59 protein-coding genes and 1 riboswitch (2 of these 60 cut by a window edge) are annotated in these 57,671 nt (G+C 36.0%); of the genes, 1 reads left to right on the forward strand and 58 read right to left on the reverse strand.

Annotation, left to right across the window (positions count from 1 at the left end; all coding sequences use genetic code 11):
• From ACLIBH_RS02460 to ACLIBH_RS02675, 44 genes are all read right to left on the reverse strand, one after another.
• A protein-coding gene (locus tag ACLIBH_RS02460; protein WP_439315097.1) for a flagellar brake protein crosses the window boundary here: on the reverse strand, nucleotides 1–122 show its 5' portion. It extends 535 nt beyond the left edge of the window; the window shows 122 of its 657 coding nt (coding positions 1–122); its start codon is at nucleotides 120–122; its stop codon lies off the left edge, out of view.
• 103 nt (nucleotides 123–225) lie between these two features.
• The gene (gene ypeB, locus ACLIBH_RS02465; protein WP_439315098.1) at nucleotides 226–1,557 is read right to left on the reverse strand and encodes a germination protein YpeB; all 1,332 of its coding nucleotides are present in this window, start codon (nucleotides 1,555–1,557) and stop codon (nucleotides 226–228) included.
• A gap of 18 nt (nucleotides 1,558–1,575) precedes the next feature.
• Nucleotides 1,576–2,409, reverse strand: a complete 834-nt coding sequence (gene sleB / locus ACLIBH_RS02470; RefSeq protein ID WP_439315099.1) for a spore cortex-lytic enzyme — start codon at nucleotides 2,407–2,409, stop codon at nucleotides 1,576–1,578.
• 404 nt (nucleotides 2,410–2,813) lie between these two features.
• Nucleotides 2,814–3,788 (reverse strand): YpdA family putative bacillithiol disulfide reductase, encoded by a 975-nt coding sequence (locus ACLIBH_RS02475; protein WP_439315100.1) that lies wholly within the window; start codon nucleotides 3,786–3,788, stop codon nucleotides 2,814–2,816.
• A gap of 408 nt (nucleotides 3,789–4,196) precedes the next feature.
• Nucleotides 4,197–5,429 carry a Glu/Leu/Phe/Val family dehydrogenase gene (locus ACLIBH_RS02480; protein WP_439315226.1) on the reverse strand — a complete coding sequence of 411 codons (1,233 nt, stop codon included), beginning with the start codon at nucleotides 5,427–5,429 and terminating at the stop codon, nucleotides 4,197–4,199.
• A gap of 179 nt (nucleotides 5,430–5,608) precedes the next feature.
• Nucleotides 5,609–6,532, reverse strand: coding sequence for a D-alanine--D-alanine ligase family protein (locus ACLIBH_RS02485; RefSeq protein ID WP_439315101.1), 924 nt, complete (start codon nucleotides 6,530–6,532; stop codon nucleotides 5,609–5,611).
• Between the two features lie 99 nt (nucleotides 6,533–6,631).
• Nucleotides 6,632–7,207, reverse strand: a complete 576-nt coding sequence (locus ACLIBH_RS02490) for a genetic competence negative regulator (protein WP_439315102.1) — start codon at nucleotides 7,205–7,207, stop codon at nucleotides 6,632–6,634.
• 152 nt (nucleotides 7,208–7,359) lie between these two features.
• Nucleotides 7,360–8,157 (reverse strand): metallophosphoesterase, encoded by a 798-nt coding sequence (locus tag ACLIBH_RS02495; RefSeq protein WP_439315103.1) that lies wholly within the window; start codon nucleotides 8,155–8,157, stop codon nucleotides 7,360–7,362.
• Between the two features lie 267 nt (nucleotides 8,158–8,424).
• Nucleotides 8,425–8,742 (reverse strand): hypothetical protein, encoded by a 318-nt coding sequence (locus ACLIBH_RS02500; RefSeq protein ID WP_439315104.1) that lies wholly within the window; start codon nucleotides 8,740–8,742, stop codon nucleotides 8,425–8,427.
• An 11-nt stretch (nucleotides 8,743–8,753) separates the two neighbouring features.
• A complete protein-coding gene (locus ACLIBH_RS02505) occupies nucleotides 8,754–9,320 on the reverse strand; it encodes a lysostaphin resistance A-like protein (RefSeq protein ID WP_439315105.1) in 567 nt (188 codons plus the stop codon).
• 3 nt (nucleotides 9,321–9,323) lie between these two features.
• Nucleotides 9,324–10,847, reverse strand: coding sequence for a RecQ family ATP-dependent DNA helicase (locus ACLIBH_RS02510; protein WP_439315106.1), 1,524 nt, complete (start codon nucleotides 10,845–10,847; stop codon nucleotides 9,324–9,326).
• A gap of 255 nt (nucleotides 10,848–11,102) precedes the next feature.
• Nucleotides 11,103–12,188 (reverse strand): helix-turn-helix domain-containing protein, encoded by a 1,086-nt coding sequence (locus ACLIBH_RS02515; protein WP_439315107.1) that lies wholly within the window; start codon nucleotides 12,186–12,188, stop codon nucleotides 11,103–11,105.
• A gap of 33 nt (nucleotides 12,189–12,221) precedes the next feature.
• Complete coding sequence (locus ACLIBH_RS02520; protein WP_439315108.1) at nucleotides 12,222–12,755, reverse strand: ECF transporter S component; 534 nt, start codon at nucleotides 12,753–12,755, stop codon at nucleotides 12,222–12,224.
• On the reverse strand, nucleotides 12,733–13,158 hold the full coding sequence (locus tag ACLIBH_RS02525; RefSeq protein WP_439315109.1) for a DUF4430 domain-containing protein: 426 nt from the start codon (nucleotides 13,156–13,158) through the stop codon (nucleotides 12,733–12,735). Before ACLIBH_RS02525 ends, ACLIBH_RS02520 begins: the two co-directional genes overlap by 23 nt.
• Nucleotides 13,159–13,307: 149 nt before the next feature.
• Nucleotides 13,308–13,494, reverse strand: a riboswitch (cobalamin riboswitch).
• Nucleotides 13,495–13,534: 40 nt separating this feature from the next.
• On the reverse strand, nucleotides 13,535–15,304 hold the full coding sequence (locus ACLIBH_RS02530; RefSeq protein WP_439315110.1) for an ATP-binding protein: 1,770 nt from the start codon (nucleotides 15,302–15,304) through the stop codon (nucleotides 13,535–13,537).
• A complete protein-coding gene (locus ACLIBH_RS02535; RefSeq protein WP_439315111.1) occupies nucleotides 15,304–16,020 on the reverse strand; it encodes a response regulator transcription factor in 717 nt (238 codons plus the stop codon). The genes ACLIBH_RS02530 and ACLIBH_RS02535 overlap by 1 nt, the downstream gene beginning before the upstream one ends.
• A 118-nt stretch (nucleotides 16,021–16,138) precedes the next feature.
• Nucleotides 16,139–17,338 (reverse strand): c-type cytochrome biogenesis protein CcsB, encoded by a 1,200-nt coding sequence (gene ccsB, locus ACLIBH_RS02540; RefSeq protein WP_439315112.1) that lies wholly within the window; start codon nucleotides 17,336–17,338, stop codon nucleotides 16,139–16,141.
• Nucleotides 17,339–17,465: 127 nt separating this feature from the next.
• Nucleotides 17,466–19,112: a cytochrome c biogenesis protein ResB gene (gene resB, locus ACLIBH_RS02545; protein WP_439315113.1), complete on the reverse strand. Its 1,647-nt coding sequence runs from the start codon at nucleotides 19,110–19,112 to the stop codon at nucleotides 17,466–17,468.
• Nucleotides 19,113–19,135: 23 nt separating this feature from the next.
• Nucleotides 19,136–19,708, reverse strand: coding sequence for a thiol-disulfide oxidoreductase ResA (gene resA / locus ACLIBH_RS02550; RefSeq protein WP_439315114.1), 573 nt, complete (start codon nucleotides 19,706–19,708; stop codon nucleotides 19,136–19,138).
• 51 nt (nucleotides 19,709–19,759) lie between these two features.
• Nucleotides 19,760–20,503, reverse strand: coding sequence for a pseudouridine synthase (locus ACLIBH_RS02555; RefSeq protein ID WP_439315115.1), 744 nt, complete (start codon nucleotides 20,501–20,503; stop codon nucleotides 19,760–19,762).
• Nucleotides 20,504–20,562: 59 nt separating this feature from the next.
• Nucleotides 20,563–21,093 (reverse strand): spore maturation protein, encoded by a 531-nt coding sequence (locus ACLIBH_RS02560; protein ID WP_439315116.1) that lies wholly within the window; start codon nucleotides 21,091–21,093, stop codon nucleotides 20,563–20,565.
• A gap of 1 nt (nucleotide 21,094) precedes the next feature.
• Nucleotides 21,095–21,688, reverse strand: coding sequence for a nucleoside recognition domain-containing protein (locus ACLIBH_RS02565; protein ID WP_439315117.1), 594 nt, complete (start codon nucleotides 21,686–21,688; stop codon nucleotides 21,095–21,097).
• On the reverse strand, nucleotides 21,681–22,742 hold the full coding sequence (locus tag ACLIBH_RS02570; RefSeq protein WP_439315227.1) for a D-alanyl-D-alanine carboxypeptidase family protein: 1,062 nt from the start codon (nucleotides 22,740–22,742) through the stop codon (nucleotides 21,681–21,683). Before ACLIBH_RS02570 ends, ACLIBH_RS02565 begins: the two co-directional genes overlap by 8 nt.
• Before the next feature lie 1,010 nt (nucleotides 22,743–23,752).
• On the reverse strand, nucleotides 23,753–24,343 hold the full coding sequence (gene scpB, locus ACLIBH_RS02575) for an SMC-Scp complex subunit ScpB (protein ID WP_439315118.1): 591 nt from the start codon (nucleotides 24,341–24,343) through the stop codon (nucleotides 23,753–23,755).
• 2 nt (nucleotides 24,344–24,345) lie between these two features.
• The gene (locus tag ACLIBH_RS02580) at nucleotides 24,346–25,083 is read right to left on the reverse strand and encodes a segregation/condensation protein A (protein WP_439315119.1); all 738 of its coding nucleotides are present in this window, start codon (nucleotides 25,081–25,083) and stop codon (nucleotides 24,346–24,348) included.
• Nucleotides 25,084–25,398: 315 nt separating this feature from the next.
• A complete protein-coding gene (locus ACLIBH_RS02585) occupies nucleotides 25,399–25,770 on the reverse strand; it encodes a GNAT family N-acetyltransferase (protein ID WP_439315120.1) in 372 nt (123 codons plus the stop codon).
• Nucleotides 25,771–25,936: 166 nt separating this feature from the next.
• Nucleotides 25,937–26,386 (reverse strand): hypothetical protein, encoded by a 450-nt coding sequence (locus tag ACLIBH_RS02590; protein ID WP_439315121.1) that lies wholly within the window; start codon nucleotides 26,384–26,386, stop codon nucleotides 25,937–25,939.
• A gap of 97 nt (nucleotides 26,387–26,483) precedes the next feature.
• Nucleotides 26,484–26,915, reverse strand: a complete 432-nt coding sequence (locus tag ACLIBH_RS02595; protein ID WP_439315122.1) for a peptidylprolyl isomerase — start codon at nucleotides 26,913–26,915, stop codon at nucleotides 26,484–26,486.
• A gap of 39 nt (nucleotides 26,916–26,954) precedes the next feature.
• Nucleotides 26,955–28,274 (reverse strand): diaminopimelate decarboxylase, encoded by a 1,320-nt coding sequence (lysA, locus tag ACLIBH_RS02600; protein WP_439315123.1) that lies wholly within the window; start codon nucleotides 28,272–28,274, stop codon nucleotides 26,955–26,957.
• 498 nt (nucleotides 28,275–28,772) lie between these two features.
• Entirely contained in the window at nucleotides 28,773–30,251 is a 1,479-nt protein-coding gene (locus tag ACLIBH_RS02605; protein ID WP_439315124.1) for a spore germination protein, read from the reverse strand.
• A gap of 22 nt (nucleotides 30,252–30,273) precedes the next feature.
• Nucleotides 30,274–30,702: a stage V sporulation protein AB gene (locus ACLIBH_RS02610; RefSeq protein ID WP_439315126.1), complete on the reverse strand. Its 429-nt coding sequence runs from the start codon at nucleotides 30,700–30,702 to the stop codon at nucleotides 30,274–30,276.
• Nucleotides 30,680–31,300, reverse strand: coding sequence for a stage V sporulation protein AA (locus ACLIBH_RS02615; protein WP_439315127.1), 621 nt, complete (start codon nucleotides 31,298–31,300; stop codon nucleotides 30,680–30,682). Before ACLIBH_RS02615 ends, ACLIBH_RS02610 begins: the two co-directional genes overlap by 23 nt.
• 241 nt (nucleotides 31,301–31,541) lie before the next feature.
• A complete protein-coding gene (sigF, locus tag ACLIBH_RS02620) occupies nucleotides 31,542–32,297 on the reverse strand; it encodes an RNA polymerase sporulation sigma factor SigF (RefSeq protein ID WP_439315128.1) in 756 nt (251 codons plus the stop codon).
• A 15-nt stretch (nucleotides 32,298–32,312) separates the two neighbouring features.
• Nucleotides 32,313–32,753, reverse strand: coding sequence for an anti-sigma F factor (gene spoIIAB / locus ACLIBH_RS02625; protein WP_439315129.1), 441 nt, complete (start codon nucleotides 32,751–32,753; stop codon nucleotides 32,313–32,315).
• The gene (gene spoIIAA, locus ACLIBH_RS02630) at nucleotides 32,750–33,103 is read right to left on the reverse strand and encodes an anti-sigma F factor antagonist (RefSeq protein ID WP_439315130.1); all 354 of its coding nucleotides are present in this window, start codon (nucleotides 33,101–33,103) and stop codon (nucleotides 32,750–32,752) included. The genes spoIIAB and spoIIAA overlap by 4 nt, the downstream gene beginning before the upstream one ends.
• A gap of 102 nt (nucleotides 33,104–33,205) precedes the next feature.
• Nucleotides 33,206–34,381, reverse strand: coding sequence for a D-alanyl-D-alanine carboxypeptidase family protein (locus tag ACLIBH_RS02635; protein ID WP_439315131.1), 1,176 nt, complete (start codon nucleotides 34,379–34,381; stop codon nucleotides 33,206–33,208).
• Between the two features lie 592 nt (nucleotides 34,382–34,973).
• Complete coding sequence (locus ACLIBH_RS02640; protein ID WP_439315132.1) at nucleotides 34,974–36,278, reverse strand: pyrimidine-nucleoside phosphorylase; 1,305 nt, start codon at nucleotides 36,276–36,278, stop codon at nucleotides 34,974–34,976.
• Between the two features lie 37 nt (nucleotides 36,279–36,315).
• Nucleotides 36,316–37,488, reverse strand: a complete 1,173-nt coding sequence (gene deoB / locus ACLIBH_RS02645) for a phosphopentomutase (RefSeq protein WP_439315133.1) — start codon at nucleotides 37,486–37,488, stop codon at nucleotides 36,316–36,318.
• A gap of 52 nt (nucleotides 37,489–37,540) precedes the next feature.
• Complete coding sequence (xerD, locus tag ACLIBH_RS02650; protein WP_439315134.1) at nucleotides 37,541–38,434, reverse strand: site-specific tyrosine recombinase XerD; 894 nt, start codon at nucleotides 38,432–38,434, stop codon at nucleotides 37,541–37,543.
• A gap of 3 nt (nucleotides 38,435–38,437) precedes the next feature.
• Nucleotides 38,438–38,644 (reverse strand): YqzK family protein, encoded by a 207-nt coding sequence (locus ACLIBH_RS02655; RefSeq protein WP_439315135.1) that lies wholly within the window; start codon nucleotides 38,642–38,644, stop codon nucleotides 38,438–38,440.
• A 284-nt stretch (nucleotides 38,645–38,928) separates the two neighbouring features.
• Nucleotides 38,929–39,387 (reverse strand): ferric iron uptake transcriptional regulator, encoded by a 459-nt coding sequence (fur, locus tag ACLIBH_RS02660; protein ID WP_439315136.1) that lies wholly within the window; start codon nucleotides 39,385–39,387, stop codon nucleotides 38,929–38,931.
• Nucleotides 39,388–39,498: 111 nt separating this feature from the next.
• The gene (spoIIM, locus tag ACLIBH_RS02665; protein WP_439315137.1) at nucleotides 39,499–40,134 is read right to left on the reverse strand and encodes a stage II sporulation protein M; all 636 of its coding nucleotides are present in this window, start codon (nucleotides 40,132–40,134) and stop codon (nucleotides 39,499–39,501) included.
• A gap of 97 nt (nucleotides 40,135–40,231) precedes the next feature.
• Nucleotides 40,232–41,401, reverse strand: coding sequence for an endonuclease Q family protein (locus tag ACLIBH_RS02670; RefSeq protein WP_439315138.1), 1,170 nt, complete (start codon nucleotides 41,399–41,401; stop codon nucleotides 40,232–40,234).
• Nucleotides 41,395–41,943: an NUDIX hydrolase gene (locus ACLIBH_RS02675; protein WP_439315139.1), complete on the reverse strand. Its 549-nt coding sequence runs from the start codon at nucleotides 41,941–41,943 to the stop codon at nucleotides 41,395–41,397. Before ACLIBH_RS02675 ends, ACLIBH_RS02670 begins: the two co-directional genes overlap by 7 nt.
• Nucleotides 41,944–42,135: 192 nt before the next feature.
• Between ACLIBH_RS02675 and ACLIBH_RS02680 the strand changes: the two genes are divergently transcribed.
• On the forward strand, nucleotides 42,136–43,050 hold the full coding sequence (locus tag ACLIBH_RS02680; protein ID WP_439315140.1) for an aldo/keto reductase: 915 nt from the start codon (nucleotides 42,136–42,138) through the stop codon (nucleotides 43,048–43,050).
• A 102-nt stretch (nucleotides 43,051–43,152) separates the two neighbouring features.
• On the opposite strand, the gene ACLIBH_RS02685 is transcribed toward ACLIBH_RS02680, so the two are convergent.
• From ACLIBH_RS02685 to yfmH, 14 genes are all read right to left on the reverse strand, one after another.
• On the reverse strand, nucleotides 43,153–43,722 hold the full coding sequence (locus tag ACLIBH_RS02685; RefSeq protein ID WP_439315141.1) for an outer spore coat protein CotE: 570 nt from the start codon (nucleotides 43,720–43,722) through the stop codon (nucleotides 43,153–43,155).
• Between the two features lie 504 nt (nucleotides 43,723–44,226).
• Nucleotides 44,227–44,655 (reverse strand): RicAFT regulatory complex protein RicA family protein, encoded by a 429-nt coding sequence (locus ACLIBH_RS02690; RefSeq protein WP_439315228.1) that lies wholly within the window; start codon nucleotides 44,653–44,655, stop codon nucleotides 44,227–44,229.
• A gap of 2 nt (nucleotides 44,656–44,657) precedes the next feature.
• On the reverse strand, nucleotides 44,658–46,226 hold the full coding sequence (miaB, locus tag ACLIBH_RS02695) for a tRNA (N6-isopentenyl adenosine(37)-C2)-methylthiotransferase MiaB (RefSeq protein ID WP_439315142.1): 1,569 nt from the start codon (nucleotides 46,224–46,226) through the stop codon (nucleotides 44,658–44,660).
• Between the two features lie 904 nt (nucleotides 46,227–47,130).
• Nucleotides 47,131–47,391 (reverse strand): stage V sporulation protein S, encoded by a 261-nt coding sequence (locus ACLIBH_RS02700; protein WP_439315143.1) that lies wholly within the window; start codon nucleotides 47,389–47,391, stop codon nucleotides 47,131–47,133.
• A 105-nt stretch (nucleotides 47,392–47,496) separates the two neighbouring features.
• Nucleotides 47,497–48,294: a TIGR00282 family metallophosphoesterase gene (locus ACLIBH_RS02705; RefSeq protein ID WP_439315144.1), complete on the reverse strand. Its 798-nt coding sequence runs from the start codon at nucleotides 48,292–48,294 to the stop codon at nucleotides 47,497–47,499.
• Between the two features lie 477 nt (nucleotides 48,295–48,771).
• The gene (gene rny / locus ACLIBH_RS02710) at nucleotides 48,772–50,337 is read right to left on the reverse strand and encodes a ribonuclease Y (protein WP_439315146.1); all 1,566 of its coding nucleotides are present in this window, start codon (nucleotides 50,335–50,337) and stop codon (nucleotides 48,772–48,774) included.
• A gap of 533 nt (nucleotides 50,338–50,870) precedes the next feature.
• Nucleotides 50,871–51,905, reverse strand: coding sequence for a recombinase RecA (gene recA, locus ACLIBH_RS02715; protein WP_439315148.1), 1,035 nt, complete (start codon nucleotides 51,903–51,905; stop codon nucleotides 50,871–50,873).
• A 172-nt stretch (nucleotides 51,906–52,077) separates the two neighbouring features.
• Nucleotides 52,078–53,325, reverse strand: coding sequence for a competence/damage-inducible protein A (locus tag ACLIBH_RS02720; RefSeq protein WP_439315149.1), 1,248 nt, complete (start codon nucleotides 53,323–53,325; stop codon nucleotides 52,078–52,080).
• On the reverse strand, nucleotides 53,325–53,903 hold the full coding sequence (pgsA, locus tag ACLIBH_RS02725) for a CDP-diacylglycerol--glycerol-3-phosphate 3-phosphatidyltransferase (protein ID WP_439315150.1): 579 nt from the start codon (nucleotides 53,901–53,903) through the stop codon (nucleotides 53,325–53,327). The genes ACLIBH_RS02720 and pgsA overlap by 1 nt, the downstream gene beginning before the upstream one ends.
• A 65-nt stretch (nucleotides 53,904–53,968) precedes the next feature.
• Nucleotides 53,969–54,874 (reverse strand): helix-turn-helix domain-containing protein, encoded by a 906-nt coding sequence (locus ACLIBH_RS02730; RefSeq protein ID WP_439315151.1) that lies wholly within the window; start codon nucleotides 54,872–54,874, stop codon nucleotides 53,969–53,971.
• Nucleotides 54,875–54,892: 18 nt separating this feature from the next.
• The gene (locus ACLIBH_RS02735; protein ID WP_439315152.1) at nucleotides 54,893–55,684 is read right to left on the reverse strand and encodes a DUF3388 domain-containing protein; all 792 of its coding nucleotides are present in this window, start codon (nucleotides 55,682–55,684) and stop codon (nucleotides 54,893–54,895) included.
• 230 nt (nucleotides 55,685–55,914) lie between these two features.
• Nucleotides 55,915–56,175 carry a DUF3243 domain-containing protein gene (locus ACLIBH_RS02740; protein ID WP_439315153.1) on the reverse strand — a complete coding sequence of 87 codons (261 nt, stop codon included), beginning with the start codon at nucleotides 56,173–56,175 and terminating at the stop codon, nucleotides 55,915–55,917.
• Between the two features lie 87 nt (nucleotides 56,176–56,262).
• Nucleotides 56,263–56,979 (reverse strand): elongation factor P 5-aminopentanone reductase, encoded by a 717-nt coding sequence (gene ymfI, locus ACLIBH_RS02745; RefSeq protein ID WP_439315154.1) that lies wholly within the window; start codon nucleotides 56,977–56,979, stop codon nucleotides 56,263–56,265.
• A gap of 12 nt (nucleotides 56,980–56,991) precedes the next feature.
• Nucleotides 56,992–57,671, reverse strand: partial view of an EF-P 5-aminopentanol modification-associated protein YfmH gene (gene yfmH / locus ACLIBH_RS02750; RefSeq protein WP_439315155.1) — the 3' portion only. Its footprint extends 604 nt past the window's final position; the window shows 680 of its 1,284 coding nt (coding positions 605–1,284); the start codon falls outside the window, past its right edge; its stop codon occupies nucleotides 56,992–56,994.

The following is a 57,671-nucleotide window of genomic DNA, read 5'->3' on the forward strand; positions in this document are numbered from 1 at the left end:
TGTACTGGTAGATCGATAAATAAATACCGCTCATTACAATCGATAACTCTAGACCGACATCTTACTGGTGACCTTAATTTAGAATGATTTATTTCTACTGTAAGAACAGTGCCGACTTTCATCGTATCCCCCCACCAACAACCAAGTAATAGGACCTATTTCTGTATATGCAACTAATCCTATATACCCATTATTACAGATGCCTTATTAAAAGAAAAGACTTTTTTAAAAGATTCCTTCTGCACCTGATAACTTTTCTACTTTTTCCTCCGTTCCATCTAATGCATTAATAAATATACGGTACGTTTCATCATTCATAACACCTAAAAATTCATACGTTAATACTTCTTCTCCAAGTTCATTATCAATGATCGACATATGTTCTTCTTTTATATTAACTTGATTATTAACCTTTTCTCTCGCATCACTTGCACTAAGCTTTGGTTCAGGTATATTTCGATCCGTATGATTCATGTAATAGTTTCTAGCAGTTAACCCTAAAATATCACCACTATCTAAAGCCACTTTCACTTCAATGGCATCTGAATAGATTCGTACATCCTTATCTTTATAAAGAAATGAATAGACACCAACACCATCAAACTCTGTGCTTTGATAAATGTGCATATTTTCAAACTCAAATTTGTTTAAAAATTTCTTTGCTGTTTGCAAGCCTTCATTTAATCCGAGCTTTTTCGTTTGCAATGGACGCTCTACTAAAATTGTTAGTGGATGCCCCCCTTGCTGCGTCATATCCATGTAAGCATTTTTCTTCTCATCTTGATAAGAAATGCTGTAAGTTGCTACATCAGCGCCTTTTCCACTTTTAGCAATATGCAAGTTTTCGACATTATTTATTTGAAATAATTGTTTACTCTTAGTCAATGCTTCTTTTTCACTAATATTTTCTCCTGTTACATTTCTATATTTATGTTCTTTCGTCGTTGCCCCAAGCAATCCAAAATCTGTACTCCCTTCAGCAAACCCTTCCACCTTTTTTTCAACCGTTTTAAATCCGTCTATAATAGTGTTGTCTGCTTGTTCATCTTCTGTTGCTAACGCAAGCTGTACATCCATCCATCTTAAATTATCTTTCAAAACGACGTGTTGAACTTGTCGTAATTCATCTTTTATATCACCTGCTTGTTTATAAAGCTCTTTTAAAGTGGCTAATTCTTGATCTGTTAACGGATCATCATTTAAATTTCGAACCGCGGTTCGGTACGTAAAATCTCCAATATCCGACAGAAACTCTTCCGTTTTATTAAAAGGGAGTAATGTTAATGGCAATTGACCTACGTTTGAAAGAGCTTCCGAAGTTATCCGCCAAATGTCTACAAATTGTGGGGATAGTCGATCGTCTGAATTCATCGCAAGCGACGCCCCAATTTTATCGTGAAGTAAATCCATATGATACGTTAATTCATGAAATGAACGTTGATAAGCGTTTTCTGCTTGTATTAGTATTGCGTTTTTTTCTTGATGCTCTTGATAACCCCAATATCCTAAACCTACTACACCTATTGAAAGAACACCGATGATGATTCCTCGAATCATTTTTCCACACCTTTCTATTTACTTACAAAATATATGTTTCCCAATTTGTTTAATTTGTGGACGTGTCCATATCCATCCTGATGTCGCTGTATCTGGATTAAAATAATACAATGCGTTCCCTGTAGGGTCCCATCCGTTAATCGCATCCAATACTGCACGCTTTGCACTTTCATTCGGTGTAAGCCAAATTTGGCCATCAGCTACTGCAGTAAATGCCCGTGGTTCAAAAATTACTCCAGATGCTGTATTAGGAAAAGTAGGACTCTCCACACGGTTTAAGATTACTGCAGCGACAGCAACTTGACCTACATACGGTTCGCCTCTTGATTCACCATAAACAGCGTTAGCCATTAATTGAATATCGTTTTGAGAATAGCCTTTCGGTACGTTTACAGCTGTTGGTTTTGGTTTTTCTGATTCGTTCTTTGTACTTGTATCTGTTTTTTCTTTATTATTTTGTTGTTCTGTTGATTGTTTCGTCCCACCGTAATGCGTAAATTTTTTGCCAGCATTTATTTGTTGCTTTACGTAACTTTCATTATATTTTGTTGCATCTACTAACTTTTGTTTTGTTGTTGCTCCAGCCATCCCATCAATTTCGAGGCCGAATTCATACTGAAAATTACGTAGTGCCCAATATGTACCCCAACCGAAAACGCCATCTATTTTACCGTTATAGTAACCGATGTATTGCAGCCTCGCTTGTAATTCAATTACGTCATCACCAACTGCCCCTTGCTGTATTACTTGTGGACTAAATGCCTCTGCTTGCTGAATCGAAAGGCTTGGGACGTATCCAAATAAGACTAGAAAAAATCCAATTATGAAAAGGAACAGCTTTTTCCGCTTCATTTCATTTCCTCCTACAGTAATTATTGATTGTCCGTCTATTTTTTGTGAAAATGGCCATTTTATTCATAAAACAAAAAACCCTTTCCGTGTACATACAGAAAGGGTGAAGATTTTTGGCATCCGGAAAATATTGTAGATGGAGAAATTTTCTAACATTTCCGCTCATGGAATACGCGCTTTCTGCGGACGAATGGTAAGCCTCCTCGTGCCACGTACTGCAGCGTCTCACCGATTACGTTCTTCTTGCTGGAGTCTCGCATCTTCCATTCGCTCATGTAGTAGATCCTTCCTAATTTTCCACACATACATCCGAAAACCCAAAAATTTATTCCATAATAATTGCCAGCTTATAGTGATACTAAATATTGGTTAATATTGGTAAATGGGTGCAAAGGTGGAGCAGCCTACTTATACGCTATCGCTTCTGCTATTTTTCCTCCATGAAAGCGACCATTCTCAATAAATGTTTCATTACCGTCAAAACCAGATATGATGACACCTGCTACATATATCCCTTGCACATTTGTTTCATGTGTCGATGGGTTGAATACTGGTTTGCCTGAATTTCTTTCTACTTCAATTCCTATTTTTTTCATAAACTCTATGTTTGGCTTATAACCTGTCATTGCAAATACAAAATCATTCTTGATCGACTTTATCTTGCCATTTACTTTATAATTTACATAATCTGCTGTTATTTCAGTAACTTGTGCATTAAACTCCATTTTTATAGATTCTTTTCTTACTAAAGAATCGAAATCTGGTAAAATCCAAGGTTTAATACTTTTTGAATAGGTATCCCCTCGATATAAAACGGTTATGTTTGCTCCTGCTTTATAAAGAGCGATAGACGTATCGACAGCAGAGTTTTTCCCGCCGATTACGACTACGTCTTTGTTAAAGTAAGGGTGGGATTCTTTAAAGTAATGCATTACCTTTCGTAACTTTTCACCAGGAACATTTAATAAATTTGGCTGATCGTAATACCCCGTGGCAACAACAACATTTTTCGCGACGTATGTTTTAGTTTGTCCCATGTTATTCTTTGTAATTATAAGAAAATTTTCCTTTTCCTTTGTCACATTTACAACCTTCTCAAAGGTTTTTAAACGTAGCTTTTCTCTTTGAGCCACTTCACGATAGTAGGCTAAAGCCTGGCTCCTTACTGGTTTTAAATTATCTGTAATAAACGGAATCGAGCCTATTTCTAATTTTCTACTCGTACTAAAAAAGGTTTGATGTGTCGGGAAATTGTAAATCGTATTTACAATCCCCTCTTTTTCAATAATAAGTGGAAAAACGTTACGCTTCTGCAATTCAATAGCGCAGGATAAACCACAAGGGCCTCCACCGATTATAATTGTATGCTCTATTTTCAATCGTACACCCTTCTCTCTTTATTTACTCCACTTTCAATATTGCTCATCGGATAATCAAAGCTGCAAAAATTGTATAATTGTTCATTATCTATATACGACTCGAACACACTAGTTATGGAACAACCCATACTTTAAAATAAGTTAAAAAAACTCCTATTCTAATGATAGGAGTTTTTTTAACTGGGTATTCGGAAAATAGTGGATAGGGAGAAATATTATACCATTACCGATCACGTAATATACGCGCTTTCTGTAGGCAAGTGGTGAGCCTCCTCGTTCTATGCACTGTAGGGTCTCACCGATCTTTTTTCTCCCACTGGCATCTCGCACCTGTCATTCGCTCGCGAATGACACCATTGCAAGCTGTCCACAAGCTAATTCGAAAACCCTTTAAAAATTAAATATATATTAAACCCAGCCACGGTAACGTGAAGCTTCTGCCATTTTTCTTACTCCAACCATATATGCTGCAAGACGCATATCAATTCCGCGCGTTTCTGCTGTATTATAAATGGCGTTAAAAGCTTTTATCATTACTTTATATAGCTTTTCTTCAATTTCTTCCTCAGGCCAATAATATCCTTGATTGTTTTGTACCCACTCAAAATAAGATACCGTAACGCCACCAGCAGAGGCCAGCACATCTGGAACTAACAATATGCCTCTTTCCGTCAGTATTTTCGTAGCCTCCATTGTCGTAGGCCCGTTAGCAGCTTCTACAACGATGTTCGCTTTAATATTATGTGCATTTTCTTCGGTAATTTGGTTTTGAACTGCTGCAGGTACTAAAATGTCACAATCCAGCTCAAGCAGCTCTTGATTCGTAATTGTATTGTTAAATAGCTTTGTTACTGTGCCAAAGCTGTCTCTGCGATCAAGCAAGTAATCAATATCAAGACCATTTGGGTCATGAAGAGCACCATAAGCATCGGATATTCCAATAACCTTAGCACCAGCTTCATGTAAAAACTTTGCTAAAAAGCTCCCGGCATTTCCGAATCCTTGGACAACAACTTTTGCTCCTTCTATTGTAAAACCACGTTTTTTCGCAGCCTCTTCAATACAAATAGTGACTCCTTTTGCCGTTGCAGATTCTCTTCCATGTGAACCGCCTAGCACGATTGGTTTACCAGTAATAAAGCCAGGGTTGTTGAATTCGTCAATACGGCTATACTCATCCATCATCCAAGCCATTATTTGCGAATTTGTAAATACATCGGGGGCAGGTATATCTTTCGTTGGCCCAACAATTTGACTAATCGCCCGAACATACCCACGACTCAATCCTTCCAATTCACGAAAAGACATTTCTCGCGGATCACAAACGATGCCGCCTTTTCCACCACCATATGGTAAGTCAACAATACCTGCTTTTAAACTCATCCAGATCGCTAGTGCATTAACTTCTTTCTCCGTTACATCCGGATGAAAACGGACGCCGCCTTTAGTAGGGCCTACTGCATCATTATGTTGAGCACGATAACCTGTAAAGACTTTAATTGAACCATCATCCATTCTTACGGGTATACGTACAGTTAACATACGGAGGGAATCTTTAAGAAGCTCATATACCTCGTTTGGATACCCTAATCTTTCTAAAGCGTCTTTAACTACTGCACGTGTCGATGTAAGTACGTCCATTTTTTTTGTTTTTTCATGGGAAGAATCTGCTGCTTTATCGGCTACCATAAATTTACCTCCTAGATTGTCAAAAAAATATTTTATAATAGCTCTACTCAGTGATTAGTATACACCTTCAATATAAATAATCAATCATCTGAATTGAAATTTTGTACAATAATAAGTATAGTACCCTTTCATTATATCGAAAGTTGTACGAAAGCTTCAATCATTTCTTCATATGTTAGCCCATCAACTTTTGCTGCATCAGGAAATAAACTTGTTGGCGTCATACCCGGAAGCGTATTCACTTCTAAAATATATGGAATATTTTCTTTTGTTAAAATAAAATCTGCTCGTGAATATGTTTCACACCCTAACAATTGGTGCGCTTGAACAGCGTATCGCTTAATTTGTTGAGTAAGTTGCTCATTAATTCGAGCTGGTATAATATGTTCACTACCGCCTTCTGTATATTTTGCTTCATAATCATATAGATCGTTTTTCGGAACGATTTCAATAATCGGCAATGCTCTTTCATTTCCGATCGAACCGATTACGGGTACAGTTATCTCTTTCCCGTCTAAAAAGTCTTCAACGAGAATTTTATCATCACTTGCCGTAGCATTTAAGATCGCATCTGAAATTTGTTCTACATTTTTAACAATCGTTAAACCGAGCGTAGAGCCTTCTCGATTTGGCTTAATAACAAACGGCGGTGTAAAGGAGTGTTTTATATTTTCTGCTACGTCTGCAATTTTTGTTGATTCGTTTACTGTATAAACACAACTATTTGCAACAGGTATTTTGTTTAAAGAAAACACTTCTTTTGCTTTTGCTTTATCCATCGCAAGAGCCGAGGCTAGAACACCAGAACCTACATATGGAATATTCATCAAATCCAATAGCCCTTGAATTGTGCCATCCTCACCAAACTTTCCATGTAAACCAATAAACACTAGATCGACATCTAAATGAATAATCTCTTCTAATTTATTTGGATGAAAATCGATCGGAACAACTTCGTGGCCATTTTTCTTTAAGGCCTGAATAATCCCTTTACCAGACGACAAAGATACTTCTCTTTCTTTAGAAATTCCCCCATACAAAACTGCAATTTTCAACCTATACACTCCCTATGGATTCAAAGTTACCTAATCACAAATGATTACTTAAATAGTATCATTTTTAGAGATGACATACTATCTTTTTTTAGAGAAGCTTTAATGAAAATAATTCATAATTTGATCAATCGCTTTACTTGACATAACTTCTTTTCCATATTCTTTCAATCGATAGGAAGTAATAATGCTCGGTGTGGAGTATTCAGACATTATCGCTATAATGTTCTCTTTATTGTGGTCAATACATCTGTGGTCTAATAGCATGTAATAATGATCATTGTACGAATATATTTGCCCATCATGTATATCTAAAGTATATAACAGTGCACATACTTGAATTATATTTTCAAAGTCATTGAAACAAAAAATCAATTCCTTACTTTCATCCAATAACACTTCCATTTCAATAAAGTCGTCATCATAGTCAAGTGGATCGGCTTTTTGTGTAACGATAATATGCATTCCTTGTGCTTGCATCAAATATACATGTACAAGCAACAAACCTTCTAATTCAAAGCCAAGCTCAGTGCTTGCTTCATACATCATATCACTAAATAATTCCTTTACATGTGTTGCATCATGCCATAAATCTTCGCGTGTAAAGCCGCGCTCGACCAAATCTTCAAACGTTAAAAATATCGTAAATTGATCGTCTGATACCCGCTCAATTCGCATGCCGCATCCTCCTAAATAATGTACTTACGTGCGTAATTTTTTACGTACGTAACGGATCTCTAGCCAATTTTTTTAATCAATTGGTTTCTGTACAATAAAAATTACACACAAATAATTAATTTGCTTTTTTCTCTTACTGCATTATATGATCGTTAAGTTGTTTTTGAACTTGTATTGTTCAATTCTCTTTTTATCTTAAGCACATGACATTCTGCTCTCGTTTGCAAGCGAAGTGGTAAAAGTGAATATCCATATCCTTCACTAATCAATACATTCGTATTCCGCTGCTTTTCTATGCCTCCTCTTGAATAGAAACCAAGCCTTCCAAGTCGTATTTGTCCACCATGTGTATGACCAGCAAGTACGATATTAAACATTTCTTGATACGCATAAGGAAGTTCATAAAAAGAGCGCGGGGTATGAGTAAGTAATACGCGAAAAGCTGTTATTTGATCATCCCAATGAACAGAAGAAACGTGCTCATTAGAAGGGTTGTAATCAAACCCATATAAATACAGAGAAGATGAAGCTTTATCCAATCGAATAAATGTGTTTTTTAACACGATTACGCCTTCATTTTGTAATAAGCTTTCAAATTCACCCGGAAGTACTTCGTAGTCATTATTACCCATAACGAAAAAAATAGGTGTTTTCCATTTTTTTAATTTATTAATATTGCTTTTTGTTCGCCGAAAAGGAACGCCTCGCTCTGTTAAGTCGCCTCCGATTAAGACGAAGTCAATTTGATTACTTATTTTATCTAATGTTCCCTGTTTAATCGTCCTTCGATGTATATCTGCTATAAACAGAATCGTTATTCCATCGAAATCTATTGGTACATCTTTATCGTAAATTGTTAAAAAATCAACTTCATCATCATGCGCTTTACAATACATATAAACGAGCAATAGAACCAAAAACAGAACAAAAACAATCACAAATTCAATCAACAAGCAAACCCTCCTAACTGAAACTATATTTCATTCTATGAACGTGCAGAGCAAACGGCTCAATATAATATTTTTAATGATTGAGCAATATACAGACGTTCAAATGCTAACACGTTCAAAAGGCTTGAATAATTACTTTGGAGAAACTTGCTGTTGTGGAATGATGTAGTATACAAGTGAGCGAAAGTGCAAGAACAATCCTTTAATAAAAAATACGGTAATATACGCTTTATTGCAAAACAAAGGAATCAAACCTTTTAAATTTAATTATGAAGGAAACACAATGAATATTAGCCATTCATTAATGTACATATAATATGCAACAGTTAAAATCGTTACTAATAGGAAAACGACACTAGTAATTCGTATTAATGGCATTTTAACTTTAATACGTGCTCGTTTGCTCTGATTACTATGCACTTCTTTTCTTGGAGGTAAGTTCAATACATCTATGTAAGTTGCTGTACGATCTTCATTATTTTCAGCAAACGGCTCAGAATTATCGATTTCATTGATCTCCGAACTGTTAATTTCCTCAAATAATTGCTGCAACTTAGCTGCTTGATGGTCTTCTTTATTACTCATAATTATATCCCTCACTTTTGGGTTCGTATAACCATCCCTAATAAAAAGTCTACAATAAAATGGATGGTAATCGTAACGACTAAGTTTTCAGTAAGTACAAACAAATACCCGATGTAGAAGCTTGCAAGTAATACAGATACAAACAGGACCGGTTTCTTCAAATAACGAACATGTATAAGGGCAAATGTTATACTTGCAACAAAATAACCAAATGTAGTCTGAATAAGCCCTCGAAAAACGACTTCTTCTGCAATAGCAACAATAAGTGCAATGACAATCACTTCGATTACCGTTCGGTTTTTGAATATTCTTTCGTTGATTCCTCCATCATCATACAGTCTTTTAGGAACGTAAAAAACAATGATTAAATTTAAAGTAACAATTAATACACTAGGAAAAATGCCATAATAGGTAATTTCATAAAAGTCAAAACGAAAGTACGTTAACCAATCGCTAAAATTTGAAAACAGAAAAAGACTTGATACGATACCTATACAAAAAAGTATGATTTGTGACACCACTAGCTGTGTCAATAATTGCCTATCCGATAAATGTTTAATTATTTCAGCTTGCTTCATTAGCTACTCCAACAAAAATATTTTTTGTAATTCGTCTTGCCATGTGCTTGATTTTTCTTGACAAGTCATTCGTTCCGTCGGTTTCCATTCAGCTAGCGAAAAACCACAATTCATACAACAGGATACAGTAGGTTGCTTATACCCATCTTGAAAGCTATTGTATAAATTTTTTCGCAGACAATCTTGCTTATGAATCCATGCAACCATATCTTTTAATTTTTGCTGTTTCAATACTAATCTATTATCTTTCAATTCAATGACGCGCTTTTGAGCTACTTCCCATTTGTTTCTATCATATACTATTTTATTATTAACAATCATACCACGCATCTCTAATTGATAGTGTAAAAACCGCCATTGAATGTCATTTAATTTAAAATCAGATTCTGGATTCATCGACAGTGCTTGATCTTTTAAGTAAAATTCATATAATTTTCCCCATACATATTTAATTTCTCCATTTGAAGGTAACTCTTTATTAATTAAGTTTTTATGTATATACACATCGTTTTCTGCATAAAACAATATGCTAGCACTATTTTTCCCATCACGTCCGGCCCGACCCGTCTCTTGAATAAAGGATTCCAGTTGCGGTGGTAAATGATAGTGTATAACGAAACGAATATTGCTCTTGTTTATGCCCATACCAAAAGCACTCGTGCAACAAACAATATCTAATTGATCGTTCATAAATTGTTGCTGAACCATTAGTCGATCTGTATTTTCCATCCCACCATGATAAAAAGTAATACGTAATGAAGTTAATCGGGTACAAAGAAGTTTCGCCACTTGCTCCGCTTCCGATCTACTAGAGAAATAAATAAGTGTAGGAGTGGTATATTGTTGTAAAAGTCTTATAAGTATATTTATTTTCTCTTCGTTATTTGCTACTTTTTCAATGATAAATGCAATATTTTCTTTATCCATCGGGTATATATGGTTCTTCATATTCGGTCTTTTTAAAACCAGTTTAATGTCCTGTTGTATTTGCTCTGTTGCAGTAGCACTTAATGCGAGGATTGGCGGCTTATTCAACTCGACAATAATAGATTCCAGCTTTAAATAGTCAGGCCTAAATTCAAAACCCCATTGTGATATACAATGCGCTTCATCGATGACAAATAAATTCACTTTAATTTTCTTTAATGCATCTATAACTTCATTTTGCTGTAACAATTCCGGAGATACATAAATTAATTGATACATATGCAACTGTTTGTATAAGCGTTTCCTTTTGCTATAAGGAATAAAGCTATTTAATGCAAGTACTTCTTTAAATTGTGTAGCTTTTAATTGCTTGACCTGATCGATCATTAAGGATATAAGTGGTGAAACAACTAGCGTTGAACCATCTAACAGTCTTGCAGGGAGTTGATAGCATAACGATTTACCAGACCCGGTAGGTAAGATACCTAAAACATCCTCACCTTTTAATACGTCTTTAATTATCTCCTTTTGACCTTTTTGAAAGGAAGTATAATTAAAATATTTGTTCAAGCTTTCCTCTAAAGATTCGGCATGCTTCATATATCTACCCTCCCTCTTATACAATGTTTATCCAATATTCTCATCTATTGTTGCTGTTTTCTATTTAAACGAGTGTATCCATGAAAACAACAGGATGTTAAGCCTAATGCTTTGCATTTCAAGAGGCGTTTTTCGCGGGCAAAGCATAGCGGATCCTTACTCGAAAAAAAACACTCGCTGTGGGTCACAAGATGGAAGCCGCAAGAGTCTAGTGGCTTGCGCTTTAAGAAGGCTTGTACCTTGATAGCTGCTTAATTATTGTTGTTCAGTTGACATATCCCCACTAGTCTTTAAGTGGGTAATTACTGCTAAAACGAGACGAATTTGAAAGTATGATATGTCTTTTTGGACATACTGCTTCACTGTTTTTAATTTAAATGAATTACATTTGTTTACTGCAGAAATGATCTCTTTTTGTTGTTGCTCATTAACATATGGTGTAATTGAAAAATGCTTCCGATGAACAGCGATTTCTACTATATGATCGTATATTGTGTTGATTGTTAAATTGCGCAAACGTGCGATTTCATTCGGCTTATAATGATTTTTTAAATATTTGTACGTTTCTCTTGCTGATCGTGTTAATTTTTCTTTTGGTTTTAGATCGTTTAAAATTGAAATTAGGATAGGGTAATTCGTATCATTTTCAGAAATTGTACGCAGTATGCGATGAATTGTACGTTCTAGGAGTAAATATGTATGTTGAACAGACGTTGCGTTTTTTAGTGCAATTTGTTCTAAGCTCTTGCCATAGTGTTTGTAACCTGTTAATCGCTGTACAAATATGGTCGCCTCATCGTTTGAAAGTCGCGATAAAGCGTGCAGCAGCTCAGAGTACAAGCTATTAATAAAAGCATTTATATTCCCTTTTACGTCTTTAAAATATATTTTTGACCACTGTTCTACGGCTTGGTTATCTACGATAGGGATATACGAATTATTGTTCATTCTATAATTCATTACTACTTGAATTAATAAAAGTAGACGTTCTATAAATGGAAGGCTTATTTGCTCGTATATCGTACCATTAAAATATGTAAGCTTTGTTTCTTCACAATTATCCTTTAACCAATTCAAGCCTTCATTCGATAGGAGATATATAATCGTATCTTCAAATTTTCGATGTAACAAGCCTTGTTCGTACATTTCCTTTAACGATTGTTCGTATATTTGTTTAGACAGCGGTTTATATATTCCATAAAAAGATTGTAATTGATACAAATGAATATCTTGAATCGTTTGAATGGATCGTTTCCCTTTTAAAATATAGTAAACTGCGTTTGATGATCTTTCTCCTTGAAGGCGGGAAATACAAGTAAGTATGACACTTTTAAATAGCATGTGATTCCCTCCGTTTATCGTCCTATAGCTAAGTTAAGGATGCAAGTTACGTACGAAATATTTTTTTAATAAAAGGGATAAAATGGGGTGTAGGATAACCATGAAGATTGCATTGCCAATTGCATGGCTTGTGTCAAAGGGTAAGCCAAGTACATAGTATGGCCAGAACCTTCCTGCAATTTGATATGTGGCTAGTGATATGATAAAGCCGTATAAATAACCACAAAAGCTAGCGTAAATAATTAATAAAATTAATGGAGGATTTTTATAGAAGCTTCCTAACAACCCACTAATAAATCCAATTATTCCCCACGCTACAGCTTGCCAAATTGACCATATTCCCATTCCTAAAAGCATATTGGATAAAAACGTTGTTGTAATTGCCAATAAAATAGCAGAAACGGGTCCTAGAAAGAACCCGCATAGTATTATTAATGTTGTTACAGGTTGAACATTAGGAACAAGAGCGAAAAAATAACGTCCGGCAACGGATAGAGAAGCAAGTATTGCCAACAATGTAATCCAATAAGTATTAATTAATTTTTTATTCCCACGCTTGTAAATCAAACGTAACTTTATCTCCTGCAGATAATTCATATTCTGCCGCACCTACCATTGCCATTTCATCATTAACAAAATACATCCAAGCTTTTTCTTCTCCCTCATCTGGGCCTATCCCTTGAATAGAAGTAATAAATCCGCCTTTCTCTTCCACGGAAAAATTATCCTTCATAACATCCATTAAGATTGCCCCTTCTTCAATCGGGATTTCTTTTTCTTCTAGGACTTGGTCTCCTTTATCCTTGGACAATGTTACCTCAATTATTTCTTCCTCAACAGATTCAGTTTGTGTAGTATTGGAATCCCCTGTAGAAGGATCCGTATTGTTTGTACTACCATCCAATGCACAAGCACCAAGCATTCCAACTGTTAAAATTAATACAATAATACGTACGAACCAATGTTTCATTTTTATCCTCCTGACATTTTAAGTGTGCAGCGAGGATATCGCGTAAAGATATTAGATTGTTAAAAATCCACTTAAGTCACCGTCATCGAGCAAACTCAATTATAAGACTTCTGAGAAATATCTTGTTTCTACCGCTCAACCCTCGAAGCATGAAACAGTTAAATTTGGCAGGTCTACTGACTTTTGAATATCCTACTTTAAGTCCCTTCCCATATGATTATCATACAGTGGTTTATACTTATTTCGATTCAATTACAGTTGCGAGGACAGCTCCGAAATTTCATCGGATTCCCTTTTAAGACGAAGTTCATCGTCACCAAATTTAATTGAACATTTTTTAATCTTAATTATAACGAATTTACGTATATATAACAATTTACTCTTTCTTATTTTGAGGAATTGTTAAACTAAATGCAGTTCCTTCATTTTGCTTACTTTTCACTGCAATTGTTCCGGCATGTGCTTCAATAATATGCTTAGCTATAGCCAGTCCTAGCCCTGTTCCTTTTTTCTTGTTATTGCGCGTGCGTGATTTGTCCGCCTTATAAAATCGTTCAAATACAAAGGATAAATCCTCCTCTGGTATACCAGACCCATTATCAGTAACTTCAATATAAAGCATCTCTTCTATATTCTCTACAAAAATGTGTACATTTCCGTTATCACTCGTATGATTTAAGGCATTATCAATTAGGTTTGTCAACACTTGCTCCAGTCGATCTGCATCAAATACTGCCTCATCTTTCCTTATTTTTTTAGTTAACTGTAAATGAATATTATTTTCTGCCGCAGCACGCTCGAACTTTTTAAAAACACGATTTACGAAATTATCCACATTCTGGCTTTCTAACTGTAATTGAATGTGTCCTGCTTCCATTCGTCCGATATCGAGTAATTCATTGACGAGTCGTCCCATTCGTAACGATTCCTCATGGATAATCTGAGCGAGCTCATTTTTCGCTTCTTTTGTATCTGCAATATCATCGACAATCGCTTCACTATACCCTTGCAACAAAGCGATAGGTGTCCTGAGCTCATGAGAAACATTTGCAATAAAATCTTTTCGAAGCTTATCCATCTGTCTTTCTTCGGTCATATCACGTATAACTGCTACCGCTCCACGCACATAGGATTGATCATATAACGGTGTCATAATCATCACCCAATTCCGACCTTGTAAGCTAAGCTCCTGTAAAACTTCTTTTTCTCCATTAATAACCTTTTGCAATATTTGATTTAACTCTTCCGGCAACAACGGATTCATTTCATCAAATACACGCCCATTTTCATAATACCAATCTTGTATAAATTTTTTAGCTGGCGGGTTTGTAATGATCATTTCACCTGTGCGGTTTAAAGTAATTACTCCGTCTGCCATCGAAGTTACAATTCCTGATAACTGTTCTTTTTCTTGACGTAATGCATTAATATGGAATTTCAACTGTCTTCCCATCCGATTAAACGCAATTGCCAATTCCCCAATTTCGTCATGGGTAAGGATTGGAACCTTTGTATTGAATTCTCCTCTTGTCAAATCAAATGCTGCTTCCCTCATTTTTATTAGCGGCGATGTAATCCTTGTAGATAAGAAAAAGGCGAAAACGGTAGTTAAAATAATTGCGATCCCCGCTGCAACGAAGATAATTTTAGTCGTTTCTGCTTTTGTTTGGTCGACAACATCAAGCGATTGATACACAAGAACGATCCCTTTTTTCGTTTCTAATGGGTCTGCCACGATCATGATTTCAACATCATTTTCTGGAATAATGATCTGTTTATTAAACGGTTCACTGTTCGTCATCGCTTGATTAATTGCTTCATTATTTTGAAGCCAATTCGCATCTAATTCAAGGAGCTCTTTATTTGTCGTATCGGAAGCCCAAATGGTTCCATCCTTGTATAAAATAACGACTCTGCTAGCAGGGTTTTTAACGCGCTCTGTTGTTTCCATAATTAATGCTTTTTCATCATGCTGCTCAACTAATACCGACACCTTTGTCGCTGTTTGCATCATCCCTTTTTCCGCTTCTTGAATATGAAATCCTTCAAAAAATTCTAGTAGCAGTATCGTTAAAATAAATAATACGAAAGAAACTAGCAATAGAATTGTTATTGCTAGTTTGCCAACTACACTACGCCAAAACATTATGCATCATCTACCTCAAGTTTATAACCAACACCCCATACAGTAACAATCATTTTCGCGGCTTCCTTAGAGACATTTGTTAATTTTTCTCGTAATCGCTTCACGTGCGTATCAACAGTTCTTAAGTCGCCGAAAAATTCATATTCCCACACTTCTTTTAACAGGTCTTCCCTTTTGAACACTTTATCAGGAGCTTTTGCTAAAAAGCATAACAATTCATATTCTTTTGGTGTTAAACTAATTTCTATTCCATTTGCTGTTACTCGATATGCATCGAGATCAATTGTTAAGTGAGGAAATACTATTAAGTTTGTTGCTTGTGTCTTACCTTTATTATAATTCGCGTCTGTTGTTCTCCGCAGTACAGCTTTTACTCTAAGGACAACCTCTCGTGGACTAAACGGTTTAACGATGTAATCATCCGTCCCTACTTCAAAACCTTGTACACGGTTTGATTCCTCGCCTTTAGCGGTCAGCATAATTACCGGTGTGCTTTTTTCCTGTCGTAACGCTTGGCAAACTTCTATACCATCCATTCCTGGCATCATTATATCAAGCAAAATGACGTCGTAGTCATTTGTTAATGCCATATGTAACGCATCCGTTCCATTATCTGCTTCCTCTACAGAAAATTCTTCTCTTTCTAAATACATGCGCAATAATCTTCGGATTCGATCTTCATCGTCTACAATTAAAACAGTTGCATTTTCAGCCATTATGGAACCTCCTCCATATATTCTTCTTCCAGTATAAACGAACTCTATAAAAATGTATAAGTAGAGACATGACCTCATTTATTTTCAAATGGAATCATGTCTTTTTATCTACCAATTATTAAGCGTACGAATGCAGACCAGCTAGTACTAAGTTTACGACGACTAAGTTAAACATAATAATCGCAAAACCACCAACTGCAAGCCACGCTGATTTTTCTCCATGCCAACCTCGTGATAATCTTAAATGTAAGAAGGCTGCATAAAAAAACCAAGTAATAAGTGCCCAAACTTCTTTTGGATCCCAACCCCAAAATCGATCCCATGCTATTTGAGCCCATATTGCCGCGAAAATTAAGCCACCAAGTGTAAATACCGGAAAGCCAATTGCAACAGCACGGTACGTAATTTCATCCAATAAATCTGGCTTTGCTTTTTTCAAGAACGGCTGTATGGCAGCCCCTATTCTCTTTCTTAAAATGATACGGATAATCCCGTACAGAATAGAACCGACAATAAATGACCAAAGAACTGTATTAAATTTTCGACCTGCATCTGCCCCATGCATCCATTCAGGTGTTTCAAACAACGGTTGCATTACTCCGTTTGTTAAAAGTACCCCTTCATGCGGACTTGCAATTGCCGGCAAATGATAGTTGGATACCAATGTCTTATTCCCAGAAGGATATTCAAATTGTGCATGATAATTCATTACATTGAAAGTAGTTGTAACAAAAACAAACCCTACTGCAATAACCAAAGTATATAATACCATTTCCAACCAAGCACTCCGTTTATTAAGCGTTGACTGATCTACTTGTCTGATTAAGTAAATTAAGGCCGTAACAAAGCTTAAGGACAAAATAGCATTCCCTAATGAAACCGTAGTTACGTGAATGTATAACCAATCACTTTGCAACGATGGCACGAGTGGTGCAATTTCTCGTGGAAACATACTTGCATAAGCGATTACGATTAATGCAATTGGTAATGCAAATAACCCAAGTATAGTTAAGTGATATATATAATATAATATGATAAACGCTAAAACCATACACATGCCAAAAAACGTCATAAATTCAAACATATTACTAACTGGAGCATGTCCACTCGACATCCAGCGCGTTACAAAATAAACGGTTTGTGCCAAAAACCCTATAATCGTAATGCTTATCCCGATTTTTGCAGCTTTGCCTCGAGTTCCGTCAGTTTGGTTCGTTTGTTTGTCACGAATCGTTGCACCAAAGAAAAAAGTAGCAATTAAATATAAAACAAATGCTGTATATAGTGCAGAGCTGCTGATGCTATATAAACTGTCCATCCATAAACCTCCTTAATAAGTAAAGCTCCCTTTCAAGATTCGTTCTCCATGCATAAAACAAAAACCATTGGATTCTGTTTGGCGCACTATATTCACCCCAAAATAATCGTTCGTATATTTTGGGATATTACGCCTTTTTATCTTCAAGCTCTTGCTGATCAATTACCATATTAATATTCGTACCAGCGATTGCTTTTTCTATATCCTTTTTTACACCAAACCAGTTTTTATTTGTATGAGCAGCTAACAATATTCCTTCATCTACTGGATTTATCCAAATTCTTCGATGCTGCCAATACATTCCTTGGATAACCCCAATCATAAAAATAAGCGCTCCAAGTCCAAATAAAGGTAACGTATAATCTCTGCGCACGGTGAGTCCACTAACATTATGCATTTCAAAGTCAATAATACCAAGCTTGAAATTGTTCTCCCCTGATGCATCAATATTTTTACCTATACCAACAAAGCTAACTTCCGGTGTATCTAAATCAGCCGGGTAATAGAAAAAGACAAATGCTGGGTTTCGTGGATATTTTGAATTTGATCTTGGCTCACCATTATCTAAATAATAATCCGGATAATACTGATCTATTACAAGTTTCGAGCCGTCTTGTAGCTCGTAGGAAGTTTCCGGAGACGTTAGATCAATTTTCACTGTATCAATTGCCGTTTCTTCTTCATCGTCTGTTCGATAAATTTTAAAACTCATATTTGTAAACTCATTTTCTTGGTATCCAGATTGATACAACGTATACCCATCAAATTTAAGCGGCTGATTCATTCGAATGATGCCTTTTTGGAGCTTCTCCAACTCAGGCTCAGCTCCTGCTACTGTCGTTTCTTCTGCCTTATATATAATAGCATTTGTTTGGTAATTTTTAGGTACTAATCCTTGCTTTTCAATTGCATCCTTAAACCGTTCATCATTAGCGTCATAAAACTCGACTGTAAACTTTTCATTTTCAATATAATACTCTTCATCTGTTCCAGGTATTGGTAGTTGCTGTCCCTCTCGAATCCAAATATAATCGTCCAAAAATAGAAAAGGCGTTAACCGCAATAGAGCTGCAGCTAAAATGATAATTAAACCGATATGATTTACATATGGACCCCACCTAGAAAATCTTCCTTTTTCAGCTAATATATGCCCATCTTCATTACGTACATTGTACCGTTGCTTTTTCAACTTGCTTATAACGGTCTGCTTTTCCTCTTTGGTGACAACATCTGTTTTGCTAAACAAGCGCTGTCTGCTTAGAAAGGATTCATGACGTTTTGCCTTTTGTATTTTCAATGCTTTATATAATGGCACGACCCGATCCAAACTACAAATAACTAAGGAAACTCCAATAAGTGCAATTAATAGCATATACCACCAAGAGCTATATAGATTGTGGAAACCAAGCTGATAATAAATTTTCCCAAATAGACCGTAGCGTTCTTCATAAAAGATTGACGGATCACGTGAGACAGCATCAGCAGGTATGTATATTTCTTGTGGTAAAAAAGAGCCAATAGCAGATCCAATTAATGCAAGTACAATAAGCCATACGCCGACTTTAACCGAAGAAAAAAAACTCCAAATTTTATCAACAATCGACTTATTATATGTTTGTGATCTACGGGCTGTACCGTCATATCGCATATTCAATAGCTTTTTTTTATCATTACCATCAATATGCTGGTTTTCTTCAATTGGTTTACCACATGCTTCACAGAGTACCGTACCTTCTGGATTCACATGGCCACATTCACATTTTATTTTTTCCATTTAAACCCCTCACAATATCAATTCTACTCAGGCTTTATTTCTTGGAAATAGCCCTCCAACCGTTCTAGCGTTAAGGCTCCTTCAACTTTCTCAACAATAATACCGTCAGGATTAATAAAAAAAGTAGTAGGAATTGGTCTTACCTTATATAAACTGCTCACTTGACTTTTTTTATCGTGAGGTATTGGAAAAGTTAATTCATATTTGTCAATAAACCGATCAATTACAAGCTCCGTTGCGTCAAGACTAATTGCTACAATTTCTATGCCACTGTCATTATATTCAGGATATAGCTTTTGCATATAAGGCATTTCTGCTTCACAAGGTTTACAATACGTAGCCCAGAAGTTAAGCATAACACCTTTTCCTTTTAACTCGCTTAATTGAATTGTTTCCAATTCATTGTTTTCATTTATTTGCTGTAATTTAAAATCAGGTGCTTTATCACCAACATCATACACTGTTTTATCCTTATTAAAATTGGCATATAGAGCAAAAGCGACTGCTGTTATTAACAAAAAAAGAATAATAGATCTAAAAACGAATCGTTTTTGGATCTTACCTTTTTTCTTTTCTCTCACTTTTTTCAAATCCACGCTGATCACTCCCATTGCCATTATAGCATTGTTGCATCGGATTAAGTTTGTCTATTGTTTAACATTTTGGCTCGCCAAAGATTTCATTTGTTTTACTTCATATGGAGTTAATTGACGATAAGTTCCTTTTTTGAGTCCTTTTAATGTTAAGAGACCATACTTTTCACGCTTTAATTTTAAAACCGGAAAGCCGAGCTGTTCCATCATTCGTTTAACATGTCTGTTTTTACCTTCGTGGAGCGTAATTTCCAATAATGCTGTGTTCGCTTTTTTATCAACAGATACGATTTTAGTATGCACTGCTTTTAATCGTTCTTGGTTGGACATAACACCTTTTTTTAATTTATTAAGCTCATTCTTTGTAGGAATACCCTTCACTTTAGCGTTGTACACCTTTTTAATTTCGTGCTTCGGGTGCATTAAAAGATGTGCAAAGTCCCCATCATTCGTCAATAGAATAATTCCAGATGTGTCATAATCCAATCTCCCTATTGGAAACACGCGTTCCTCTACACCTTCTAAAAAATCAGTTACTACCTTCCTATCCTTATCATCTTTCACACTTGATATAACACCAGTGGGCTTGTACAGCATATAATAAACAAACAGCTCTTTTTCAAGAGGGATTTCATCAACGGTAATCTTATCCTTTGCGGATACCTTCGTACCTAATTCTGTAATAACTTTATCATTCACTTTTACTCTTCCATCCAAAATAAGCTGTTCTGCTTTTCTTCTCGATGTAATCCCACTTTTTGCTATTACTTTTTGAAGCCTTTCTAACGATTCGCTCATTTTATCATCCACCTATTTTTTCCCATAATGAAAGCGTTAATTTTCATTAACGCTCTTGTTTATCCGAATATCATCCTTACAACTAGTATAGACGCTATTATACCAATTAAATCAGCTAATAGTCCAACCTTTAGTGCGTTCCCCATTCTTTTAATGCCTACAGCTCCAAAATATATCGTTATTATATATAAAGTCGTATCTGTACTCCCTTGCATTGTAGAGGCAAGTCTACCTATAAAGGAATCTGGACCATGATTCCCGATAATTTCAGTCGTCATTCCAAGTGCTGCGGTTCCTGAAATTGGTCGAACGAGAGCGAGAGGTACAATCTCTGGTGGTATACCGATCAATGCCAATAACGGGGAAATTGTATCAATTAGAGCATCAAGGGCGCCTGAACTTCTTAATATAGAAATCGATACGATCATTCCTACTAAAAAAGGAAGCAAGGAAAAGGCCATCTTTATACCTTCTTTCCCTCCTTCGGCAAATAACTCATAAGTAGGTATCTTTTTCCATGTTGCGACGACTAATACAATCAAAAGAAAGCAAGGAATCATCCATATACTGATCGTCGTTACAACATTCAATTTAATCCCCTCCACATTTCCGTTTATCGATGGAATAAAAGAACCGATCAATACATATTGCACCAATCGTCGAACAAATCGTTGCCAAAATCGTTGTCCCAACAATTTCTGTAGGAGATATAGAATGGTGCTGCAGCCGAATAGCAATTACAGTAGTTGGAATAATCGTTAAACTAGAAGTATTTAATGCAAGAAACGTAATCATGGAGCGCGATGCTTTTTCCGAGCCACTTAATTGCTTCATTTGTTCCATTGCTTTAATTCCCATTGGGGTAGCTGCATTTCCTAAACCAAACAGATTTGCAGATATATTCGACAAAATATAACCTAATGCCGGATGACCCTTTGGTATATCTGGGAACAACCACGTAACTATTGGTCTAAATAATTTTGTAATCGTTTTTAATATTCCGGCTTTTTCAGCGATGTTCATTATTCCCAACCAAAATACTAAAATACTTATTAGGCCAATCGATAGTGTAACGGCTTCTCCCGCACTTTCAAACAACGCTTTATTTACTTGCTCCATCGTTCCATGAAACATCGCATAAACAATTCCAATAATTGCCATAAAAGCCCAAATAATGTTAACCATCTGGATCAATCCTTACGATCATCTTGAAGATGTAGGTGACATTTTCCGAAAACGTGTCGCTTTTTACTGAGGGCGGGAGATAAATAAACGTCTCATCGACAGGCTTAGAATCTAAAGAGAATACTATTTTCCCTGTAGTCCTTTCATTTTCTAATTGCTTTCCACTCCATAAAATTATGCGTCGATCGATGTTCGCATATTCCTTATCTGTTAAAGGATAATACAGAGAATCTAAAACGTATCCAGTCCTTTTTGTTTTTAATTCATTTATTTTGTAAATGATTTCTCCTCGTTCTTGCAAAGGTTGTAATGTATAATTTTTAAATCCCCATTCAAACATTTGAATGTGATCACGCCAATCGTCTGGAGCATCTAAAGTAACTGCAATTAATTCAAGTGCATCCTTTTTTGCAGTTGTTAATAGCGTACGCCCTGACCGCTTTGTAAACCCTGTTTTACCTCCTGTACAATACTCGTAGTAGCTCGTGAGAAGCTTATTTTTATTTTTCCATCCATAGGATCTGCTTTCTGATATATACGTGCTCGTACTAGAAATCTCTTTAAACTTTTCGTTGTTCATCGCATATTGCATTAATAAAGCCATATCGTAAGCCGTGGAATAATGAGCCTCATCGTGAAGGCCATGTGGATTCGTAAAGTTCGTATTTGTCATTCCTAACCAGGCTGCCTTCTCATTCATCAGCTGTACAAATCCTTCAACACTCCCGCCAACAGATTCACTAATTGCTACTGCTGCATCGTTTCCAGAACGTAGCATTAGTCCATAAATAAGATCTTCCAGCTTCATCTTCTCACCTTGCTCTAAATAAATTGAAGATCCTTCCGTATAAATTGCTCGTCGACTAGTCGTTACATCTTCATTCAGTTTACCTGATTCAATAGCAATAATGGCAGTCATCACTTTTGTAATGCTCGCAATTGGCTGTTTTTCATTTGCTTGCTTTTCATACAAAACCCTACCTGTTGATTGCTCCATAAGTATCGCATTTTTTGCCGACACATCTACAGATGCTTGTACGATAATTGGAGACATAAGCGCGAAAAATAGGACAAATCCTATAGATAAATACATTCGCATGGTAGGCCTCCTCCCCTCTGACAGTACATACAATCATCTTATGCTTGTACATTGCAGTTATGATTAAAGATTATGTGTTCTCGTTGCAGTTTTTATCACACGACTCTTTCAAAATTGGCATCCAAAATAATAAGTAATGAACTGTATCCAATTGAGGAAGTGTGTGCTTGTTTGTTTGGAATTTTTAACAGTCGCATTTATTGACGATATAAAAAACAGGATTCACTCAGCCATTTTTGACCGAGTGAATCCTGTTTTAAATATGTTTGATATATGAGTCAATTTCATAATGGCCATTTCAAAAAATCACAAAAGAACAGAAATTTAAAATCGACTTATAAATTTAAAGCGAGATTGGTGTCTATTGTGTTCCATTCGGATCCACTACGCTTTCCGTGGGCACGGCCTCAGCTATTTTAAAAAGTTTTTTTCAAAAACTTTTAAATTGGATTTTCGACTGTTGCTTTTCCTGCAGGAGTCTGCGTGGATTCGAATTCCACACAGACGAGTTGGTGTTGCTATGAAACTTGTGTTTCTTAGTTGAATGCTGTATTAATTCATTCAACGGCTGTACGTCAGATTGAGTCAAGTATTTGTGGGTGTTATTTAAGAAGTTAAAAAACTCTCTTTGTATTCGTAAATTTTAGTATTGATTCCTACCGACCGCAGTAGATATACACTACGCTTTCCGTGGGCACGGTCTCAGCCTCCTCGAGAAAACCAACGGTGTTATTCATGTGTATATCGTTCGAAGTAAAATTGATCACATATTATCTAGTTAGATTTGTGCATCTGTTCCCCCACAAACATTTTACTCATACCGTATTTTAGCGGAGCCTGATCGCGAGCTTCAAAATGGGTTGTACCAATCGCGACAGTATCATCATCGCTTATTTTTAATTTTCGAAAGCAATTTATTCAATCACGATGTCGTGTACAATTTTTCGTATAGTATTCCTGTTGTTTTAACTTTTATTGTTTTGGAGCTCATTAAATCGATCAAAAAACAAATCTGCCTCTTGCTCCAACGTGTCTGAATTGATATTTTCTGGTAGTGGTGGGAGTTCAGCCAATGATGTCAGGCCAAAATACGTCAAAAAGTCTTTACCAGTACCAAACAAAACCGGCCTGCCAACACCCTCGCGTCTTCCCACTTCTTCAATTAAAGATTTTGCTAATAACGTCTGAACAGGTCGATCACTATTTACTCCTCTAATTTCTTCAATCTCTACTCTAGTAATCGGTTGTTCATAGGCGATAATGGCTAATGTTTCTAAAGCTGCTTGTGAAAGTCGGTTCGACTGCGGTGTCTCAAGTAGCTTTACAAAATAGGAACTGTGCTCTGGTTTAGTTGATAAATGATATACTTCGTGTGACTGAATAATCATCATTCCTCGTTCCGTATGCTCATAATCATATTTAAGCTCATTTATTAAATGATCAACAGAAGAAGGGGTTATATTCAACACTTTCGCTACTTGTTTAACAGTCACACCCTCATCACCACTAGCAAAAAGTAATCCTTCAAGTACGCCTTTAAGCTCTGTAAATTCCACCCTTATTCCTCCATTAGAAATACATATATAGAATCAAAATGTCTTTCTTGTTTACAATAAACTTTATTATTTTTCATTAATTCAAGAATAGCCATAAACGTAACGACAATTTGCGCTTTTGCTTTATATACAAATAATTGATCAAATAAAACACCGGACGGGTTATTTTTTAATACATCATTTATCTCAAGCATTTTTTCTTCAAGTGTTACTTCTCTCTGATTAATTGTTGTTTCTAAAGGAGCATTCCATTTTTTTCGTTGCAAGACATTCGTTAGGGCACCCACCATATCGTAAATGGAAATAGATCCCCTTTCTACTGGCACAGATTTCTGTAAGTCGTTAAACGTATACGGTGGACGCGTATAAATCTTGCTTTCATCGGATTCTTTTTCCTTTAACCTTTCGGCAGCTTCTTTATATTTTCGATATTCTATTAATCTTTGCATTAAGGCTTCACGAGGATCTTCAATATATTCTTCCTCTTCTTCCAACTTTTGTTTTGGTAACAACATTTGGCTCTTTATAGCAACAAGTGTAGCAGCCATTACGAGATATTCACTAGCAATATTTAGTTCTATTGTTTGCATTGCATGTAAATATTGCAAATATTGTTCTGTAATCTGTGCAACAGGTATGTCATAAATATCAATTTCATATCTTTGAATTAAATGTAATAACAAATCAAGCGGTCCTTCAAACGTATCCAATTTTACTTGATAAGGATTCGGTTCGTTCATTCCTTACGCCCTTTCAATGACAGCTGCAGGAAGTAGCTACATCCGTGTACTCTTGCTCTTTCTTATAAGATCGTGCTTGATGACTCTGTGTGAGATGAATGTAAGATAGGGGAATGTTTTTATTATTTCAAAAAATAACAAACAGCGGAAAACAGAAGAAAGATGAAGAGTCGCCAACTCCGTACTCTTCATAAAATGATAGCTATTTTATTCAAACGATCAAACATGGACTGCATCACATAAGCACGCCATTTAGTATGAGTACTGCTCATTTTGAAAAAAACAAATTTGATCTGTTTCATTTATTGCTTACTATTACTTTGCTGCATTGTCTTGTTCCGAAGCACATTTATTGAAAAAGCGTTGTGTAACATCGTTGGCACAAACAGCGTACTTATCCTCGTATAATCGTTTTATTTCAAACATCATCTTCTTGCCAATCCCTAAATTACGATACGACGGATTGACAGATATATGTTGTACAACTACATTCAGATCGTCTTCAATTTTCAGTCCAATTGCACCCAAAACAGAAGAATCTTCTTTCCATAGGAACAAGTGCCAATTTGGATTCGATTCGTATTCTTTAATCGTTTTCTGCAACACTTTGACATCTCTTTCTTCAGGCATAAAAGAGAGTAGTCCCATCGCAATTTTTTCTTGGTTTTTTTTATAACGAATTAACATATAAACCCCTCATTAAGGAATTACTTACTTTGTAGTTTTTATTTCTTGCGTACATTCATTTATGCACCATTCTACCTTATTTGTCAACTATGATCTACATTATGTGAAAATACTTTTTATCGTTTAGTATAAACAAGTAAGTTAAAGATTATACTATACTATTCATCTATTTTACAAATGTCCGCCAAATTATAAAACCATCTGATTGTTTATTCCCTATTTTAAATGGTATTAAGTTAACGATGCCTATCCAAAGATTAAATAAGACAAACAAATATAACAAAGGGTGCATAAAAATTTGATTAAAATAATAAAAAACACTTGAAAATAGTAAACTTACAATAGGACCAAGCACAACTACTATTGCTGTTTCCATTGGTTGTAGTGGTATATTTCTCTTACTTTCTGTATAAGCTCCACGAAAAAACCATTGATGTATAGAAATTGTCACTACATTTGTACAGCGTATTAATGTTCTTTTATTACCAGTACCAATTACAAGTTTAATAGATTCTGATTTCACAAGCAATGCTCCGATAACGTGCCCTACCTCATGAATGAATAAACTAATTGGGGCTACAATAAAAATTAAATAAACGACGAAAATCAATTCCATAAGCCACTCCTAAAAGCCGTATCGTTATCGGAAACAAAGAGCCTATGTTAAAGTAACTAGGCTCTTCTAACTTTATCTGTTATACATGATACAACATCTATACCATTTTAATTTCTTTTATTTTATCGCCATTTCGCATGTTTTTTGCATGTTCAATACCGCTTGTAACTTGCCCAAAAACAGTGTGTACACCGTTTAAATGTGGTTGCGGATCATGAACAATAAAAAATTGACAGCTTCCAGTATCCTTCCCAGCATGCGCCATAGATAAAGAACCTTCTACGTGCTTATGTGGATTTCCTTCTGTTTCACACTTGATTGTATACCCAGCAGAACCTGTGCCAGTTCCGTTCGGACAGCCGCCTTGACTTACAAAACCAGGAATAACACGGTGAAAGCTTAAGCCATCATAAAAGTTTTCATTAATAAGCTTTTCAAAGTTAGCAACCGTTCCTGGAGCTTCATTTGGATAGAGCTCAAATTCAATTGTATTCCCATTTTCCATCGTAATAATACCTTTTTTAGTCATTTGTTTAATTCCCCTTTTTGATTTGTAATTTCACTTAAATTAAACGGTTCCATCTATATAGGATAAATCATTTTTAATAATATCGTCATTTGTCTCTCTTTTCACAATTAATGAATCGCGTCCGTTTTCTACAAAAACGACTGCTGGCTTTTTGAAACGATTATAATTGTTTGCCATCGAATACCCATAAGCACCTGTTGAAAAGATAGCTAGAATGTCATTCGGTTCAACACGAGGAACTTGTAAGTCCCAAATAAGCATATCGCCTGATTCACACGCTTTTCCAGCGATTGAAACTGTATCTGTCAATTGTTCAGCTGCTTTATTCGCTATAACTCCTTCATAGGCTGCTTCATACAAAGCTGGCCTAATGTTATCAGCCATTCCACCGTCAACAGCAACATATTTTCGGACATTCGGTATCTCTTTCATCGATCCAACTGTATATAACGTGATTCCGGCATTACCGACAATAGAGCGGCCTGGCTCTATCCAAATTTCCGGCATAGGGATTTCTAGTGCAGCTGTCTGTTTTTTTACAGCTTGTACAATTGCTGTTACATGCTCCTTAAACGGCAATGGGTCATCTGTTGAAACATATCGTATACCAAACCCACCTCCAAGATTTACCACTTCAGGTGTGTAATTATAACGTTTCGACCATTCAGCTAACTGTTCAAATAGTAATTCTACTGCCTTAAGGAAACTGTCCGATGTAAAAATTTGCGAACCGATATGGCAGTGCAGCCCTTTGAATCGAATATGAGCGTGCTTATAAAGCCGATCAAAAGCTTGCTGTGCCTGGCCATTTAACATATTGAATCCAAATTTCGAATCTTCATTTCCTGTCATTATGTAATGGTGCGTATCCGATTCAATACCTGGTGTTACTCGGATTAACACATCTATTTGTTTGTTTTTTTCCTTTAAAATAGATTCAATTAAATCAATTTCATAAAAATTATCAACAACAATACAACCGATGTCATGTTCAATTGCCATACACAGCTCTTCATAGCTCTTATTGTTTCCATGCATATGAATTTTATTTGTCGGGAAGTCAGCCTGTAGAGCTGTATATAATTCCCCTTCAGATACGACGTCCAAGCTCAAATTTTCTTGTTTAATTACTTGGAGCATCGCAACCGATGAAAAAGCTTTACTGGCGTATGCGACTTGCGCTCGTACACCTAATTGTTTAAATGTATCTATAAACGCTCGACAATTCTCCCTTATAATTGATACATCATAAACATATAACGGTGTACCGTACTTTTTTGCCAGCATAGTGGCATCTACTTCTCCAATTTCCAAATGACCATTATCATTTATTGTAAAAGGGTGCTTCTCTAAGCCCATCGCTTAACCTCCAATTTTACTTACTACGATCGTGTTTACGTTCTATTGCAACAAACCGAATCGTTTTTTCATTTACGCTATCTATAGTCTGTCACATTAATAAAAACACTTTATCATACTAAGAGGAAAAACGAAAGAAATTACAATTCCATCGATTGAATTCTTACAACTGTCGCTTGTTTCAACGCATTTAGAATTACTTAGTGTTTTACAAAAAACATTCAAATGAATGAATTTCATAATTCCAAGTTTCCAAGCCTTTACAGAACAGATAAACAAGCAAAAATTCATTTCGATATAGTCACCTTAATGTACAATGCATCTAAATTAGCAGTTGATTGAATTCATACAGCATTCAACCAAGAAACAGAGGTTGCATAGCAACACCAACTCGTCTGTGTGGAATCCGGATCCACGCAGACTCCTGCAGGTAAAGCAACAGCCGAAAATCCATTTTAAAAGTTTGGGCAAAAACAAATATCTACAATTATTCAAGCTCTAATTACCTTTAGGCTGTCGATAATCATTTTTTGGATGAACAAAGCGTGGTCGACGATTAGAAAATGGAACTGGAATCCGAAATAAAAAGTGATACATCGCCGGAGCATTAAATGGAATAAATGGCCAGAAATAAGGTGTTTTTAACGTTCTTAATTGAACTAAAAACAAAACGAAAATTGTAATTCCAATTGTAAAGCCGATTACACCAAAAGCTGCAGTAGCAATTACTAATAGTAACTTAATAATACGATTTGCAACACTTAATTCATAGCTAGGCGTTACGTATGATCCCACAGTAGTAATAGCAACATATAAAATAACTTCTGGACTAAGCATACCTACGTCTACAGCAATTTGACCAATTAAAACAGCAGCAATTAATCCGAGCGCAGTCGCTAAAGCAGTCGGTGTATGAATAGCAGCGAGCCTTAAAAATTCCACTCCCAAATCTGCAAGTATTATTTGCATAAAAATAGGAATGTTTCCTTCCTCATTTGGGCCAATAAACGATAACGGAGCAGGCAATAAGCTCGGATCTAGCACTACTAATAACCAAAATGGCAACAAAAATAACGAGGCTATTAATGCGAGCAATCGAATCCAGCGAATAAACGTTCCAACGGTTGGGGTTTGCCTAAATTCCTCCGCATGTTCCATATGATCAAAAAATGTAGTAGGTAAAATTATAACACTTGGAGAAGTGTCTACCATAACAATAACGTGTCCTTCTAACAAATGGCTCGCAGCTACATCAGGCCTTTCTGAATAACGAACAATTGGATAAGGATTCCAATTTCTTCCGATAATAAACTCCTCTAATGCCTTGTCTGCCATTGTCAATCCGTCAACCTCGACCGCTTTTATTTTTGTCTTCGTAAAGTTAACGAGATCATCATCAGCGACGTCTTGAATATAACATACACAAACATCGGTTTTAGAACGCTCCCCCACTTTTAACATTTCATGTCTAAGCCGAGCATCACGAATTCTTCTTCTCGTTAATGCCGTATTTTCAATTACATTTTCTGTGAATCCATCTCTAGAGCCCCGTATAACTCGTTCTGTATCTGGCTCTTCTGGGGTTCTCCCTGGATATCGTCTTACATCAACTATAAACGAGTACGGTTCTCCGTCAACGAAGATAATTATTAATCCAGATAACAATGCATCGACAGTTTCATCCATCGTTTTGGCCTTTTCAACTTGTTGGTTTACAAGTCGATTCTCCATAATTTCAAAAACTTTTTTTTCATTCTGCTCATCATCGTTTATTTTGACAAGCATTTTTATAATTTCAATTACGGTAGCATCGTCTGCCAATCCATTAACAAAGTATATTTGTATTTTTCTTCTCAAAATAACGAGCTCACGAAACCCTATATCAAACGACACACCTGCACCAATTCGTTCCTTCATATATGCTTCGTTCACATGTAACCTTTTTGATACGGGAACTTTCTTTTGAACTTTGGACATATTTATAACCATCCCATTCTGTTTATCTTACAAAAATAATCCATTGAAACAATGAACCAAATATTTTTCCGAAAACTACCGCCATTAATAAACTTAGTAAATATTTATTTATTCCGAGTCGCTTAGCTATTATAGGAAAAACATTTAATACTTCCGTTAGTGCTGCTGCCAGCATTCCATTAAACGCTCCATGAAATACGCCCCATACGATGAGAACAACTACGGGAAAAGATAGTGCGATGGAAGTAAAAGATAAAAACGTTCCAAATAATGTACCTAAAATAGCACAGGCTCCGTAAACTTTAATAAGATGTTCCGATTTACTTAATTGAATTAAACGAGGAATAATTCCTAACACAGTTATAACTGCTACAAATCCACTGCCAACTGCAAGCCCTCCTGCAAATCCAATTAATATTTCAAAAATGTTAATAATATTTATGCTTATCATTTAAGTCATTCTCATAATGTCCAATATATTGATCAATATTTTGCTGATAATTAAACAGTTCTACCTCGAGAGGGCTTGGCTCTTCATTAAAACGTTTTTTAAACCAATGGTTAAAAAACAAGAGCATGCCTACTCCAAGACCTATTGAATACGGGATCTGAATCCAAAGAGGAAAAGGTGTTTCTTCTGACGTCAATAAATAATGTAATCTTTGATGCACCTCTTGCATACTAACATCATAATGAAAGTTCATAATCGTCATTGCTGTCCCGATAAACAGTAAAATCCATACGAAACTGGCAATTATTAATGAAGACCGTTGTTGCTTATTTACTACACGCACAATTGTATGAGGCGGTCCGACTACCTGGAAATCTAATCTGTTGTACAATTCATTTAAATGCTTTATTACAGTAAAGCTGTCTATTACAACGATATTGTTGTCTTTTTTTGTAATTCGATAAATTGGTATTTCTTCAAGCTCGTTTTTTTTATCAAAAACCGTTGAAATATACGCAATTTCTTTCAGTTTTATTTCGTCTAATTTCGATTTATGAATCATCTTTCTCATCCGTATGTAAACGTTTATCGTTGTCATTTTCATCACACCTTTAAATGCCGGTTTGTATACATTAGTATTTGCGGTTCATACTGAATTATACAAACCATGTATTAAAGCGCTTCACAAGAGCGTTATCAAGTGGTTTACTTCATTCTTCTATCGTTGAATCATTTGTTAAATAGACCGACTTAGACCAAGTGCACCTATATTGTAATAAAAAGAAAAATCAGACGAATCATCTATCGTTTGATGATTTGCCTGATTTTTTATGAGAGCTTCATAGCTTCATTCGTAATTTCATTTCATGTAATATTTTCTTTTCTAAACGTGAAACTTGAACTTGGGAAATTCCTAGCCGCTCGGCGACTTCAGATTGGGTTTTATCTTTATAATAGCGTAAATAAACAATTAACCTTTCTCTCTCGCTTAAATCACGAATCGCTTCTTCCAACGTTAACTTGTCAAACCAGTTCCCATCCTTATCTGCGATTTGATCAAGCAGCGTAATCGGATCTCCATCATTTTCAAAAACAGTTTCATGAATTGAATGAGGGGATCTTGCCGCTTCTTGAGCATGTGCAACCTCTTCGGCTGTTAAATCTAATGCATCTGCGACTTCACTTACAGTAGGAGATCTACCGAGTCGTTTCGTCAATTCATCTTTTTTGATTCGAATTTTATTTGCAGTTTCTTTTATCGTTCTACTTACTTTCAAACTGCCATCATCTCGAATAAATCGTTGAATTTCCCCTATAATCATAGGTACCGCATACGTTGAAAAACGTACATCATAAGATAAATCAAACTTGTCAATAGATTTAATTAAACCAATACTACCTATTTGAAATAAATCCTCTGGATCATAGCCACGATTTAAAAATCGTTGAACAACCGACCAAACAAGACGGACATTTTTTTCTACGAGCAAATCCCTAGCTTGTCGATCTCCTTGTTGACTTTTTAATATATATTCCTTTACCTGTTCATTCGTCAAGGTCCCCTTTTGCTGTTCGTGCTCAATATTTACTTTCATTGGCAGAACCCCCTATTAATTGCAAACCGTTTTACTTTTTGATAGCTGTTTCTTCATAGTAACGGTTGTTCCTTCTCCGGGGTTGGACTGTACCTCTACAAAATCCATAAAATTTTCAATGATCGTAAAGCCCATACCTGATCGTTCATATTCAGGCTTGGATGTGTATAAAGGTTGTCTCGCTTCTTCTATATCCTGAATACCTATTCCAGTGTCCTTAACAATAAGCTCGACCTCTCCATCGTGTAATTTACAAATAATTTTTATAAAGTGATCAGGCTCGTTGTTATATCCATGTATGATTGAATTCGTCACAGCTTCAGATACGACCGTTTTAATTTCTGTTAACTCATCCATCGTAGGATCCAACTGTGTGACAAATGCACCAACGGTTCCTCGCGCAAATGATTCATTACTACTAACACTAGAAAATTGTAAAACCATCTCGTTTTTCATGACGCCACCCCCAAAGAACCTAATGCACTTTCTTCACTATCTTCGTTACGAATAATTTTAAACAAGCCAGACATCTCAAATAGTCGAGCAATCGGCGGGGAGATGGAACAGACGATCATTTCGCCGCCAAGCTGCAGCACTTCTTTATACCGACCTAAAATTACACCAAGTCCAGAACTATCCATAAAAGTAACAGCCTCAAGATTTAAGATGATGTGCTTTACAGGATTGTTATACAGTGTGTTTTGCCATTCTTCTCGCAAATAATTCGCTTCATGATGATCCAGCTCTCCAGCTAATCGAACTACTAATACGTTCTCTTTGACGACAAAGCTTGAAGTTAATCCCATATGTTTCCCTCCTTTAAAACCTGCTGCTTACTTTTTCTCGATCGTTTGAATGGATTCCTGCCTCTTGACAAAAGTAGAAGAAATTCTGCAAATACCGATGAATTATTCGCTTTTAGCAATTTGCTGTATCGTTCTTTTAAACAATGTAAAATACGATGCACTTTTAATATCCTCGTTTACGACTAATGCCGTTTCAGATAAAATAGTATCATTGTTTTTGACTTGTAAAACACCTACTTGATCTCCTTTTTTCAAGGGCAACGTAATTTGATCCTTCATCCTTATAGACGTAGTAATGTTTTTAGGTTCTTTTCCTTTTTTATATAGTGTGCTGATAGAGTCGGACGTAACTACATCTATGATATGCTGATCGGATTTTAATAATTTTAATTGTGTAACTGCCTCATTTTTATCCATTATTTTTTTCGTTGCAAATTGATTAAAGGCGTAATCAAGCATTTTCGACACGAGAGCATTTCTCTCTTTCGCTGTTTTTGCTCCCATTACCACAGCAATAACACGCATACCATCTTTTTTAGCTGTTGCAGTTAAACAATATTTAGCTTCGTTTGTAAAACCTGTCTTCAACCCGTCAACACCTGGGTAAAAACGAACGAGCTTATTTGTATTTACTAACCAAAATTCGTTCTCTTTCCCCTTTCTTAAATAGTCTTCGTAAATCGAAGTATATTGTGTAACGTGTTCATATTTAAGTAATTCTTTTGCGATAATCGCCATGTCGTGTGAAGTGCTGTACTGATTTTCTGCCGGCAATCCTGACGAATTTGTAAAGCGGGTATGCTTTAACCCTAGCATTTCAGCCTTTTTATTCATCATTTTAACAAACGATTCCTCACTACCGGCTATGCGTTCAGCAAGCGCTACACTGGCATCATTTCCAGATGCAATTGCTATCCCTTTAAGTAAGTTTTCGACTGACATTTCCTCGCCAGTCTCTAAAAATATTTGTGAGCCGCCCATCGAAGAAGCTCGCTCACTAATTCTAATCTGTTCTTCAAGTTTAAGGTCTCCTTTATGAAGTTCCTCCATTATTAATAAAAGAGTCATAATCTTAGTCATACTTGCTGGGGGGAGCTTATCATTTGCGTTTTTATCGTATAATATCTTTCCTGTATCTTGTTCAATTAATATTGCTGATTTCGCACCTTCAGCTAAATCAATAGCTTCCTGTACTTCCTCTTCTTGTTCTGCAAAAATCGGCATCTGACCGAAGATCGTTGTACTTACTAGTATTAATATAACAATTGTTTTTTTCATCAAATCTACCTCCAACAATCCATTTTTCATCCGTAATTAAAAACCTCTATCTATTTCTAATTAATAAATATAGGATATCCATTCTATGTTAGATTTATAACTATTTAGCAAACATATTTACAAATATGTTTCCTGTTTTGTATATATAATGAAGGTACCATTTGATTAAATAACAGACCGTTTTATTAACTAACGTAAAAACACTCTGCGTAAACTTTTAGTTTAAATATTTTCACAAGACTTTCGAAATGTCCAAGCTTGAGTCACTATGTGTAGTTCTAGCTTTCGTCTGAGAGGATGTAAGGAAGGGCAAGTGGATGTTTCTTCCAAATGATTGAAAAATGGACAGAGATGGTTCAACGTCCATTTCCTAGCAAATAAAGTAAATTACAATAAATAGTTCCTATATTTTACACAAACTTTTCATGCGTACAATGGTCATACAATTTATTCCCTTATATTGCTCATTCATTTTTTATGTGGTCACCTTTTTAATTTTACACATTAAAAAAAGAAGTCCAGCAAATCCTGTTTCAATTAGGAATGCCGAACTTCTTAACTATTAATTTATTAAGTGAACTATTTCCCATCTTTAACACATAATTGTTTCATAAACTAATATTGGCTGTTTCTTAGGCTTATCTGAAATCTGCATCGCATTTAATATCTTTTTATTTACTGCATCTACTGTAGTAGAACTACTATGTATTGTGGCAAGGGCTTCATTTTCTATGACAGAATCACCTATTTTCTTATGGAGTACTACTCCAACAGCTAAGTCAATTTTTGAATTTTTCGTTATTCTGCCAGCACCTAACATCATAGCAGCTTTCCCAATTTCATCAGCGTTTACCGCCTGAACGACCCCAGATTGTTGAGCTTTTACAACTATTTTATGTTTCGCTTGTGGTAATTGCTCCGGATGTGTAACGGTCGTCGCGTCACCACCTTGTGCTTCAATAAAGTCAATAAATTTCTGCAGCGCTTTGCCATTTTTCATATTTTCTATTAAGGTTTCTCTTGCCTCTTCCGCATTGCTTGCTTTCTTCGCTAGTAAGAGCATTTGACTACCTAGCGTTAAACACAACTCTGTTAAGTCTTCCGGTCCATTCCCTTGTAGCGTCTCGATTGCTTCTTTTACCTCAAGTGCATTACCAACCGAATGTCCGAGTGGCTGGCTCATATCAGATATAATTGCTACTGTTTCTTTTCCAACTAATTTTCCAATCGAAACCATCGTTTGCGCAAGCTTTTTAGCCATATCCAAGTTTTTCATAAATGCACCTGAACCAGTTTTTACATCTAAAACAATTGCATCCGCACCTGCTGCAATCTTCTTACTCATAATTGAGCTTGCAATTAAGGGGATAGAATTCACCGTTGCAGTTACATCTCGTAAACTATATAACTTTTTATCAGCTGGAGTGAGATTGCCCGATTGTCCAATAACACCGAGCTTATGCTTATTTACAAGCTCTATAAATTGTTCATTAGTAAGTTCCGTATGAAAGCCACGAATTGATTCAAGCTTATCAATTGTTCCTCCTGTATGACCAAGTCCACGTCCGCTCATTTTTGGGATGACAACTCCTGCTGAAGCTACTAATGGTGCTAATATTAGCGTCGTTGTATCGCCTACCCCGCCAGTTGAATGCTTATCCACCTTTATTCCTTTTATTTCCGAAAGATCGATCGTGCTACCTGAGTGAACCATCGCCATTGTTAATGCAGCACTTTCGCGTTCCGTCATGCCTTGAAAATAAGTAGCCATTAGTAATGCACTAATTTGATAATCTGGAATCTGCTCATTCGTATACGCGTCAATAAAAAAACGTATTTCTTCTTCTGTTAATTCTTTACCATCTCGCTTGCTCTCTATAATATCGTACATTCTCATTCAAATACACCTGCCCTTATTTTAGTGTATACTCATATTAATCTAGCAACTCGCTTAAAAAACTGCTCCCGTAAGCAGGAAGATGTACATTAAAATTATCGGCAATCGTCGCGCCAACATCTGCAAATGTTTTGCGAATAGGTAACTGTTTGCCTGCTTGTATTTTTCGGTGATAGACAAGTAAAGGTACATATTCTCTCGTGTGATCTGTCCCATGATGAGTCGGATCGTTGCCGTGATCTGCAGTAATAATTAGCAAATCATCTTCCTTTAACTTATCCAACACTTCTGGTAGTCTCTTATCAAAAGCTTCTAATGCTTGTCCATAGCCAATTACATCACGTCGGTGCCCATATTTCGCATCAAAATCAACAAGATTTAAAAAACAAAGGCCATGAAAGTCTCGATCCAAACATTCGATTAATTTTGTCATGCCATCTTCGTTATCAATCGTCCGTATCGTTTCTGTAATTCCTTCTCCATCGTAAATATCTGATATTTTTCCTAGCCCAATTACATCTAGGCTTTCATCCTCTAATTCATTCAATACGGTACGACCAAAAGGCTTTAATGCATAATCGTGGCGATTTGGAGTTCTAACAAAAGCTCCAGGCTCTCCGATAAATGGACGGGCAATAATGCGGCCGACCATATACTTTTCATCTAAAGTCAATTCACGTGCAATTTCACAAATAGAATAAAGCTCATCAATTGGGACTACCGCTTCATGAGCTGCAATTTGCAGTACAGAATCTGCCGAAGTGTACACAATAATAGCTCCCGTTTTCATCTGCTCTTCGCCTAATTCATCTAAAATAACTGTCCCCGAAGCTGGCTTATTACCAATAATTTTTCTATTTGTTCGTTTTTCAAGCTCTTGAATCAATTCTTGCGGAAAGCCTTCTGGAAACGTTCGAAAAGGCTGATCAATGCGCAATCCCATCAATTCCCAATGGCCTGTCATCGTATCTTTTCCGTTTGAAGCCTCTTCCATCTTTGTATAATGTGCTTTCGGATACTTTTGTTTTTGGACTCCTTTAACCTCTTTAATATTACTTAATCCGAGCTGTCCTAAATACGGCAGATTCAATCCATTCATATGTTCTGCAATATTCCCTAACGTGTCTGCTCCTTCATCATTAAACAATTTTGCATCTGGTGCTTGTCCAATACCGACTGAGTCCATTACAACTAAAAAAATTCGTTTCATTGCTATCTTCCTCTCTCTATTTAATCTATTATATCCAATAAATGCTAACAAATCATGCTCTTGGATGATAAGCTTGGTAAATATCTTTTAGTCTAGCTTTTGATACGTGTGTATAAATTTGCGTTGTGGAAATATCTGCATGCCCAAGCATTTCCTGTACAGATCGCAAATCCGCACCATTCTCTAGTAAGTGTGTTGCAAAAGAATGACGTAACGTGTGCGGTGTAATTTGTTTTGTAAGTCCAGCATCTCTAGCCATGTTTCTAAGAACCTTCCAGAAGCCTTGTCTCGTAAGCGGTCTTCCGTGATGATTGACGAATAATTTATTTTCATCCTTTTTACGCTTAACGAGCGCATCTCTCGCATAATACAAATAATTTTCTACTGCTTCTTTTGCAACATTCCCTAGTGGTACAATTCTTTCTTTTGATCCTTTTCCTAAACAGCGCACAAACCCTAAGCTTAAATGAAGGTCACTTACCTTTAAAGAAATTAATTCCGTCACCCGCAGTCCTGTTGCATAAAGCAGCTCGACCATCGCCTTATTTCGCTTATCGAGAGTTGTAGTTCCTTTAACATTTAATAGTTTATCAACATCTTCTGCAGCTAATATATCCGGTAGCTTCTTTGCTTTTTTCGGTGTTTCAATATGTACGCTTGCATCATGCTGTACAATCCGCTCTCGTATTAAAAATTGATGGAAAGAACGAATCGATGAAATCGATCGAGATATCGTCGAAGAAGACTTGCCTTCATCTTTTAGGAAATAAAGAAATGAAAGAATGTCACTTCTCATGACAGCTTCCCAGTTTGTTTTATTTAACATCTCATTAATATATTTCTTGTACTGTTTTAAATCTCTGCGGTAAGAAGTAATCGTATTTTCAGAAAGAGCTCTTTCTATTTGTAAATAATGAAAAAAATCTTCAAATGGATCTTCCATCATATGCTATTCTCCTATGCGAAAAAATAGATTTAATCGATCAAAAACACTTTCCTCTTCATTAAATACTTTCACTGCCGGCCCTTCTGGCTGATCATATCGATGATATTGTTCATATTCCGTATGCATAAGGCGAAGGCCAAAATAAAAGATAAATGTACATGCTATAAATATAACAAAAACTTTCACAGAATCCCAGACGATTCGCTTCACTTTAATCCACCTCTTCTAATCCATTCTATTTATTAGAAGATATGCCAAAAAAGATGAATATTATACATACACTTTTTAGATTATTGGAATGTCGTAAAGACGCGTCCACTATTGCTTGTAAAAATTAGTTAGGAACTACTAGTACAGTCCGTCTGTTAAAACTCAAAAAAAGAAACATCCTATGCATATGTTTTGAAAAAACTATATAGCAACAGTGTATATAAACAGATAAAAATAAAAGCCTTTTTCGTTGTTTGAAAATAGGCTTTTCTCACATATTATATTTATTTTGTTACTTCAACTGAAGCCGTTTGACATTGCTTACAAATGCCATGAAAAGTTAGCCGGTGGTCCTTTACTTGAAAACCCCAGTCTTTTTCAACGATTTGTTCGACTTCTCCTAACAAATCTTCAATAATCTCATCAACCGCACCACATTCCATACAGACAAGATGATGATGGAAATGTTCCACTCCCTCTTTCCGTAAATCGTAGCGGGATACGCCATCTCCAAAGTTAATTTTATCAACAATTTTCAATTCAGACAGTAGCTCTAATGTACGATAAACAGTAGCTAAGCCAATCTCCGGTGCTTTTTCTTTAACGAGTAAGAACACATTTTCTGCACTAAGATGATCCTCTTCTCGCTCCAACAATACCCTTAATGTCGCTTCTCTTTGTGGGGTTAGCTTATAATTTTTTGCATGCAACTGTTTTTTTATTCGATCTATCCTCTGTTCCATGTTAAGTTCCCCCTCCATACTCCCTTTTTATTATATGCTCACATGGAACAGGTGTCAAAGTATAATTATTATAAACAACATATTGTATTTATTATTAAAAAGTAATTAATATTAGTAAAAAGATTTAATAAAAGCCTTTACTGCTTCATTAGCTACGAATGCTTCTAGAAGTGCGGCAACCAAAGCTACTGAGAGTAATAAAGCAAATATAGCAGCATAGTTGAGAAAAGGTGCTGCTATCGATTGCGATATTTTCCGACTAAATAGTTTTGATAATAAGGCTAATGAAAAGATCATTGATAAACTACCAGCGGTAATATAAATCGGTATAATGAGAATGTTTTGCGGAACGATCGAGATTGATGCTAATATTAACCCCTTTACTCCTAACTGATTAACGATAAATCCAACAGAAAATCCAATAACCATCCCTTTAACAAAAATTAGTATCCATACGATAGGTAAGCCAATTACAGATAAACCTAAAACGAACAAAAGCAATAAGTATTTTGCATGAAAAATAAAACTCTCTTTTACTATTTCTTTATTTTCAATAATATGTCCATTTAAAATTTGGCCGAAAAAGCGATCCAAATAAAAAAATAAATCTTGTTTTTGCACAAAATTCATGCTATTTACAATTATCGCTCCAAAAACAATTCCTGTTAAGAACAAAATAATCATGAAAATATAAATGGTTGCATGGTCTCTTACATGGTTTACTACTAGAGTGCGGCTATTATTCATTGGATTCCTCCATTCAAAGACGTTCTACTAATAAAAACTATGAGGAAATCCTTGTAATAATACCAAAAATAGTAATGTTCTTTATATTATCTTGTACTTAACTCAAAATCGTCCCATATGTTCCACCTCCACCAGCTTGTATCGATTGTTTCCCTTCCCGCATATTAATAATGGCATCTGCTAGTTTTTCCGATACTACTTTTTTAAGTTGTGGAAATGGAACATGATGAATAACATTCATCTCTGTTCCAAAATGATCGAGCAATTTTTGAAATGTTTTCGGACCAAGTGTAGGAATATATTCCAATGGAACTTGATATTTATAAGGAGGACGATGCGACGATAATGATTTTCCGGCTGTTGATAATTCTTGTATTCGATCAAAAACGCCTTTTATTATTTTTTGCGCTCCGCATGTTACACAGGTCGATCTCTCTTTTGATGTTGTCTGTAAGCAATTTGCACAAACCGTTGTATAATATTTACCTAATTGTGGATTCATTCCATAATTTGCTATGATTTTTCGTCCGTTTACATGGTGCAACGCACGACAAAACTCAATAAAACTTGGCTCCTTTAACAGCACTGCTTGATATTCTCTGCCTATTTTATTTAATGAATGTGCATCGGAATTAGATAAATATGTATACGCATGCAATTCTTTAATTTGATCAGCCATCATACTGTCCGAGCTTAAACCTAATTCGACACCATCGATTTGTTTTGGATCTAATATTTCTGTTAGCGACTGCTTTACACCTTTTCCGTATAAGCTTTTAAAAGGGGTAAATATATGAGCCGGAATAAAAATTCCTTCTAGTTCTTTAACTTTATTTTGCAATTGTTTCGCAGTTCCATAGTAACGTTGTGAGCTCAACGTAATATTTTTCATTCGATGCTTAAGCCATTCTGTAAAAGCCGATATCCGTTTAATAGAAGGGAAATATGCTAATACATGAATTGGACCTTGACAAGCATTGTCATATACCTCCAATTCACAACCTAATATTAACGTAACATGCTCAAAACGAATACCGCCTTCATCCAACTCTATTGCTTGTCCTTTTTCGATTAAGTGTAAAATTTCCATTTGAACGGTCGGAACATGACTGTCAATAATCCCGATAAGATCAATTCCTTTTCGTCTACTCGCTTCCATTAATATGTTTGTTAATGTTAGCTTGTTTGACGCGGTTATTTTAACAGGATTATTGTACATATCCCTTCCAATATGGATATGCATATCCGCAAAATAAGAGGTTAACATTCATCTCTCATCCTTTTCATTTCCAAATAAGTAATCGCATATATTGTTTTAGCATCATAAATTCTTTTCTCTTTTATTGCAATTTTTGCCTCTTCCAATGTCATTTCGACTGGTTTTACAAATTCGTCCTCATCGCCTTGTATAGGTTGCTGTAATTGATAAACATTATTTGCATAGTAAATATGAATTAATTCATTTGCAAATCCCGGTGATGTATAAAAAGAAGTAATATATTTTAGCTGAGCAGTCGTATAATTAGTTTCTTCTTCTAATTCTCGTATTGCCGTAATTTCGGGTTCCTCTCCTACTTCGATTTTACCAGCGGGGATTTCTATAATGGATCGCTCTAAAGGTTTACGATATTGTTCTACTAAAACAATCTTGTTCTCTAAATTGATCGGAATAATCGCTACCGCTCCTGGGTGTTTTACTAGCTCACGGTACGATGTTTTTCCATTTGGCAATTCGACTTTATCTAGTTGAACTGTAATAATTTTCCCTTTAAAGATCACTTCAGATTCTATCGTAGTCTCTCGATTCATTTGTTCATTGCACTCTCCCTCACTTTTTAGTTTCCCCTAAATAGTTTATCATAATCTACTTTTTAAAAAGTTGTCATTTAGTCCAATTATATTTACAATAAAGTCAATTTCATTGGAGCTGATTGAACATGTTCAGACGTTAATTTAACATTATAGAAGAAAGTATAGCTAGGAGTGTAGAGAGGTGTTAAAGTGAAGGTAAATCAAATTGGAAGTTCGGATTTATATGTTTCAGAGCTTACCCTTGGTTGTATGTCTCTTGGAACAGATTATCAGAAAGCACGTCGTATCATTGATGAAGCGATCGATATGGGAATAAATCATTTGGATACTGCGGATTTATATGGTTTTGGAGACAATGAACGTATTGTTGGTGAAGCAATTAAACATAAACGAGATCAGTTAATTTTAACGACAAAAGTAGGCAATCATTTTAATCGTGTTAAGAAAGATTGGTATTGGGATCCGTCAAAAGAGCATATTATTTCAAGCGCTAAAGCAAGCTTACGAAGACTTAAGACAGACTATATAGATTTATATTTGTTACACGGAGGAACAATTGATGACCCGATAGAAGAATCAATTGACGCATTTGAACAACTAAAGAAAGAAGGGATTATTCGAGCATATGGCATTTCCTCGATCCGTCCAAATGTAATAAATGCTTATGTTACTAACTCGAATATTGATGCGGTTATGCTTCAATATAATTTGCTTGATCGCAGGCCAGAGGAGAATATTCTTACTTTATTACACAAACATAAAATTAGTGTCCTTGCTCGCGGACCACTTGCAAAAGGTATTTTAATTGATTCACCAACAAGGAATAAAAAGCTGAACGAAAGCTATTTAAATTATACGAAAAACGATGTGCTTCATATTATACAACAGCTCGAAGCATATCAAAATATGAAACGTTTAAAAGATATTGCTTTTAAATATGTCTTATTTCATCCGGTTGTAGCTTCGGCCGTGTTTGGTGTTCGTTCAGTTGAACAGCTTATTGAAAATTTAAGCTTTGATTCTTCACATGAGCTTTCTTCAGATGCATACCAATACATCCAACACGTTACAAAAGCAATCCGATATATAAATCATCGAATATAACAAGTAATGAGTCGTACGTAAAAAAAGAAGCTATCCGGAAGTTAGGATAGCTTTCGTCATTTCACTATTTGCTTAAAGTAGAACGCAGATTTTGACAACGTGTTAGTCTTTTTTCCTTCTTCCTAGAAAGTCTGGGTTCACATCGCTTAATTCATCATCGGTTAGTTTAACGTCCCAATCCTCATCGTCGTCGTCAATTTGATAACCTTCGGGATTTACTCGGACATACACTTTCGTTTCACCTATTATTTTTACAATAAATTCTCTTTCGACCTCTACTTCAATTTTACTTCCATGTTTGTCAATTTCGCATTCTAAACAATTTGGTTGCTGTACTGCCTTAGCGATTACATCATAATCATCGCTTATACAATGATCGTCCTTAACAGAAAGTGGGACATAATCGGAATAGGTTACTCTTTCCGTTACAACTTCCGTTTTTGTGTTATCATTGTACGAATACCAAATATTTATATCGTAACTTCCATTAATCTCAACTGTATCATCCGACTTTTTCTTGGCATTATATAGGTGATTGATGACCCAACAACCCAGGATGCTTGTCGGTCTATGTGATGGTGATACATGATGGGTTGCCTTTGTAAACTTACGTCCTTTTCCACAAACAGCTTTCGTAATAATTTCTCTGTAATCTTTTTTAAGAAAAGTCATCGTGCGTATACCTCCTCTTTTGTCATAGTCATTTTATGCAAGACAAACACCTAAAGTGCATAATGATTCTTTAAAAAGAGAAGAACAATATTTTTCAGATCCTATTTGGAACCAAAACTATTCGCTATATTATTGGTAATTAAGTTTGAGACTTAGCTAAAAATCTGGTGAACAATCTTTGGTGGCATAACATTTGGGTGAGGTTAGGGCAATAGTATTTCATCTAGCATGTAGAAAAAATCGAACAGTTCAATTTAAGATACAACGCCGCTCCATAATGATACTTCGGTCTCGCTTGAAGGACATACGTGCAACACCGAATCATACGTTGCATCTACAGTATCTTCTTTTCTGCAGACGACTGGTGAGCACCACATACAATAATAGCGCCCTTAGTATTGAGAGTACACAAATATAAACTCAACTAAAAATGGTTCTGAGCATCAAATTCGTATGCTCAAAACCATTTTCTCTAAACGTGTAGTGTGTAATCTAGTTTGCTTCTTACTTACTACATGGAGAACTAGACTTCTTTTTTGATCCCGTTTCTCCTGCTAATAAATCTCCGCCAGTTGCTTCTATTACATGATTTGTCACTTCTCGTGAAATTGTTCCTGAAACGAGCTGCAACACGTCATTTACGAGAGTTTGGGTTTCCTGAAACTCCTGTACAACTGGAATTTCATCCAGCTCATTTTGTAAATGATCAATTTCTGCTTCAACTTTCTTAAGCGCCTCTGTCTTCTCGTATGCTTGAAAATTAACTGCTTGCTTTTGCAATGTTTTAATTCTTGATATTAATTGTTGTACTTTTTTATTTTCATTTAATTTTGCTTCCACTTGCTTAAAACGTTCAATTTCCTCTGTATTTGCAAGCATTTTTGCTAGGTTTTTTGCTTCATCTAATACTTGCTGTCTTGTATATTCAGCCAACATTAATTCACCTCTACTGTATTTTCTACCATGACACCATCTAGGGACCATGTTTTTGCTTCTGTTATTTTCACTTCTACAATTTGACCGATTGTCGATTTTGGAGCTCTAAAGTTCACTACTTTATTCTTTTCAGTATATCCAGAAAGAACATTAGGATCTTTCTTGCTTTCGCCTTCTACAAGTACTTTTACAATCTTTCCTTGATAGGATTTCATCGATTCGGCTGCTTGCTTGTTAACTAGTTCGTTTAATCGGTATAAGCGTTTCTTTTTAACTTCCATTGGAACGTCGTCTTTTCGAGCAGCTGCCGGTGTACCTTCCCGTGGTGAATATATAAATGTATAGGCAGATTCGAACCCGACTTCTTCCATTAATGTCATCGTCTCTTCAAATTGCTCATCTGTTTCATTTGGAAATCCGACAATAATGTCTGTAGTAAGTGTTACATTCGGAATCGCCTTTTTTATTTTTGAGACGAGCTCTAAATAGGATTCTCGCGTATATTTCCTATTCATTCGTCTTAGAACCTCACTGCTTCCTGATTGCACCGGTAAATGAATGTGGTCCATTAAGTTGCCACCTTGGGCGAGAACTTCGATGAGATGATCATCAAAATCTCTCGGATGAGAAGTAGTAAAACGAATCCGTGGAATATCGATTTTATGAAGATCATTCATCAAATCGCCAAACCGATACGAAATATCTTCAAAGTCTTTTCCATACGCATTCACGTTTTGGCCAAGAACTGTAATTTCTTTATAGCCTTGTGCAGCTAAATGGCGTACTTCCTGTATAATATCTTCGGGACGACGACTTCGTTCTTTTCCACGTGTCATAGGTACGATGCAATATGTGCAAAACTTATCACATCCATACATTATATTTACCCAAGCTTTGATTTTCCCATGTCTAACTTTCGGCAAGTTTTCGATAATGTCGCCTTCTTTTGACCACACTTCTACAACTTTCTCTTTGTTAAAGAAAGAATCTTTAATTAAGTGCGGTAAGCGATGAATGTTATGTGTCCCAAAGATTAAATCAACATGTTGGTGCTTTTTCATTATTTTATTTACTACGGATTCTTGCTGAGACATACACCCACATACGCCTAGAATCAAATCCGGTTTTTCCAGTTTTAACGGTTTTAAATGTCCGAGTTCACCAAACACTTTATTTTCCGCGTTTTCTCGGATTGCACACGTATTTAATAAAATAATATCTGCATCGGTTGTTTCCGTAGTTGATTCATAACCCATTTCTGTTAAAATGCCCGCCATAACTTCAGTGTCGTGTTCATTCATTTGACACCCATATGTACGAATAAGGAATTTTTTACCCTTTCCAATTCCTTGCATATCTTTGGGTATGCCAAAGTCATAATGGACCTCTATTTTTTCGCGATACCGCTTTCGAGCCTTGTTCATATTCGGTGGCTCGTATGTTGTTTGAAAGTACTTTGCAAAATCTTCCGTAGTCTTTTCGTGCAGCGGTTTATTTTTTTCTAAGTTTTTATTATTTGGTTCACCTTGTACAATTTGGGCCATTTCTTTTCTTTGTTGTTCATTCATAAACCAAAAAGCTCCTTTCGCAATCGATATTACTTACTTAAATAGAAGAAAATGTTCTTATTTTGCAGTTAAACAAGGAACTGCTTTTACTGCAATATATTTATAGAAAAAATTAGTTTTATAATTAGCCATTTCCATTAGTATAGTATAAGTCTTTTTCGCAAATTAAACAACAGATGGAATTTAAGAGATTGAGTTAAGTATTCGTGGGTGTTATTTTAAGAAGTTAAAAAACCTCTCTTTGTATTCGTTAATTTTAGTATTGATTCCTACCGACCGCAGTAGATATACACTACGCTTTCCGTGGGCAGTGAAAATCAACGGTGTTATTCATGTGTATATCGTTCGAAGTAAAATTGATCACATATTATCTAGTTAGATTCGTGCATCTGTTCCCCCACAAACATTTTACTCATACAATTTAAGAGATTGAGTTAAGTATAATAGTGGATATTTAGACCCTTGAAAAACACACTTTTTATATAGGTTTTTCTGAATTTTTAATACCCTACCGATGTCGACATATAATTCGCGCTCTATTCCGACACGAATGAATGGAAGGTGTGAGAGCGGGTGCAAAGAAAACGGTGCTTAGCACGAGGAGGAGCACTACTCGCTCACAGAAAGGGCGTATTGTCCATGAGTGGTAATGTTAGGAAACCTTTCCTTATTAATTTATTTCGAATACCATTAAGAAAATAGAGCAATTAAGCGTCCTTACTTATTTCAAGCACCCATCCTGATTCTCCAATAGAAAATTTAAAAATCCTCTCTTATATTGACTGTTCACTTTACTAATAATACCATTTATCTAATCTATTTTTCTTTCAAATAAAATAAAATTGTTAATTCAAAATGAAAAAGTGTTACGCTCCTCACGTAACACTTACTATCTCTATACAAGTTATCGCGGCTCTACGATCAATTTAATCGCTGTTCGTTCCTCATTATCAATCGTTATATCTGTAAATGCTGGAATACAAATTAAATCTACTCCACTTGGGGCAACAAAGCCCCTGGCAATTGCAACTGCCTTTATTGATTGATTTAATGCGCCTGCTCCAATTGCTTGTAGTTCTGCTGTACCATGCTCTCTTAATACATTGGCTAATGCTCCTGCTACTGAGTTAGGATTTGATTTTGCTGAAACTTTTAAAATGTCCATTACTAGTACCTCCTTCATTTGCTAATATAGACCTATTGCTACTATATTCTTAGAGATGATACCTTATTACCTAATTATGCACGAACTATTTAAAAATTCAAATAATCAACTAAAAAATGGGTGATCGTCGTTGATGATAATTCTTTCTATCCCGGTAGCTATTCCTTGTTTTTCATCAATGGTTACTATACATCCGTTCAATTGACGTTTCCCTTCTTTCAGAACTTCAAAACGAACGGGCAAGTTTGTTAAAAACTGCTTCAACACAGCTCCTCTTTCTACTCCTAAAATTCCGTCATATGGCCCTGTCATGCCCACATCTGTAATATATGCTGTTCCTTTGTCTAAAATGCGTTCATCTGCTGTTTGTACATGAGTATGTGTACCAACTACTGCTGTTGCTCGGCCGTCAAGATACCAAGCAAATGCTTGCTTTTCACTCGTAGCTTCTCCATGAAAATCGATAAAAATAAGTGGCGTTCTTTTTTTGGCTGTTTCAATAAGTTCGTCTATTTTACGAAAAGGATCATCGATTGCAGGAAGAAAGGTTCTACCTTGAATATTAATAACTGCAATTTCCAAATTATTTACCGGAATAAAAACAAGTGACTTTCCTGGTGTTCCCTCTGGATAATTTGCTGGACGAAGCAAATACTTTGCCTCATCTATAAATTCAAATATTTCTTTTTTTGCCCACGTATGATTTCCCATCGTAATTACTTGGGCGCCCCATTCTAAAAAACTTTTGTATATTTTTTCTGTTATCCCTTTCCCTGCTGCTGCATTTTCACCATTTATAATTGTTACTGAAGGACGATATTTATCTTTCAGCTTTGGCAAATATTCTTTTACCATTTCTCGACCTGGAGCACCGACTACATCTCCGATAAATAATACTTTCATCACAAGTTCATCCTAACTATTTTAGTACTTCTAGTGTTCCATATGCGTGCACAGATGTCAAAATAAAAAGGTTCTTTGTCAAATGACGTTGGTGGTGTATTTTAAGTCGAGGAATACCTACTAATTAAGTAGAACGAAAACATGAAATCTTGCATTCTGATTCGCTGACTTGCACTACAGCCGACAGGCTTTCCACGGTTACTGCCTCAGCTTTTGTAGCTCCTCTATCCGAGTCGCTACAGGGATCTTCGGACGCTTGCTATTTCCTCAGTCGTCCGTCAACTTTCGTTCTTGTCAGCTTAAAGAGGGCTAATCGCATTTTTGCACACATTTCCATGCTGTTTAATTTGCAACGGATATATGAAGCTTTTAACATTCTTCACATTTCCCTATCAAAACATAAAGTGATTTTGCTTCACCAACGTCATATATTGTACAACTAAAAAAACAAAGCAGTGAAATTACACTGCTTTGTCTTTATTTTGCATATTCAACGGCTCGTGTTTCTCTTATAACCGTGACTTTTATATGTCCTGGATAATCAAGTTCACTTTCAATTCGTTTACGAATATCTCTTGCAATGTGAACTGCATCTACATCTTTAATTTCATCCGGTTTAACCATAATACGTATTTCTCTTCCTGCCTGAATTGCAAATGATTTTTCAACACCTGAAAACGATTCGGATATTTCTTCTAGCTTTTCAAGTCGCTTAATGTAATTTTCCAACGTTTCACTTCTTGCTCCTGGTCTAGCTGCTGATAAAGCATCTGCAGCAGCAACTAAAACAGAAATAATGGAAGTCGCTTCCTCGTCTCCATGATGCGAGGCAATGGAATTTACAACTACTTCATGCTCTTTATACTTCATCGCTAATTCTTTACCGATTTCAACGTGACTGCCTTCTACTTCATGGTCTATTGCCTTTCCAATATCATGAAGAAGTCCGGCTCTTCTTGCGAGCATCTGATCTTCACCTAGTTCAGCAGCTAGTAAGCCTGAAAGATAGGCTACTTCAACGGAATGCTTTAACACATTTTGACCATAGCTTGTACGATATTTCAACCGACCAAGTATTTTAATTAGATCTGGATGTAATCCATGGATACCTATTTCAAAAGTCGTTTCTTCTCCAATTTCACGAATATATTCGTCTACCTCTCGTCTCGCTTTGTCAACCATCTCTTCAATTCGAGCTGGGTGGATTCTTCCATCTTGCACTAGCTTTTCCAAAGCTAAACGAGCTGTTTCTCTACGAATTGGATCAAATCCGGACAAAATTACCGCTTCTGGTGTATCGTCAATTATTAAATCAATTCCGGTTAAGGTTTCCAATGTACGGATATTTCGACCTTCGCGGCCAATGATCCGTCCTTTCATTTCATCATTTGGTAAGTTTACAACCGATACAGTTGTTTCTGCAACATGATCAGCAGCACAACGTTGCAATGCTAGTGAAAGAATGTTCTTTGCTTTTTTATCAGCTTCTTCTTTTGCATTGTTTTCTGCCTCTTTGATCATTACTGCCGTTTCATGTGTTACTTCTTTTTCAACTCGATCTAATAATACTTTTTTGGCCTGATCTGTTGTATATCCTGAAATGCGCTCAAGCTCCATTTGCTGCTCGTTTAACATCGCGTCCACTTTGCTTTCCATTTCTTCAATTTGTTGTTGTTTTTCTGTCAGTGTTTGTTCTCTTTTTTCTAATACGAGTTCACGCTTATCGAGTGTGACACTTTTTCTATCCAGATTTTCTTCTTTTTGCATCAGACGATCATCTTGTCTTTGTAGTTCCAAACGTCGCTCACGTATTTCTTCTTCTGCCTGCTGACGAAGTTTATGATTTTCATCCTTCGCCTCAAGAAGCGCCTCTTTTTTAGAGGCATCTGCATTCCGATGTGCTTCTTCAACTATTTGTTTTGCTAAATTTTCTGCACTGGAAATTTTAGCTTCAGCAATAGATTTACGAATCAGATACCCAACAACAATACCGACGATTAAGACTAAGGCGAGCAAAATGGAGATGACAAAAGGATTGTCCACGATTTTCACCTCCTATTGCTATAAAATTGTACAATTCATTATTGTCGGCATATACCATATTTAATAAATAAAGATTGTATAATAGAAATATAAAATTATACAATTTAATTTTAAATGTACTACTAATCAATGTCAATGAATACCCTTTCGTTTTCTTCTAATTGCTTATAAGTAACCCATATGGTTTAAGCAATCTGTTATACAGACGCCACGTTTAATTTGCACTACTGTGCCATCAGACTCTTATAGCTGCCATCGGTTTGCGTTATTTGATCATCTCCCAGGTGAAAGTAGTCTTTTGTCGTTTTCCGTGTCGTTCTTGATCTAAGTGACTTTTAACAAATCTGGCTCTTTAACTATTCTTTTGGGTTCTACGTCAAATGTCACTAGCAATGGTAAGGAGCAATAAAAAAACCTTTACCAGTTTTGAGTTAGGTAAAGGGCCTTTTCAATTAAATGCATTTTATTATTGTTTTAATATCACGAATAAACTACAAAGCGAAAAGAGTACGTACGATATTTATTAGTACAGCCTATGCTTCATTTTCTTCAAGATCAGAAGCGCTCTCTGTTTCTGCTGGTTCATCTAATTGGTAATGCGCTCGTATCGCTGTATGAATTTCATCCATTATATCTTCATTTTCTTTTAAAAATTGCTTTGCATTTTCACGACCTTGGCCAAGTCTATCTTCTTTATAGGAGTACCAAGAGCCGCTTTTTTCAACGATATCAAGCTCTGCTCCAATATCAATAATCTCGCCTTCTTTAGATATACCTTCTCCATACATAATATCGACCATAGCTTGCTTAAATGGCGGGGCTACTTTATTTTTAACTACTTTAATTCGCGTTTTGTTCCCTACCATATCGTTCCCTTGTTTCAATGTTTCGGCACGGCGTACTTCCAAGCGGACAGAAGAATAAAATTTTAATGCACGGCCGCCTGGAGTCGTCTCTGGATTCCCGAACATAATGCCAACTTTTTCTCTAATCTGATTAATGAATATCGCAGTAGAATTTGATTTATTAATGGCACCAGACAATTTTCTTAGTGCTTGAGACATTAAACGCGCTTGCAAACCGACATGCGAATCTCCCATTTCTCCTTCAATTTCAGCCTTTGGTACTAATGCCGCAACTGAATCAACGACGATAATGTCCACCGCGCCACTACGTACAAGCGCTTCAGCAATCTCTAAGGCCTGCTCTCCGGTATCAGGCTGTGATAAAAGCAACTCTTCAATGTTTACTCCTAGTGCTCTTGCATAGGTCGGATCTAATGCATGCTCAGCATCGATAAAAGCTGCTTGCCCTCCATTTCTTTGGGCTTCTGCGATTGCATGCAACGCAACAGTTGTTTTACCAGACGATTCTGGGCCATAAATTTCAATGACTCGCCCTTTCGGATAGCCACCAATTCCTAAAGCGACATCCAACGCTAGGGAGCCACTTGGGATCGTTGCAAGCTTTTTCTCAGCCTGCTCTCCAAGTTTCATAATTGAACCTTTTCCAAATTGCTTCTCTATATTTCGTAAAGCCATATCTAGTGCTTGTTTTCTATCATTCAATGAGACTACCTCCTTTAATCAACTACCCATATCATACAATGTTTTTATTGTTTTGCCAACAAAAACCGAATAAATGTTCTTATTTTTATTTATAATTTATTACGGACTTTTAAAAAACAACTTAAAAAGGCCATAAAATAACTCATTTTCAAGAAAAAATTACATAAGGAAATTACATTTTGAGGAAACGGTACAATATTTCAAATCCTTTAAGCATTGCTCTTCTTCTCACTGTATTTCGATCGCCCTGAAAAATGAATTTCTCCACTTTTTGTTTCCCCAAACGATCACTAACTGCAATAAAGACTGTTCCTACAGGCTGTCCTTCAATGGAATTAGGACCAGCTACGCCGGTAAAGCTAATTCCTATATCCGCATCCAAAACAGTACATATATTTTCTGCCATTTCAATTGCACACGCTTCGCTTACAGTACCTTTTGCGTCTATCGTTTCTGGTGAAACATGTAATACATCCGTTTTCACCTTCGTATCATAGCATACAACTGCTCCACGGCAAACAGACGAGATACCAGAAGCTGCAATTAATTTATGAGTAAACATTCCTCCTGTTAAGCTTTCCGCAGCTGCAATGTACTTATTTTGTTCATTTAGCATTGATAATATTGTGTTTTGAATACTATCATGCTCCATACCATAAAAGTATTCGCCAACCTTATCTAACACTTTCTCTTTTGTCCCATTTAAAAGGTCTTCAGCCTTCTCGCTTGATGTCGCTTTAGCAGTCAGTCTAATAACAACCCCATCATCCTGTGCAAGTGGAGCTATTGTAGGATTATTTTGTACTTGAATTAGAGATTGAAGCTCATGCTCTAATTGTGATTCACCAATTCCAATAAAACGAAGCACTTTTGATTTAATAATCATTTCTTCGCCCATTTGTTCACGTATATATGGAAAAACAGCTTGAATAGACAACTGTTTCATTTCTCGTGGAACACCAGGTAAAAAGATCCACGTTTTATTTTCATACGGTACGATCATACCTGGTGCCATACCAACTGTATTTTCAATTACTTTTGCATTGGAAAACACTCTCGCTTGTCTTTCGTTATTCGGTGTCATTTCTTTTCCTTGTCTACGATAAAAAGCTTTAATTTTATCCATTGACGGCTGATGCTCGGTTAATTCCATGTTACTCAATTGTTGAAAGGCTTCACGGGTCAAATCATCCTCGGTCGGCCCTAAGCCGCCAGTTACAATTATAATATCAGAACGCTTATGTGCGTCTTTAAACACTTGTTCCACACGTTGTAAATTATCTCCTACAACGGTGTGATAAAACGTGTTGACTCCATAGGCTGCTAGCTGATCAGATAGCCATTGTGCATTTGTGTTTGCAATTTGCCCTAATAATAATTCCGTCCCAACAGCAATGATTTCTGTATTTGTTTGTTTCATTATTTTGAATCCCTCATTACATGCCAATTTTTATAAAAATAATCAAATCCTGAGACGACAGTAAATAGTAAAGCGATATACAACATAAATATATCTAAAGGAATGTTTATATATGCAAAAGGAAAATTATGCAGCAGCATTAAAGTAATTGCTATAATTTGTGAAACTGTTTTTATTTTTCCTAATGGACTCGCAGCTAACACAATTCCTTCCCCTGAAGCAACTAATCGAAGGCCCGTAACTGCAAATTCCCTACTAATTATTAAAATAACGAGCCATGCAGGTGCCAGCTCTAATTGTACGAGTAAAATAAACGCAGCAGAGACGAGCAGTTTATCTGCGAGTGGATCTAAAAATTTACCTAAGTTTGTAATCAAATTATATTTACGGGCATAATACCCATCAAGCCAATCCGTGCTTGATGCAATAATAAATAGCAAGGCAGCAGCGAAGTGAGTTATAGGTAGCTCTCTATTTCCTATTTCCCAAGTACCCCAATCAAAAGGTATAGAGAGTATGACGATAAAAATGGGAATTAAAAAAATTCTTGATAACGTAATCTTGTTTGGTATATTCATTCCAGACTGTTCCTCCACTTATAAATTAAATGAATAAACCCCCTCGTACATTCCAGGGGATTCACCTATTCTTCCGTGTTTGTTTCGTTTAAAAGCACCCATATTTTTTGATGAACATGCTTACTAGGGTCTACAGGATATTCCATTTCTACATCGTTAATGGAAACAGAAATATTAGACGCATTACCAATATTAAAATAAAGTTTTTCTTCATCAGTTATCTCCATTTGCAATGGAGACTCTGTTTGATTGAACATTCCTGAAAAATAACTTTCTCCACTCTCGCCTTTCACGTCTACGTAAGATTCTCCACTAGCAGTAAATTTTAAAGCAATTGATTCTCCCGCATTGCTAAATTGAACGGTAGACTCCGGGGAATTTCCCGTACCTTCTTCAATTACTTGAAAGCTACCTTTTGTTTCAACTTCCGTATCGTTCGCATCCGGAGTATTTTCTCCATCTGCAGGTGTATCATTTTCAGAAGCGTTATCTTGATCTGCTTCAGCTGGCGGTTCTTCTTCAACATTTCGGATGATTTGATCATTTTCTTGAGGTTCATCCGACTCCGTTCCTACATTTTTTCCTGTTTGCTGGTAGAGAGCCCAAGCAACTAGGAAGATACCAACGACTAATAATAGTACGATCATCGTTGGAATAAACGAAAACATAGCTGAACTCTTCGTCGAGCTATTTTTTCGTGATCGTTGAATTCGTGTGTATTGGATGGACTCATCTTCGTCAATTGGATCTTGTTCAACAAAATCATCCAATAAAGCATACGCATCAAGTCCTACAGCATTCGCGTATTCTTTTATAAATGCTTTTGCATAAAACTTTCCAGGTAATACGTTGTAATTCCCTTCTTCAATTGCAATTAAATATCGTTTCTGTATTTTAGTTGTTTCTTGCAAATGATCTAAAGAAATGCCTTTTTCCTCTCGTGCATCCCTAAGCTTATCGCCTATTTCCATAAGTAAACACCATCCATTTTAAAAATCGAACATAGAAAAACCGGTTCCGTGACTATCGTGTACTTTATTAATAGGTTCATACGTTATCTCTTCATTTTCATCACTGCGTAGTTCAATTATATAATCAAAGTCATCTATATTATATTCGGTTTGTTGCACAAAAATATCGGGGTGCTCTACAACTTTTGTTGCCGGAAGCTGCATAATCTCTCTTATAAGCTGCCAATGCTTCTCATTTGCACGTTTTTTTGAGACCACTCCGTCAATTATATAAATATTGTCTTTACTGTACTCGCCTTCGATCAGTTGATTTCGTACGGTCTGCTTCAATAAAGTACTTGAAACAAAAAGCCAACGTTTATTGGCACAAACACTTGCAGCCACAATTGATTCTGTTTTCCCAACACGTGGCATCCCTCTTACACCTATTAATTTATGTCCATCACTTTTATACAGTTCTGCCATAAAGTCAACTAATATCCCCAACTCATCTCGAACAAAGCGAATCGTTTTCCGATCTTCTTCATCTCTATGAATGTATTTTCCATGTCGAACAGCAAGCTTATCTCTTAGCTTTGGTTTTCGCAATTTCGTTATTTTTATCGTATCTACTGTTTCTAATATGGAGCGTAACCGGATTATGTTCTCATCGTATTTAGACAACAACAGCATTCCGCGTCTTGCTTTTTCTACTCCATTTATTGTAATAATGTTAATTGAAAGCATACCAAGCAATGACGAAATGTCGCCAAGTAGGCCGGGACGATTATATTGAAGTTCATATTCAAAATACCATTCCGTTTTATCCATATATAAACCCCTTTATTTAAAATCATACAACAAAACAATAATCACATGCTTTATATTATATAATAGATGATTTATTCTTCACTTAAAAGGAATTCATAAAAAAAATTTAGATTTTATCAAGAACGACCGTAAGTAAGTACTGTGCCATTGTATCTAATTTTTTTAAAAACACAGATAGACAAAAAGGAAGCTGTATGTTCAGTATACAGCTTCCGACAGAAATAAGAAAATTAATTTGAACTTCCTTGATTTTTAACTAGCTTGACCATTGTGCTTGCTAAGGCATGCTGTTCTTCTTCTGAAGCTGCATTCCAAAGCTCTCTAAGTACCGCTTCCTCATTGTTTTTAGCTTCGACATGCTGTGAAAGATAATCTCCTACTTCATGAGCTACATTCGTAATTGTTTCATCGCTCATTCCTTGCTGTTTTGCTTGATCTAGTTTATTTGCGAGAAAATCCTTCCATGTTTCAAAATTGTCTAAAACAGACACTGCACATACCTCCTTCCATGTTTGCATGTATAGTATTTGAATTACAATAATGTTTATACATGAAATGGAGAGTGAGGTATAAGTTTGTTACCAACCCCCTGTAACGTTAATAACTTCTCCTTGTACATATGTCGCATTTTCACTAAGTAAAAATTGCACCATATTGGCAATGTCTTCTGATGAACCAGGACGACTGGCGGGAATTTCGGATATAATTTTTTCTTTTTCTGCTTCGCTTAAATGATCATTCATTTTCGTATCAATAAAGCCTGGGCTAATTCCGTTTACAGTTATTCCGCATGGTGCCACTTCTTTTGCCAACGCCTTTACAAAGCTGTTTTGAGCCCCTTTTACAGAGGAATAAATCACTTCATTACTTGCACCAACTGTCCCCCATATTGATGTAATAAAAAGAATCTTACCATAGCCTCGCTGGATCATTGGTGGAAGTAAGTGCTTCGTAATCATCCAAGGTGCTTTAACATGCAACGTAAGCATGCTATCCATCGTTTCTTCTGTTGCATCCTGAAATAAACCGTTCGTTGCAATACCACTTACAAAAACGATGGAATCCACCGGGAACACAACCTTTGCAACAAATGCTTTTACTTCGTTTGGCAATGTCAAATCCGCTTGAATTACTGCGATAATTTGATCTGTTGGAACTGATTTAAACAATTCATCAATAGGCCGCCTGTTTTTATAGTAATGTAAGAGCAGAGTATATCCTTCCGCAGCCAACTGCTTTGCAATCGCAATCCCAATATCCCCGCTCGCCCCAACAATTAATATATTTTTATTCATTTTATCACCTATTCATTGTGGTGCAATTGTACAAACAGCAACGCGCTCTTCCGAAATCCAGCTTTTTACAAATTGATTTGTTTCCTCCAAAGTTAAGTCCTGTATCTTAGGGATAAACTGAAAAAAGTCTAGGCCTAGTGAATAATAATGCGTTAACTGATTAGCAACATACTCCAATGAGTTCATTGAACGCAATAGCTGTCCGATTCTTTTTCGTTTCATTGTTTCAAACGCTTCTTCTGAGAATGTATACGAATTTGTCTGATATAACAATTGGCTAATTCGATCTGCTAGTTGCTTTGGTGCATGAGAATTACTACTGATCATTGAATACCCAAAATTCTTTTCTAAGCTCGTACTAAATTCAAAACTGCCATCTATAAGCTTTTCGTCATATAATGCCTGATAATACGGTCCTCCAGCAGAAAAGAAATAATCCAACACCATACTTTGCAATGCATCTCTTTTAAAGAAATCCTCTTGATCAAGATTTTGCGTTGATTCTTTTATTCCGACCGTAACTTTCGGTATGGATACAGGCATAATCATTTTCATTACTTTTTGAGCAACAGCTTCTTGCTCAGCTGGATAGCACCGTTTTATTTCCTTTAGTTTATCAAATTGCTTTTTTGATTGGTTATTTTCTATAAGCTCCATCATAGCTTCCGCTTCAAATCGGCCTGCTATACATA

It is taken from the genome of Virgibacillus sp. W0430 (genome assembly GCF_051846935.1).
GTDB lineage: Bacteria > Bacillota > Bacilli > Bacillales > Amphibacillaceae > JBPYCR01.

Coding starts and splice junctions, on each gene's coding strand:
- ACLIBH_RS02480 (WP_439315226.1), bottom strand. CDS start 5,429: ATGGACGTACTTACATCGACACGTGCAGTAGTTAAAGACGCTTTAGAA.
- ACLIBH_RS02610 (WP_439315126.1), bottom strand. CDS start 30,702: ATGATAAGCATAAATATTATTAACATTTTTGAAATATTAATTGGATTT.
- ACLIBH_RS02730 (WP_439315151.1), bottom strand. CDS start 54,874: ATGGAAATAGGCGATAAGCTTAGGGATGCACGAGAGGAAAAAGGCATT.
- sigF (WP_439315128.1), bottom strand. CDS start 32,297: ATGAAAGTAAATATTGAGCACGAACAGCAAAAGGGGACCTTGACGAAT.
- ACLIBH_RS02675 (WP_439315139.1), bottom strand. CDS start 41,943: ATGAATCGAGAGACTACGATAGAATCTGAAGTGATCTTTAAAGGGAAA.
- deoB (WP_439315133.1), bottom strand. CDS start 37,488: ATGAAACGAATTTTTTTAGTTGTAATGGACTCAGTCGGTATTGGACAA.
- spoIIM (WP_439315137.1), bottom strand. CDS start 40,134: ATGAATAATAGCCGCACTCTAGTAGTAAACCATGTAAGAGACCATGCA.
- ACLIBH_RS02565 (WP_439315117.1), bottom strand. CDS start 21,688: ATGGTTAACATTATTTGGGCTTTTATGGCAATTATTGGAATTGTTTAT.
- ACLIBH_RS02530 (WP_439315110.1), bottom strand. CDS start 15,304: ATGTTTTGGCGTAGTGTAGTTGGCAAACTAGCAATAACAATTCTATTG.
- pgsA (WP_439315150.1), bottom strand. CDS start 53,903: ATGAATATACCAAACAAGATTACGTTATCAAGAATTTTTTTAATTCCC.
- ACLIBH_RS02640 (WP_439315132.1), bottom strand. CDS start 36,278: ATGAGAATGTACGATATTATAGAGAGCAAGCGAGATGGTAAAGAATTA.
- lysA (WP_439315123.1), bottom strand. CDS start 28,274: ATGGGCTTAGAGAAGCACCCTTTTACAATAAATGATAATGGTCATTTG.
- ACLIBH_RS02685 (WP_439315141.1), bottom strand. CDS start 43,722: ATGACTTTTCTTAAAAAAGATTACAGAGAAATTATTACGAAAGCTGTT.
- ACLIBH_RS02590 (WP_439315121.1), bottom strand. CDS start 26,386: ATGGAATTGATTTTCGTCGTTTATTTAATTTTTATTGTAGCCCCAATT.
- ACLIBH_RS02505 (WP_439315105.1), bottom strand. CDS start 9,320: ATGAAGCAAGCTGAAATAATTAAACATTTATCGGATAGGCAATTATTG.
- resB (WP_439315113.1), bottom strand. CDS start 19,112: ATGGAAAAAATAAAATGTGAATGTGGCCATGTGAATCCAGAAGGTACG.
- fur (WP_439315136.1), bottom strand. CDS start 39,387: ATGGAACAGAGGATAGATCGAATAAAAAAACAGTTGCATGCAAAAAAT.
- ACLIBH_RS02700 (WP_439315143.1), bottom strand. CDS start 47,391: ATGGACATTTTAAAAGTTTCAGCAAAATCAAATCCTAACTCAGTAGCA.
- ACLIBH_RS02510 (WP_439315106.1), bottom strand. CDS start 10,847: ATGAAGCATGCCGAATCTTTAGAGGAAAGCTTGAACAAATATTTTAAT.
- ACLIBH_RS02515 (WP_439315107.1), bottom strand. CDS start 12,188: ATGCTATTTAAAAGTGTCATACTTACTTGTATTTCCCGCCTTCAAGGA.
- ypeB (WP_439315098.1), bottom strand. CDS start 1,557: ATGATTCGAGGAATCATCATCGGTGTTCTTTCAATAGGTGTAGTAGGT.
- ACLIBH_RS02555 (WP_439315115.1), bottom strand. CDS start 20,503: ATGAGCGAATCGTTAGAAAGGCTTCAAAAAGTAATAGCAAAAAGTGGG.
- ACLIBH_RS02585 (WP_439315120.1), bottom strand. CDS start 25,770: ATGTTAATTCGTTATAAAAAAAACCAAGAAAAAATTGCGATGGGACTA.
- ACLIBH_RS02605 (WP_439315124.1), bottom strand. CDS start 30,251: ATGTCCAAAGTTCAAAAGAAAGTTCCCGTATCAAAAAGGTTACATGTG.
- spoIIAB (WP_439315129.1), bottom strand. CDS start 32,753: ATGAAAAACGAGATGGTTTTACAATTTTCTAGTGTTAGTAGTAATGAA.
- ACLIBH_RS02705 (WP_439315144.1), bottom strand. CDS start 48,294: ATGAAAGTATTATTTATCGGAGATGTAGTCGGTGCTCCAGGTCGAGAA.
- xerD (WP_439315134.1), bottom strand. CDS start 38,434: ATGATGGAAGATCCATTTGAAGATTTTTTTCATTATTTACAAATAGAA.
- ACLIBH_RS02670 (WP_439315138.1), bottom strand. CDS start 41,401: ATGTTAACCTCTTATTTTGCGGATATGCATATCCATATTGGAAGGGAT.
- ACLIBH_RS02580 (WP_439315119.1), bottom strand. CDS start 25,083: ATGAACGAACCGAATCCTTATCAAGTAAAATTGGATACGTTTGAAGGA.
- ACLIBH_RS02535 (WP_439315111.1), bottom strand. CDS start 16,020: ATGGCTGAAAATGCAACTGTTTTAATTGTAGACGATGAAGATCGAATC.
- sleB (WP_439315099.1), bottom strand. CDS start 2,409: ATGAAGCGGAAAAAGCTGTTCCTTTTCATAATTGGATTTTTTCTAGTC.
- ACLIBH_RS02490 (WP_439315102.1), bottom strand. CDS start 7,207: ATGCGAATTGAGCGGGTATCAGACGATCAATTTACGATATTTTTAACG.
- ACLIBH_RS02570 (WP_439315227.1), bottom strand. CDS start 22,742: ATGTCTCCAATTATCGTACAAGCATCTGTAGATGTGTCGGCAAAAAAT.
- ccsB (WP_439315112.1), bottom strand. CDS start 17,338: ATGGACAGTTTATATAGCATCAGCAGCTCTGCACTATATACAGCATTT.
- ACLIBH_RS02720 (WP_439315149.1), bottom strand. CDS start 53,325: ATGAAACAAACAAATACAGAAATCATTGCTGTTGGGACGGAATTATTA.
- ymfI (WP_439315154.1), bottom strand. CDS start 56,979: ATGAATAAAAATATATTAATTGTTGGGGCGAGCGGGGATATTGGGATT.
- ACLIBH_RS02500 (WP_439315104.1), bottom strand. CDS start 8,742: ATGAGTAATAAAGAAGACCATCAAGCAGCTAAGTTGCAGCAATTATTT.
- ACLIBH_RS02595 (WP_439315122.1), bottom strand. CDS start 26,915: ATGACTAAAAAAGGTATTATTACGATGGAAAATGGGAATACAATTGAA.
- spoIIAA (WP_439315130.1), bottom strand. CDS start 33,103: ATGGGATTAACTTCAAGCTTTGTCGTCAAAGAGAACGTATTAGTAGTT.
- miaB (WP_439315142.1), bottom strand. CDS start 46,226: ATGAATGAACAACAAAGAAAAGAAATGGCCCAAATTGTACAAGGTGAA.
- ACLIBH_RS02615 (WP_439315127.1), bottom strand. CDS start 31,300: ATGACAACGATAAACGTTTACATACGGATGAGAAAGATGATTCATAAA.
- ACLIBH_RS02735 (WP_439315152.1), bottom strand. CDS start 55,684: ATGGATAAAACGGAATGGTATTTTGAATATGAACTTCAATATAATCGT.
- ACLIBH_RS02525 (WP_439315109.1), bottom strand. CDS start 13,158: ATGAAACATTGGTTCGTACGTATTATTGTATTAATTTTAACAGTTGGA.
- ACLIBH_RS02635 (WP_439315131.1), bottom strand. CDS start 34,381: ATGAAAAAAACAATTGTTATATTAATACTAGTAAGTACAACGATCTTC.